This is a genomic window from Rhodococcus baikonurensis, from assembly GCF_040489275.1.
Taxonomy (GTDB): Bacteria; Actinomycetota; Actinomycetes; order Mycobacteriales; family Mycobacteriaceae; genus Rhodococcus_F; species Rhodococcus_F baikonurensis.
Window position 1 is genome coordinate 168885 of record NZ_JBEUOQ010000001.1, and the last position, 57088, is coordinate 225972.

At 61.9% G+C, this 57088-nt stretch carries 55 protein-coding genes (2 of these 55 only partly in view); 21 read left to right on the plus strand and 34 right to left on the minus strand.

Features of this window, described 5'->3' with window-relative positions:
* The 8 genes in view from ABWI03_RS00880 to ABWI03_RS00915 are tightly spaced (at most 49 nt apart) and all read left to right on the plus strand, a layout consistent with a single transcriptional unit that may run on beyond the window.
* Positions 1-717, plus strand: the 3' portion of a protein-coding gene (locus ABWI03_RS00880) for an SDR family NAD(P)-dependent oxidoreductase (protein WP_298777216.1). It extends 87 nt beyond the left edge of the window; 717 of the gene's 804 nt are visible here — the last part of the coding sequence; the start codon falls outside the window, past its left edge; the stop codon is at positions 715-717.
* A 30-nt stretch (positions 718-747) separates the two neighbouring features.
* Positions 748-1875: a CaiB/BaiF CoA transferase family protein gene (locus ABWI03_RS00885; RefSeq protein ID WP_298777215.1), complete on the plus strand. Its 1128-nt coding sequence runs from the start codon at positions 748-750 to the stop codon at positions 1873-1875.
* A 19-nt stretch (positions 1876-1894) separates the two neighbouring features.
* Positions 1895-2698 carry an SDR family NAD(P)-dependent oxidoreductase gene (locus ABWI03_RS00890; RefSeq protein ID WP_095968607.1) on the plus strand — a complete coding sequence of 268 codons (804 nt, stop codon included), beginning with the start codon at positions 1895-1897 and terminating at the stop codon, positions 2696-2698.
* A 30-nt stretch (positions 2699-2728) separates the two neighbouring features.
* On the plus strand, positions 2729-3916 hold the full coding sequence (locus ABWI03_RS00895; RefSeq protein ID WP_095968606.1) for a lipid-transfer protein: 1188 nt from the start codon (positions 2729-2731) through the stop codon (positions 3914-3916).
* Between the two features lies 1 nt (position 3917).
* Positions 3918-4298, plus strand: a complete 381-nt coding sequence (locus ABWI03_RS00900) for a MaoC/PaaZ C-terminal domain-containing protein (RefSeq protein WP_095968605.1) — start codon at positions 3918-3920, stop codon at positions 4296-4298.
* A gap of 24 nt (positions 4299-4322) precedes the next feature.
* Positions 4323-5480 carry an acyl-CoA dehydrogenase family protein gene (locus ABWI03_RS00905; protein ID WP_095968604.1) on the plus strand — a complete coding sequence of 386 codons (1158 nt, stop codon included), beginning with the start codon at positions 4323-4325 and terminating at the stop codon, positions 5478-5480.
* A gap of 49 nt (positions 5481-5529) precedes the next feature.
* Positions 5530-6696 (plus strand): thiolase family protein, encoded by a 1167-nt coding sequence (locus ABWI03_RS00910; protein ID WP_298777214.1) that lies wholly within the window; start codon positions 5530-5532, stop codon positions 6694-6696.
* Position 6697: 1 nt separating this feature from the next.
* Positions 6698-8398 carry a class I adenylate-forming enzyme family protein gene (locus ABWI03_RS00915; RefSeq protein WP_353802299.1) on the plus strand — a complete coding sequence of 567 codons (1701 nt, stop codon included), beginning with the start codon at positions 6698-6700 and terminating at the stop codon, positions 8396-8398.
* An 83-nt stretch (positions 8399-8481) separates the two neighbouring features.
* On the opposite strand, the gene ABWI03_RS00920 is transcribed toward ABWI03_RS00915, so the two are convergent.
* From ABWI03_RS00920 to ABWI03_RS00940, 5 genes are all read right to left on the minus strand, one after another.
* Positions 8482-9129 carry a GntR family transcriptional regulator gene (locus tag ABWI03_RS00920; protein ID WP_298777212.1) on the minus strand — a complete coding sequence of 216 codons (648 nt, stop codon included), beginning with the start codon at positions 9127-9129 and terminating at the stop codon, positions 8482-8484.
* Between the two features lie 28 nt (positions 9130-9157).
* Positions 9158-9925: an enoyl-CoA hydratase/isomerase family protein gene (locus ABWI03_RS00925; RefSeq protein ID WP_298777211.1), complete on the minus strand. Its 768-nt coding sequence runs from the start codon at positions 9923-9925 to the stop codon at positions 9158-9160.
* Positions 9922-10992 carry an acyl-CoA dehydrogenase family protein gene (locus ABWI03_RS00930; protein ID WP_298777210.1) on the minus strand — a complete coding sequence of 357 codons (1071 nt, stop codon included), beginning with the start codon at positions 10990-10992 and terminating at the stop codon, positions 9922-9924. Before ABWI03_RS00930 ends, ABWI03_RS00925 begins: the two co-directional genes overlap by 4 nt.
* A complete protein-coding gene (locus ABWI03_RS00935) occupies positions 10989-12116 on the minus strand; it encodes an acyl-CoA dehydrogenase family protein (protein WP_124567741.1) in 1128 nt (375 codons plus the stop codon). Before ABWI03_RS00935 ends, ABWI03_RS00930 begins: the two co-directional genes overlap by 4 nt.
* Before the next feature lie 109 nt (positions 12117-12225).
* On the minus strand, positions 12226-13374 hold the full coding sequence (locus ABWI03_RS00940) for a TetR/AcrR family transcriptional regulator (RefSeq protein WP_095968598.1): 1149 nt from the start codon (positions 13372-13374) through the stop codon (positions 12226-12228).
* Positions 13375-13576: 202 nt separating this feature from the next.
* On the opposite strand from ABWI03_RS00940, the gene ABWI03_RS00945 reads away from it, so the two are divergent.
* Positions 13577-14734 carry an acyl-CoA dehydrogenase family protein gene (locus ABWI03_RS00945; protein WP_095968597.1) on the plus strand — a complete coding sequence of 386 codons (1158 nt, stop codon included), beginning with the start codon at positions 13577-13579 and terminating at the stop codon, positions 14732-14734.
* Positions 14735-14824: 90 nt separating this feature from the next.
* On the opposite strand, the gene ABWI03_RS00950 is transcribed toward ABWI03_RS00945, so the two are convergent.
* Positions 14825-16270, minus strand: coding sequence for an aldehyde dehydrogenase (locus tag ABWI03_RS00950; RefSeq protein WP_298777209.1), 1446 nt, complete (start codon positions 16268-16270; stop codon positions 14825-14827).
* 185 nt (positions 16271-16455) lie between these two features.
* On the opposite strand from ABWI03_RS00950, the gene ABWI03_RS00955 reads away from it, so the two are divergent.
* Positions 16456-17409: a TauD/TfdA dioxygenase family protein gene (locus tag ABWI03_RS00955; RefSeq protein ID WP_095968595.1), complete on the plus strand. Its 954-nt coding sequence runs from the start codon at positions 16456-16458 to the stop codon at positions 17407-17409.
* Positions 17410-17419: 10 nt separating this feature from the next.
* On the opposite strand, the gene ABWI03_RS00960 is transcribed toward ABWI03_RS00955, so the two are convergent.
* Positions 17420-17974, minus strand: a complete 555-nt coding sequence (locus ABWI03_RS00960; RefSeq protein ID WP_298777208.1) for a TetR/AcrR family transcriptional regulator — start codon at positions 17972-17974, stop codon at positions 17420-17422.
* A 185-nt stretch (positions 17975-18159) separates the two neighbouring features.
* Here ABWI03_RS00960 and ABWI03_RS00965 point away from each other — a divergent pair, with 185 nt between their 5' ends.
* Both ABWI03_RS00965 and ABWI03_RS00970 read left to right on the plus strand, forming a co-directional pair.
* Entirely contained in the window at positions 18160-19383 is a 1224-nt protein-coding gene (locus ABWI03_RS00965) for a cytochrome P450 (RefSeq protein WP_298777207.1), read from the plus strand.
* Positions 19384-19784: 401 nt separating this feature from the next.
* Positions 19785-20405 carry a hypothetical protein gene (locus tag ABWI03_RS00970; RefSeq protein ID WP_298777206.1) on the plus strand — a complete coding sequence of 207 codons (621 nt, stop codon included), beginning with the start codon at positions 19785-19787 and terminating at the stop codon, positions 20403-20405.
* 99 nt (positions 20406-20504) lie between these two features.
* Here ABWI03_RS00970 and ABWI03_RS00975 read toward each other — a convergent pair whose 3' ends face one another.
* The 8 genes from ABWI03_RS00975 to ABWI03_RS01010 form a co-directional block, all read right to left on the minus strand.
* Positions 20505-21122 carry an alternate-type signal peptide domain-containing protein gene (locus ABWI03_RS00975; RefSeq protein WP_200316629.1) on the minus strand — a complete coding sequence of 206 codons (618 nt, stop codon included), beginning with the start codon at positions 21120-21122 and terminating at the stop codon, positions 20505-20507.
* A gap of 41 nt (positions 21123-21163) precedes the next feature.
* Complete coding sequence (locus ABWI03_RS00980; protein WP_298777205.1) at positions 21164-22762, minus strand: signal peptidase I; 1599 nt, start codon at positions 22760-22762, stop codon at positions 21164-21166.
* Positions 22763-22844: 82 nt separating this feature from the next.
* Positions 22845-23441, minus strand: coding sequence for a SipW-dependent-type signal peptide-containing protein (locus ABWI03_RS00985; protein ID WP_298777204.1), 597 nt, complete (start codon positions 23439-23441; stop codon positions 22845-22847).
* Positions 23434-24069, minus strand: coding sequence for a signal peptidase I (locus tag ABWI03_RS00990; RefSeq protein WP_024488237.1), 636 nt, complete (start codon positions 24067-24069; stop codon positions 23434-23436). The genes ABWI03_RS00985 and ABWI03_RS00990 overlap by 8 nt, the downstream gene beginning before the upstream one ends.
* A complete protein-coding gene (locus ABWI03_RS00995) occupies positions 24066-24620 on the minus strand; it encodes a hypothetical protein (protein WP_353798701.1) in 555 nt (184 codons plus the stop codon). Before ABWI03_RS00995 ends, ABWI03_RS00990 begins: the two co-directional genes overlap by 4 nt.
* Before the next feature lie 3 nt (positions 24621-24623).
* Positions 24624-25166, minus strand: coding sequence for an alternate-type signal peptide domain-containing protein (locus ABWI03_RS01000; protein WP_200316635.1), 543 nt, complete (start codon positions 25164-25166; stop codon positions 24624-24626).
* A gap of 515 nt (positions 25167-25681) precedes the next feature.
* Entirely contained in the window at positions 25682-27277 is a 1596-nt protein-coding gene (locus ABWI03_RS01005) for an amidohydrolase (protein WP_298777202.1), read from the minus strand.
* Positions 27274-28233 (minus strand): DMT family transporter, encoded by a 960-nt coding sequence (locus ABWI03_RS01010; protein ID WP_298777201.1) that lies wholly within the window; start codon positions 28231-28233, stop codon positions 27274-27276. The genes ABWI03_RS01005 and ABWI03_RS01010 overlap by 4 nt, the downstream gene beginning before the upstream one ends.
* A gap of 52 nt (positions 28234-28285) precedes the next feature.
* Between ABWI03_RS01010 and ABWI03_RS01015 the strand changes: the two genes are divergently transcribed.
* Together ABWI03_RS01015 and ABWI03_RS01020 are read left to right on the plus strand one after the other, a co-directional pair.
* A complete protein-coding gene (locus tag ABWI03_RS01015; RefSeq protein WP_003940110.1) occupies positions 28286-28843 on the plus strand; it encodes a TetR/AcrR family transcriptional regulator in 558 nt (185 codons plus the stop codon).
* Between the two features lie 207 nt (positions 28844-29050).
* Positions 29051-30691, plus strand: a complete 1641-nt coding sequence (locus tag ABWI03_RS01020; RefSeq protein WP_298777200.1) for an ABC-F family ATP-binding cassette domain-containing protein — start codon at positions 29051-29053, stop codon at positions 30689-30691.
* 69 nt (positions 30692-30760) lie between these two features.
* On the opposite strand, the gene ABWI03_RS01025 is transcribed toward ABWI03_RS01020, so the two are convergent.
* The 6 genes from ABWI03_RS01025 to ABWI03_RS01050 form a co-directional block, all read right to left on the minus strand.
* On the minus strand, positions 30761-31249 hold the full coding sequence (locus ABWI03_RS01025) for a nuclear transport factor 2 family protein (RefSeq protein WP_298777199.1): 489 nt from the start codon (positions 31247-31249) through the stop codon (positions 30761-30763).
* A 27-nt stretch (positions 31250-31276) separates the two neighbouring features.
* Positions 31277-32590, minus strand: coding sequence for an MFS transporter (locus tag ABWI03_RS01030; RefSeq protein ID WP_007731424.1), 1314 nt, complete (start codon positions 32588-32590; stop codon positions 31277-31279).
* A 76-nt stretch (positions 32591-32666) separates the two neighbouring features.
* Complete coding sequence (locus tag ABWI03_RS01035) at positions 32667-34124, minus strand: FAD-dependent oxidoreductase (RefSeq protein WP_298777198.1); 1458 nt, start codon at positions 34122-34124, stop codon at positions 32667-32669.
* Positions 34121-34903, minus strand: a complete 783-nt coding sequence (locus ABWI03_RS01040) for an SDR family NAD(P)-dependent oxidoreductase (protein WP_298777197.1) — start codon at positions 34901-34903, stop codon at positions 34121-34123. The genes ABWI03_RS01035 and ABWI03_RS01040 overlap by 4 nt, the downstream gene beginning before the upstream one ends.
* Entirely contained in the window at positions 34896-35732 is an 837-nt protein-coding gene (locus tag ABWI03_RS01045; RefSeq protein ID WP_007731420.1) for an SDR family NAD(P)-dependent oxidoreductase, read from the minus strand. Before ABWI03_RS01045 ends, ABWI03_RS01040 begins: the two co-directional genes overlap by 8 nt.
* A gap of 49 nt (positions 35733-35781) precedes the next feature.
* Complete coding sequence (locus tag ABWI03_RS01050) at positions 35782-36231, minus strand: nuclear transport factor 2 family protein (protein WP_298777196.1); 450 nt, start codon at positions 36229-36231, stop codon at positions 35782-35784.
* Positions 36232-36369: 138 nt separating this feature from the next.
* Here ABWI03_RS01050 and ABWI03_RS01055 point away from each other — a divergent pair, with 138 nt between their 5' ends.
* The 6 genes from ABWI03_RS01055 to ABWI03_RS01080 all read left to right on the plus strand — a co-directional run bounded on the left by ABWI03_RS01055 (position 36370) and on the right by ABWI03_RS01080 (position 41855).
* Positions 36370-37092, plus strand: coding sequence for an IclR family transcriptional regulator (locus ABWI03_RS01055; protein WP_095968577.1), 723 nt, complete (start codon positions 36370-36372; stop codon positions 37090-37092).
* A 131-nt stretch (positions 37093-37223) separates the two neighbouring features.
* Positions 37224-38189, plus strand: coding sequence for a pirin family protein (locus ABWI03_RS01060; RefSeq protein ID WP_095968576.1), 966 nt, complete (start codon positions 37224-37226; stop codon positions 38187-38189).
* Between the two features lies 1 nt (position 38190).
* Positions 38191-38937, plus strand: coding sequence for a pirin family protein (locus ABWI03_RS01065; protein WP_166809176.1), 747 nt, complete (start codon positions 38191-38193; stop codon positions 38935-38937).
* A 114-nt stretch (positions 38938-39051) separates the two neighbouring features.
* Positions 39052-39834 (plus strand): pirin family protein, encoded by a 783-nt coding sequence (locus ABWI03_RS01070; RefSeq protein ID WP_095968860.1) that lies wholly within the window; start codon positions 39052-39054, stop codon positions 39832-39834.
* Between the two features lie 44 nt (positions 39835-39878).
* Entirely contained in the window at positions 39879-40805 is a 927-nt protein-coding gene (locus ABWI03_RS01075; protein WP_298777195.1) for a PaaI family thioesterase, read from the plus strand.
* Between the two features lie 66 nt (positions 40806-40871).
* A complete protein-coding gene (locus tag ABWI03_RS01080) occupies positions 40872-41855 on the plus strand; it encodes a peptidase associated/transthyretin-like domain-containing protein (protein ID WP_298777194.1) in 984 nt (327 codons plus the stop codon).
* A gap of 14 nt (positions 41856-41869) precedes the next feature.
* On the opposite strand, the gene ABWI03_RS01085 is transcribed toward ABWI03_RS01080, so the two are convergent.
* The 3 genes from ABWI03_RS01085 to ABWI03_RS01095 are packed head-to-tail and all read right to left on the minus strand — an operon-like array spanning position 41870 to position 45148.
* Positions 41870-44230 (minus strand): ATP-binding cassette domain-containing protein, encoded by a 2361-nt coding sequence (locus ABWI03_RS01085; protein ID WP_058037707.1) that lies wholly within the window; start codon positions 44228-44230, stop codon positions 41870-41872.
* Between the two features lie 52 nt (positions 44231-44282).
* A complete protein-coding gene (locus ABWI03_RS01090; RefSeq protein ID WP_095968859.1) occupies positions 44283-44693 on the minus strand; it encodes a VOC family protein in 411 nt (136 codons plus the stop codon).
* Between the two features lie 5 nt (positions 44694-44698).
* Positions 44699-45148, minus strand: a complete 450-nt coding sequence (locus tag ABWI03_RS01095) for a helix-turn-helix transcriptional regulator (RefSeq protein WP_095968571.1) — start codon at positions 45146-45148, stop codon at positions 44699-44701.
* A gap of 112 nt (positions 45149-45260) precedes the next feature.
* On the opposite strand from ABWI03_RS01095, the gene ABWI03_RS01100 reads away from it, so the two are divergent.
* The gene (locus ABWI03_RS01100; RefSeq protein WP_296551848.1) at positions 45261-47219 is read left to right on the plus strand and encodes a M13 family metallopeptidase; all 1959 of its coding nucleotides are present in this window, start codon (positions 45261-45263) and stop codon (positions 47217-47219) included.
* Positions 47220-47290: 71 nt separating this feature from the next.
* Here ABWI03_RS01100 and ABWI03_RS01105 read toward each other — a convergent pair whose 3' ends face one another.
* The 10 genes from ABWI03_RS01105 to ABWI03_RS01150 form a co-directional block, all read right to left on the minus strand.
* Positions 47291-47617: a YnfA family protein gene (locus ABWI03_RS01105; RefSeq protein WP_003940244.1), complete on the minus strand. Its 327-nt coding sequence runs from the start codon at positions 47615-47617 to the stop codon at positions 47291-47293.
* Between the two features lie 16 nt (positions 47618-47633).
* A complete protein-coding gene (locus ABWI03_RS01110; RefSeq protein ID WP_095968569.1) occupies positions 47634-48719 on the minus strand; it encodes an ABC transporter ATP-binding protein in 1086 nt (361 codons plus the stop codon).
* 15 nt (positions 48720-48734) lie between these two features.
* Positions 48735-50066 (minus strand): ABC transporter substrate-binding protein, encoded by a 1332-nt coding sequence (locus ABWI03_RS01115; protein ID WP_235170255.1) that lies wholly within the window; start codon positions 50064-50066, stop codon positions 48735-48737.
* Positions 50067-50104: 38 nt separating this feature from the next.
* Complete coding sequence (locus tag ABWI03_RS01120) at positions 50105-51007, minus strand: carbohydrate ABC transporter permease (protein ID WP_124567764.1); 903 nt, start codon at positions 51005-51007, stop codon at positions 50105-50107.
* A complete protein-coding gene (locus tag ABWI03_RS01125; RefSeq protein ID WP_435054133.1) occupies positions 51004-51978 on the minus strand; it encodes a carbohydrate ABC transporter permease in 975 nt (324 codons plus the stop codon). Before ABWI03_RS01125 ends, ABWI03_RS01120 begins: the two co-directional genes overlap by 4 nt.
* Before the next feature lie 74 nt (positions 51979-52052).
* Entirely contained in the window at positions 52053-52976 is a 924-nt protein-coding gene (locus ABWI03_RS01130; RefSeq protein ID WP_124567765.1) for a L,D-transpeptidase, read from the minus strand.
* Positions 52977-53191: 215 nt separating this feature from the next.
* Positions 53192-54874: an FAD-dependent oxidoreductase gene (locus tag ABWI03_RS01135; protein ID WP_200316670.1), complete on the minus strand. Its 1683-nt coding sequence runs from the start codon at positions 54872-54874 to the stop codon at positions 53192-53194.
* 81 nt (positions 54875-54955) lie between these two features.
* Positions 54956-55837, minus strand: a complete 882-nt coding sequence (locus ABWI03_RS01140) for a hypothetical protein (RefSeq protein ID WP_298777193.1) — start codon at positions 55835-55837, stop codon at positions 54956-54958.
* Positions 55838-55847: 10 nt separating this feature from the next.
* Positions 55848-56066 carry a dodecin gene (locus ABWI03_RS01145; RefSeq protein ID WP_003939815.1) on the minus strand — a complete coding sequence of 73 codons (219 nt, stop codon included), beginning with the start codon at positions 56064-56066 and terminating at the stop codon, positions 55848-55850.
* A gap of 15 nt (positions 56067-56081) precedes the next feature.
* Positions 56082-57088: the 3' portion of a serine hydrolase domain-containing protein gene (locus ABWI03_RS01150; protein ID WP_095968563.1), read on the minus strand. 205 nt of this gene lie beyond the right edge of the window; 1007 of the gene's 1212 nt are visible here — the last part of the coding sequence; its start codon lies off the right edge, out of view; the stop codon is at positions 56082-56084.

Below are 57088 nucleotides of genomic sequence, written 5' to 3' on the forward strand. Positions count from 1 at the left end.
GGCGCATCCGTGGTGGTCAACGACCTCGATCCCGAACCGGCACACGAAACGGTCGAAGACATCAAGGCTGCAGGCGGGCACGCAATCGCCTGTGTCGGATCCGTGACGGACGCCGATTTCGCGGAGCGTTTCGTCGGTACCGCGATCGATGCGTTCGACGGGCTCGACATCATCGTCAACAACGCCGGATTCACCTGGGACACCGTCATCCAGAAGATGACCGACGAGCAGTGGGACACCATTCTCGACGTCCATCTGAAGGCACCGTTCCGCATTCTTCGGGCCGCCCAGCCCTACATCAAGGCCAACCCCACCACCTACCACCGCAAGGTCGTCAACGTCTCTTCGGTGGCCGGCCTCTACGGAAACCCCGGACAGTCCAACTACGCAGCCGCAAAGGCTGGAATCGTCGGACTGACAAAGACTCTCGCGAAGGAGTGGGGACGCTACAAGGTCAATGTCAATGCGGTTGCCTACGGGTTCATCCTCACCCGAATGACCGAAGCGGTTGCCGGCGACGATTCGTTCGTCGAGATCGGCGCCCGCAAGATCAAGGCCGGTGTCAGCACCGCTGTCATGGAACGAGTCAAGACGTCCAACCCACTCGGTCGCCCGGGTACTCCCGCCGAGGCTGCCGGAGCAGTGTACGTGCTCTGCACGCAGGACACCGACTACGTCAGCGGGCAGTGCCTGACCGTCGATGCGGGCTCGCGCTAGTCTCCCTACCAGCGAAAGATGTCTATTTCCATGACGACTGACGCCAGTCCCAACGGTCCACTCGCGGGCCTTCGTATTGTCGAGCTCGGTGGTATCGGACCTGGCCCGTTCTGCGGAATGCTACTAGCCGATCAAGGCGCCGACGTGATTCGGATCGACCGAAGCACCGAGGTCGGAAACCAGTCCGGACATCCTGTCCTGCATCGTAACCGGCGTTCAGTAGCACTGGATCTCAAGGATCCGCACGACGTCGACACCGTCTTGAAGATCATCGACACCGCCGACGCGGTCATCGAGGGCTTCAGGCCGGGAGTCACCGAGCGTCTGGGGCTCGGCCCGGACACCTGCCTGTCCAGGAACCCGAAGCTCGTGTACGGCCGGATGACCGGGTGGGGCCAGGATGGGCCGTTGGCGCAAGAACCCGGCCACGACCTCAACTACATTGCCCTGACCGGCGCACTCGGAGCCATGGGAGCCCCGGGGGAGGTCCCTCCGGTTCCTCTGAATCTGGTCGGAGACATGGGCGGTGGCGGAATGTTGCTGGCACTCGGCATCACAACCGCAATGCTCCGGGCACGAATCGACGGCCGCGGACAAGTGGTCGACGCGGCGATGACCGACGGCACCGCCGTCCAGTTGGCATTGATCCACGGACTACTCGCGCGAGATCGCTGGGTGGACGAGCGCGCATCCAACATGTTCGACGGCGGCGCTCCCTTCTACCGGAACTATCGTTGCGCCGACGGCGGATTCATGGCTGTTGGTTGCGTGGAGCCGCAGTTCTACACCGCGACCATGAGAGTGCTCGGCCTGACCGAAGATCCACTGTTCGCACAGCAACACAACAGAGACGCGTGGACGGCGATGGCCGACCGACTTGCCGAATTGTTCGCGACCCGTACCCGCGACGAATGGGACGCTGCATTCGACATGCAGGGCGCCTGCGTCTCCCCGGTATTGAATTTCGACGAAGCAGCGGCACACCCGCACAACGCCTTCCGTGCGACGCTCGGCAAGTTCGGCAACGGGCACATCCAACCGAATCCAGCTCCGCGTTACTCCGATACACCGGCCGATGACCCGCGTCCCGCACCCGTCATCGGTCAACACACCGACGAAGTGCTCGCCGAAATCGGCGTAGTCACCGCCGCACGCTGAAACCGAAAAGGATCGCATCATGGGAACACTCGACGGCAAGGTTGCCATCGTCTCGGGCTCGGGCCGCGGCATCGGCCGCGAAATCGCACTCAAGCTCGCCTCCGAAGGAGCCTCGGTAGTGGTCAACGACCTCGATCCCGAGCCCGCCGCTCAGACTGAGCACGACATCAAAGCCGCAGGTGGACAGGCAGTCTCGTGCGTCGGTTCCGTTGCCGAGGACGGATTTGCCGAACGCTTCGTGGACACCGCCGTCGAATCATTCGGTGGACTCGACGTCATCGTCAACAACGCGGGATACACCTGGGACAGTGTGATCCAGAAGATGACCGACGAGCAATGGGACACCATCCTCGACGTCAACCTCAAGGCGCCGTTCCGGATCCTGCGTGCCGCTCAGCCGTTCGTCAAAGCCAATCCCACCGACTACCACCGCAAGGTCGTCAACATCTCGTCCACCTCGGGTGTCTTCGGCAATGCAGGACAATCCAATTACGGCAGCGCGAAAGCCGGCATCGTCGGTCTCACCAAAACGCTGGCCAAGGAGTGGGGCCGTTACAAGGTCAACGTCAACGCGGTCGCCTTCGGCTTCGTCGTGACCCGAATGACCGAGGTGACAGCCGATTCCGACACCAAGATCACGATCGACGGCCGCGACATTCGTGTCGGAGTCAATCCCGACCGCATGGCAGCCATGGCAACCACCATCCCCTTCGGCCGAGGAGCAACTCCGGTGGAAGCCGCAGGCGCCGTGTACCTGCTCTGCATACCGGAGTCCGACTACGTCAACAGCCAATGCCTGGTTGTCGACGGCGGACGAGTCTGACACCGCTCCCCTCGATCATTCGGAGAAACGATGAGCCGTAAGGCATTTGTAGTCGGGGTCGGCATGATCCCGTTCACCAAACCAGGTAAGAGTGACGACTACGACGTCATGGGTGCAAGAGCGGCCACCGCAGCGTTGAGGGACGCGGACCTCGAGTACTCGAAGGTTCAGCAGGCCTACGTCGGGTATGTGTACGGCGATTCCACCAGTGGCCAGCGAGCGCTGTACAACCTCGGCGAGACCGGCATTCCGGTGGTCAACGTCAACAACAACTGCGCCACCGGTTCGACTGCGCTCTGGCTGGCTCGACAGGCAGTCGAGAGCGGCGCGGTGGAATGTGCTCTGGCGCTCGGCTTCGAGCAGATGCAGCCCGGAGCCCTCAAGGGTGCCTGGACTGACCGCCCGCGGCCGCTCGGTCGCTTCGACGAGGTTCTCGAGGCTGCCGCCGGGATCGACGCATCAGTTCCGCGGGCTGCGCAGTACTTCGGTGTAGCGGGTATGGAATACATGGAGAAGTTCGGCATGAAGGCCGAAACGTTCGCCAAGGTTCAGGTCAAGGCACGCAAGCACTCGGCCGGCAACCCGTACTCGGTGTTCCGCACACAACTCACCGAAGACGAAGTGATGGCAGCGCCGACACTCTTCGGACCCGTCACGCGGTATCAGGCCTGCCCACCCACGTGTGGCGCCGCGGCAGCGATCATCTGCACCGAAGAATTCGCCCGCGCCAACGGACTTCGCGCAGACGTCGCGATCAAAGCCCAGTCGATGACGTCGGATCTGCCCAGCACCTTCAACGAAGGAAGCATGATCAAGGCTGTCGGCTACGACGTCACCGCTTCGGCGGCTCACAACGTCTACGAGGCCTCGGGCGTCGACCCCCGCGACATCAGGGTCGTCGAACTTCACGACTGCTTCACGGTGAACGAGGTGCTCTGCTACGAGGCTCTCGGGCTCGTGGAAGAGGGCGGCGCCGAGCAGTTCATCCTGAACGGCGACAACACCTACGGCGGACGAGTGGTGGTCAACCCGTCCGGCGGCCTTCTGTCCAAGGGCCACCCACTCGGCGCCACCGGCCTCGCCCAATGTGCGGAGTTGGTATGGCAGCTTCGTGGCGACGCCGGCCCACGTCAGGTGGACGGTGCAACCCTCGCTCTGCAGCACAACCTCGGCCTCGGCGGTGCCGGAGTCGTCACCCTCTACGAAAAGGTGAGCTGAGATGAATACCGGAGACACCTTGGACCTGACGGTCCCGAAGATCACTCGCACCACACTTGCTCTGTACGCCGGGGCTTCGGGTGACCACAATCCCGTTCACATCGACACGGATGCCTGTGCAGCAGTTGGTATTCCCGACGTCTTCGCCCATGGCATGTTGTCCATGGCTTACCTCGGACGACTTCTCACCGATCGCTACGAGCAGGATCGCATCCATTCCTTCTCCGTCCGGTTTTCTGCAATCACCCCGGTGAACTCGACGCCGCAGTGCACCGGCACGGTCGTCAAGGTCGAAGACGGCCTCGGTCACCTCGATCTCACCATGACGCTGCCCGACGGCACCGTGACACTGCGCGGTTCCGCAGTCGTCGCGGTCAACTAACCCTCCACGAGAAAGCAGAACGAGATGAAGCGCAACCTCTTCACCCAAGAGCACGAGGATTTCCGCGAAACGATCCGCACGTTCATCGCCAAGGAGGTCACTCCGTACTACGCAGACTGGGAACGTGACAACCGCGTCCCGCGTGAGTTGTTCAACAAGCTCGGCGATCTCGGTGTCATGGGTTTCGACATCCCCGAGGAGTACGGCGGAACCGGCACGATCAGCTACAAGTTCCAGGCGGTGATGGACGAGGAAACCTCGCGCGCGGCGGTGAGCTTCGGTCATTACACGGTCAGTACCGGAATCGTCCTGCCGTACCTCCTGCGTCTGGCGAACGAAGAACAGAAGCAGCGTTGGCTCCCGTCGATCGCTACCGGTGAGAAGACGCTGTGCATCGCCATGACCGAACCCGGCACCGGTTCCGATCTGGCCGGCATCCGCACCACGGCCAAGCTCTCCGACGACGGCACGCACTACGTACTCAACGGAGCGAAGACCTTCATCACCGGAGCGGTGAATTCCGAACTGTGCGTGGTGGTTGCACGCACGTCCGCGCCCGCAGAGGACGATCGACGCTTCGGGCTGAGCCTGATGGTGGTTCCCACCGATGCGCCGGGATTCGAATACGGTCGCAAGCTCGAGAAGCTCGGCCTCCGCGCCAGTGACACCAGCGAACTTTCGTTCACCGACGTCAAGGTTCCGGTTGCCGATCTCCTCGGCGAGCAGGACAAGGGCTTCTCGTACCTGGGGCAGAACCTGCCGCGCGAGCGCCTCTCGATCGGTAGTCGCGGCGTGGCATCTGCCCGGGCTGCAATCGAATTCGCAAAGGCCTATGTCCAGGAACGTCAGGTGTTCGGCAAGCCCGTCGCGGCGTTCCAGAACACCAAGTTCGTTCTCGCCGAGTGCTCTGCCGAGGTCGAGGCCGCGCAGGCACTCGCCGATCGCGGCATCGAACTCGACGATTCGGGCGAACTCACCGCCGCGGACGCCGCGCGCATCAAGCTGTTCGGTACCGAGGTAGCCGCGCGCGTCATCGACAAGTGCCTGCAATTGCATGGCGGCTACGGCTACATGCTCGAGTACCCGATCGCACGCCTGTACGCGGACACTCGCGTGAGCCGCATCTACGGCGGTACGAGCGAAGTCATGAAGACGATCATCGCCAAGGACATGGGTCTGTAGAGACCAGAGCTAGATCTTCCCAGTCACACGAACGATCGAAGGAGTTCCCATGCGTGACGCAGTCATCGTCGACGCCGTCCGCACCGCAGTCGGTAAACGAAACGGTGCACTTTCCCGAATGCATGCAGTCTCGCTGTCTGCACATGTTCTCGAGTCCTTGGCCGATCGCGTAGATCTCGATCCGGCGCTCGTGGACGACGTGATCTGGGGCTGTGTCGGCACGCTCGGGATGCAGTCCGGTTGCATCGCCCGGTCTTCGGTCCTGGCGGCCGGTTGGCCCGAACATGTACCTGGGGTTACCGTCGATCGCCAGTGCGGATCGTCTCAGCAGGCCGTTCATCAGGCGGCCGCTGGCGTGATCTCCGGCCAGTACGACGTCGCAATCGCGGGCGGCGTCGAAATGATGAGCGCTGTACCGATGGGCTCCGCGCGTGCGGACGCGCGTTTCGGTGAGCCGCACGGGCCACTTGTGTGGGAGCGCTACAACGGCATTCGTTTCAACCAGGGTGTGGGCGCCCAGATGATTGCCGAAAAGTACGGCATCTCGCGAGCCGAACTGGATCAGCACGCACTGGATTCGCACGAGCGCGCCGCCGCCGCCCTCGACGAAGGTCGCTTCAAGGATCAGATCACTGCTGTGACGGTGATCGATGCCGACGGCCGCAGAAGTGTCTTCGAGAAGGACGAGGGTGTGCGCCGCGGTGGCACCCTCGAAAAGCTCGGATCGCTCAAACCTGCTTTTTCCGAAGATGGTTCGATCACCGCTGGTAATTCGTCGCAGATCTCCGACGGTTCGGGCGCGCTGCTCGTGACCACGAGCGAGTTCGCGAAGTCTCAGGGTTGGACGCCCATCGCGCGTATTCACACCGCGGTGGTCACCGGAACGGATCCGGTCACCATGCTCGAGGGTCCGATTCCGGCTACGGCGAAAGCTCTTGCAAAGTCCGGTCTCTCGATCGGTGACATCGGCGCATTCGAGATCAACGAGGCTTTTGCCTCGGTGTCGCTCGCGTGGCTCCGTGAGACCGGCGCCGACTACGAACGCATGAACCCAAACGGTGGCGCGATGGCACTGGGCCATCCGATCGGCGGTTCTGGCGCACGTCTGATGACCACTCTGGTACATCACATGCGAGAGAACGGCATCCGCTACGGATTGCAGTCCATGTGTGAAGGCGGCGGAATGGCCAATGCCACGATTCTCGAGCTGATCTGAGATGACGGCTACAGAGATCCAGAGCCCTGACATGAGTTCGAGTTGGCCAATCGGGCTGCCCCGCAGCTTGGACTATCCCGACTGTGGTGCCGATGCGATCCTGGCGGGAGCGGCCCGCTCGTACCCGGACCGCCTCGCGCTCGTCGACGGCGACACGTCGCTGACCTTCTCGCAATTGCATGATCAAGCGCTGCGCGTAGCGCAGGGTCTGCGGGAGCGCGGTGTCCAGCCGGGTGATGCAGTGGGACTGCACATGCCGAATTCTATCTGGTTCATTGTCGCGTACTACGGCACACTGTGCGCCGGAGCAGCAGTGGCTCCGATAAATCCGGCGCAGCCTGTGGCCGAATTGAAGCGCCAACTCGACGACGTCGACGCCAAGGTCGTGTTCACCCATCCGTCCTGTGCTGCAACGGCAATCGAGGTCAACTCACAGTCCACACCGCCTCGCATCCTGGTACTGGTTCCGGGAGCCGACGCGCAGTCCGGCCATTGCGGAGGTCTCACCTCCATCACGGACCTCGCCTCGTCGAAACCACTGGCCGACTACCGGGTGGATCCCGAACTTGTTGCTCACCTGCAATTGACCGGCGGCACAACCGGAAAGTCCAAGGCCGTACGAGTACTCCATCGGAATCTCGTGGCCAACGTGCTCCAATCCGCCTGTTGGCGCTCCGGTCATCGGACCGAACTCGTCGACGGTGCACTTCTCGTCCGACCGATCGACGGGGCAGTGACGCGCTACTCCATCGTTCCGGGTGAGGGTGCGTCGATCTCGATCGCACCTCTGTTCCACGGTCTCGGTCTGGTCAGCCACAACTTCACCACCTTGCTCGGCGGCACAGTGGTACTCGGGACGCGCTTCGATCCGGACCGATTTCTCGCCGACGTCGACAGGTATCAGGTGACGTACATCGGCGGGTCTCCCACCATGTACTACGCATTGCTACGCGCACGGACTCTGCGTGAGCACGATCTGGGTTCGGTTCGGATTCTCGGATCCGGAGCGGCCCCGCTCGACACCACAGCGATCCGCACATTGCGCGAGGTCTTTCCGAACGCGCTCGTCACCGAAGGCTACGGACTCAGCGAAGCAACAATGGGGCTGACGATGGGTTCTCCGTGCGAAGAACGTCCTACCCCGTTGGGGAGCGTCGGGCTCCCCTTCCCTGACACCGAGATTCAGATCCGCGACGAAGTCACCGAGGCTGTCCTGGAGACGGGCGAGACCGGACAGATCTGGGCCCGCGGGCCACAGATCACCGACGGATACCACAACGAACCCGAACTCAGTGCCGGTCAGTTCATCGACGGTTGGCTTCATACCGGGGACATGGGTTGGCGTGACGAGCAGGGCAATCTGTTCATCGGTGGCAGATCCAAGGACTTGATCATCTACAAGGGGTACAACGTCTACCCGCAACCGCTCGAAGAGTTGGTGTGCACCCACCCCGACGTACTGCAGGCGGCCGTGGTCGGCGCGCCCGACCAACTGGCCGGGGAGATTCCGGTGGCCTTCGTCGTGGTCGACCCGGAGTCGGTCGATCGCATCGAGCAGATTGCGACCGAGATCATGGATCACGTTGCCACGCAGGTTGCTCCGTACCAGAAGATACGCGAGGTGTACGTAATCGACGAGTTACCGTCGACGCAGACCGGGAAGATCCGTAAGAACGAACTTCGCGACAGTCTGGCGCCCTGAGCGTTCGGCCGTCCAACGAATACCGATGCGCGGTATCCGAGAATTCCACGGATACCGCGCATCTGTCTGCTCGTCGTCAACGCTCAGCGAGGTCGACCACCGCCGAGCCTTCGCACGACCAGATCTTCGGTAGCAGATCGGTGTTCGTCGCTGGCCCGGATCAGTTCGGCCGAATCCTGATCGCGAACGGCCTTGAGAATCCGGGCGTGGTCCTCGGAAACCTTCCGACGCGACGACGGTTCGTGGATGTACAGGGCACGATAGAAGTCCGACATGTACCAGAGCCGATCCACTTCCTGCAGCACACGCTTCAGGGGCGAGTACGAGAACAAGCGGAAGTGGAACTGACGGTTGGCTTCCTGAAACTCGGGTCCCTCCTCGCTCGGTTCGGCCTGGTCGACCTGCTCCTGAATTCGTTCCAACTCGGCGACGTCGACGCCACCGAGATCGATCGACGCCAGGATCTCCGTTTCGAGCAGACGTCGCATCAAGTAGAGCTCGGAAAGATCTTCACTGCTGAATCTGGTGACGGTGTACCCGGTGTTCGACTTGTGTTCGAGGACGCCCTCTGCCTGCAAGGTCGACAGTGCCTCACGGACCGGAATTCGGCTGACGTTCAACCGCTCGGCGAGCTCGCTTTGGTGGACTTTCTGTCCAGGCAGCAGCTCGCCCGAGACGATCATCTGCCTGATCTGTTGCAGGCAGCGTTGTGCACCGGTTGGTTCCTTCACAGTGGACACGATAGTGGTCGCGCCGACCTCACCTCGCGTTGAACTGCGGTTGCACTCGTGCAAGATTGGCCTCGATGCCGGCGACGCAGTCCTCGGTCCCCCACAGAACTACCTGCTCCGCCAACTCGCGCTCGAGGACAGTGGCGACCTCGTCCCGTAGCCCCGCGCGCAACGTCGCCTTCATGGAGCGGACGGCCAACGGTGCACTCGAGGCAATTTCGTGTGCATACGCGAGCGCCTCCTGCCGAATGTTCGAATCTTCGGCCAGACGGTCCACCAAGCCGCGTTCGTGCGCCTGTGTGCCCGTCAACCGCCGCGCCGTGTACAGCAGATCGGCTGCGCATTGTGCCGAGACGATTCGAGGCAAGGTGACGCTGAGCCCGAATCCCTGATGGAACCCCAACGCAGCGAAGTTCGCGTGCAACCGTGTCGACGGCCCGGCAACGCGAAAGTCCGCCGCGCAGGCGAGGCCGAGCCCACCGCCCACCGCGGATCCCTGCACTGCCGCAATCACGGGAACCGGAATCTCGAACAACCGCAACGCCTCGGTGTAGATCGCGCGTACCGTGTCGGCACGATCGGGCCCAAGTCCGCCCTCACCGAAGTTCGCGCCGGCGCAGAAGTGTTTGCCCGCCGAGGCGAGGACGATCGCTCGAATGTCTCCTCCCTCGACGAGATCAGCTGCTGCATCGGCGATTTGCTGCAAGAGTGCCTGATCGAAGTAATTGGCGGGCGGGCGTGAGAACTCGATGGCTCCTACGTGTCCGTCGATTTCCACGTGTACGGCGTCGGTCATGATTTCAGCTCCAAGGTCGGTTGCGGGTCGGTGATCAAGCGGGGCAAGGAGGGCGTCGCCGCGACGGCCGTTCCGAGCTGCGTCGCCAGTGCGATTTCGTCGCCGAACTCCGATCTCCAGGCATGCAGTCGACGGGTGAGTTGTTGCAAGCGGTACTCGCGGGTCATGCCGATCGCACCGTGCGCCTGGTGGGCGGCGCGTACGCTCGCTAGCGCATTCTGCGAAATCACCAATTTGGTTGCGTACACTTCGAAGTCGGCGTCACCACTGGTGAGCGCATGCGCAGTGCGATCCACAGCCAGCGTCGACATCGATGCCATCTGCGCGAGAGTGACGACGTGCTGCTGGACGGCTTGAAATTGCGCGACGGGCCTGCCGAACTGCACCCGCTCCGACACGTAGCGCCGGGTCAACGTCGACACCGCCTCCATGGCTCCCGCCATCTGCACCGAACGCAAGAATGCGCCGAGTCTACCGAGAATTCGGGGATCAACCGGGTTTTCACCGTCAACGGTACGCGCTTCGGAGAACGTCAGACTCTCACGCGGTTGCCCCGCAAGATCCGTTCCGGAACCGATCTCGGCGTCGGAGATGTTCAGGAGTACGACTCGATCACCGAGAACTGCCGCCAGCACTGACGCGGCGCTCCCCCACGGCACATCGTGAAACGTTCCGGATACGAGACCGTCGCCGATCCGACGCGCATCGTCGCGCTGTGAACCCGGTGCGACGGTTGCGATTCCGGAGGGAACCGGTAGCCCGGCCGCGGCTGCAAGCCTGCTGGCCAGGTAGGTCTCGGCGAGCGGCAACGGCGCAGCGTGCTTGGCCGCCGCGCGCTGGACAGTCACGGCGTCGAGGAGCGAGCCACCGGAACCACCGGCAGATTCGGGAAGACCGACCAGCGGCAGCCCCAGTTCCACTGCCGCATACCACAATCCGGTGGGCAGACCGTCGATCTCCGCCTGCGCTACCACCTCGGTGCCGGACTTCTCGGAGAAGAATTGCTCGACCATCGCTTCGAGGTCGGCGTCGAATGTGTACGCGTTGATCTCTGACCTCGAATTCATCGGTTCAACCCTTTCACGATCACAGTGCGGAGAATTTCGTTGGTACCGCCCCGAATCGACCACGACGGCGCCACCAGCACGGCCCGGGCGAGCAGTGACTCGTACGGGTCGTCGGATGCAAGGTCTGGTGCCCGGCCGAGGTGCCGCGCGACGGTCGCAACACAGTCCTGTTCGAAGCGTGTGGCCATCTCCTTGATCAGCGCGGCCTCCGTGACCGGCGAGCGACCGGCGTCGACCATCCGTGCAATGGACAGCGACATCCCGCGAAAAGCCCAGCAGCGTGCGGCAATCGAGCCCAGATCGGCAAGGGCAGCCGGCCCGCCCTGCGCTGCTTGGTTGGCTGCCCAGTTCTCGAGGACCGGCATCAGCGACATCCAACGGTCGACGCCACCTCGCTCGAGTGCCAGTTCACCGGTGTTTTGTCCCCAGCCCGCTCCGACGTCGCCGAGGCGACGCGAATCCGGCACGAAAACGTCCTGGAACGACACCTCGCAGAAGTCCTCACTACCGTCGATGAACGGAATGGGTGAGACGGTCAGGCCGTCGCTGTCACGATCGACGATCAGCTGAGTGAGTCCGTTGTGCTTGTCTGCCGAGGTTCGAAGCAGGGCGAGTATGTGTGTGGCATGGAAGGCGCCGGTGGTCCAGATCTTGGTGCCGTTGACTTTCCAGCCACCATCGACACGTTCGGCGCGAGTGCGTACCGATGCCAGGTCCGAACCTGAGTCGGGCTCACTCATCCCGATCGAGAACGAGAACTCACCGCCGGCGATACCGGGAAGGAAGTACCGCTTCTGTTCCTCCGTGCCGTTGGCGGCGATGCTTGGACCAGACTGCCTGTCTCCGATCCAGTGATACCCGACCGGCGCTCCCCGCGCGAGAAGTTCTTCCACGACGACCAATCGATCCACTGCTGACCGTCCGCCCCCGCCGTATTCCTTCGGCAGCGACATGCCGAGCCACCCACGGCTACCGAGATCTCGCGAGAACACCGGGTCCACCGCCCCCGACATCCCGAGTCCGAGTGGATAGCTACCGGGGGTCAGCCGCTTGTCGAGGTATTCCCGTACTTCTGCCTGAAGTTCGAGTTCCTCGATCGTCAGTTCTGTTGCGTCGAAACGCATGGACGTCTCCGATCAGTTGATTCATCGACTGGGTTCATTGCAACGTATACAAAAATGTATACCATCTTGAATATGGCTGTCTGCCAACAGCACCCGGCTGATCGCGCGACTACCTGGCCAGCAAGACGGCGGAGCCGATCTCGAACAGACGCTCAGGCAGGTCGTCACGACGACGTAGTCGGCCGATACGCACGGCGTTCTCCACAACCGTCAGAGCAGCATTGACGGTGATTCTGGCCGTCGCGGGTTCAAGTCCCGGACGAACGTCGTCGAGCATCTTGACCCACAACGCGACGTACTCACGCTGATTCTGTTCACACGTGCGGCGGAACTTGTCCGGCAATTGGTCGAGCTCACTGATCAACAAACCGATCAGATGACGCTCGTTGATTGCGAAATCGATGTGTGCCGCAAGCAATCCCGCTAACGCGTCCTCCGGACCGGTTGCCGCAGCGAGCGCCTGCGCGACACCGATCCGCCGCCGCTCACCACCCCTCGAGACCGCCGCAATCAGCAGGTCGATCTTGGCATCGAAGTGGTTGTACACATTGGGCCCCGTAGTTCCGGCGGCCTCACCGATGTCCTCGGTGTTGACCGCCTGATACCCACGCTCGTCGAACAGACGAATGGCTTCGGTCAACAAGAGTTCACGCCTCGGCATCGCGACCGGAACGTGACCGGTCGGCGTCTCCACCTTCGCCTCGGAGTGGCCGAGCTCCGTGTGCACCGCCCGCTCCGCCAACTCTGCCAACAGGAGTTCCATCTGACGTCTCGGCAGGGACACTCGATGCGAGGACACGCTGTTGAAGACAGCGATGAGAGCCCAGGCGAGCAGATAGCTGTCTTCCTCGTCGAGTTCGGGGCGTTCCGTTCGGATCAGCGCAGCATCGCGGGCCGCAGCACTCTTGAGCGTCGCGCGCATTTCCTCCCGTTGCTCGTCGGGCAGGTAGCGAGCTTCGCGTTGCCACAGGAGCGACAAACCTCGACGACGAGATACCGACGCCGCAAGCTCGGCGATCATCGATTTCAGATCCTCGGACCCGGCGACCCGGTCGTAGAGCGACTCGATGCCCGCGTTGACCGCTGCGTAGAGAAGATCCGGCTTGTTCTTGAAGTGCCGATACAGGGCAGGCGCCGTGATTCCGACTGCCGCAGCCACCTGTGCAACGGACACGTTGTGATAGCCGTGCTCACGGAAAAGTTCGCCTGCAGCAGCAAGAATCTGCTGTTTGCGGTCGTGGGGCCGACGTACGACCATCGTGACTCTCTCCTTCGCGACAACTGGAAATCTCGAACAACCAAAGTTGCATCGTCAAACACACATCTATGAGTTATTATTCACTTATTGTCGGAAAACAACAGCTCATTCCGCAATTTTCTCTCAACATCTGGTTAGAGAACCTTACCTCACCTCAGAACCGGACACCTGGCTTCAGGGTACCGAGCCCAAGGAGAATCACGTGCAACGAACCGTCTACAACAGCGATCACGATACGTTCCGTCACATGATTCGGACGTTCATCGCCCGTGAGGTCGTCCCACACTTCCCGGAATGGGAGGAAGCCGGCATGGTTCCCCGGTCACTGTATCGACAGTTGGGTGACCTCGGAATATTCGGAATCGAGCTACCGGAGGAGTATGGCGGCGGCGGCGAGACGAGCTTCAAGTATCAGGCCGTGATCCGTGAGGAGACCGCACGGGCAGGGGTCACTTTCGGCGCCGACGTCGTCCACACGTGCCTCGTCCTGCCCTATCTGGTCGAGTACGGCAACGACGAACAGAAAGCGCGGTGGCTTCCCGGATTCCTCTCCGGTGAACTGATGACCGCCATCGCGATGACGGAACCGGGCGCCGGTTCCGACCTTGCCGGGATCAAGACAACGGCGAGACTGTCCGCCGACGGCAGCCACTACATCCTCAACGGATCCAAGACGTTCATCACCGGCGGAGTGCAGGCCGACTTGATTCTCGTGGTCGCCCGCACCAGTCCGGCAAGCGATGCAGACCGACGTGCTGGTCTGTCGATACTCTGCGTCGACACCACGTCGGAAGGCTTCAGTGTCGGCCGCAAGCTCGAGAAGCTGGGGCTACGAGCGCAGGACACCGCAGAACTGTCGTTCACAGATGTCCGCGTGCCGATCGAGAACCTCCTGGGCGACGAGGGTGCGGGGTTCGGCTACCTCACCCGAAATCTCGTCCGGGAGCGACTCGGCGCCGCGGTGGGGTCGTACGCGAATGCAAGCGCAGCAATCGAGTTCACGACCGCCTACGTCAAGGAGCGCGAGGTCTTCGGCACGCCTGTGGCTCAGTTCCAGAACACGAAATTCGTCTTGGCAGAATGCTCGGCAGAGGTTGCGGCCGCGCAAGCTGCGGTCGACCGCGCACTCGATCTGGACGAGATCCGTGAGCTGACCGTCGCGGATGCGGCGAGGATCAAGCTCTTCTGCACCGAGACTGCCGGCCGCGTCATCGACAAATGCCTGCAACTACACGGTGGATACGGTTACATGCGCGAGTACCCGATCTCTCGTCTGTATGCGGACACACGGGTCAACCGAATCTATGCGGGTTCGAGTGAAGTGATGAAGACGATCATCGCCAAGGACATCGGAATCTGACGCCAGTCAAGGACATTGGCATCGGACACGAGCTGATTCAGCCCCACCTCGTCAATCGAAGTGGGGCTGAATCTTTGTGATTTCACCTGATCAAGCAGGGAGGAAGATGCTCTTGGCTTCGAGGTACGCCGCCAGACCTTCCGGGCCGAATTCGCGCCCCACTCCCGAATTCTTGTAACCGCCGAAGGGACCAACGACGTCGAATCGTTGGCAGTTGACCGAGAAGGTACCGGTCCGAATCTGCCGTGCCACCTCGATGCCGCGAGCAGTGTCCGCGGTCCACACCGCTCCCGAGAGTCCGAGGTCGGAATCGTTGGCAATCGCGATCGCGTGAGCTTCGTCCTCGAACGCGATCAGGCAGACGACCGGCCCGAAGATTTCCTCGCGAGCAATCCGCATGGAGTTGTCGACGTTGCCGAAGACCGTGGGTTCGACGTACCAGCCTGTCGAAAGCCCCTCCGGAACAGACCCTCCCGTCAATATCTTCGCACCCTCTGCCTCACCGATTTCGACGTAGTCGAGCACTCGTTGCTGCTGCGCCGCACTGGTCATCGGGCCGATCACAGTCGCCGGATCGGTCGGATCGCCAACTTTCATCGCGGCGACCGCAGCAGCACACTTCTCTGCGATCTCGTCATATCTGCTGACTGGCAACAGAATACGCGTCAATGCGACGCAGGCTTGACCACTGTTGGCAAAGGATCCGGCCAGAATGTTGGGCAGCGCCCGATCGATATCTGCGTCTTCGAGGACTATCGCAGCCGACTTGCCACCGAGTTCGAGTGTCACTCGTGTGAGATTGGCGGCCGCAGCAGCCATGATCGCCTTACCTGCTGCCACCGAACCGGTGAAGGCCACCTTGTCGATTCCGGGGTGGGACACCAGATGTGCGCTCACGTCCCGGTCGGCTGGCAAGACGCTGAGCACTCCCTTCGGAAGTCCTGCCTGTGAACAGATCTCGGCCAGCAAGTTCGAATCGAGCGGCGTCTCCGGAGCCGGTTTCAAGATCACCGCACATCCGCTCAGAAGTGCCGGTGCAAGTTTCGCAGCGATCACCAACTGTGGCACGTTCCACGGAACTATTGCTGCCACGACACCCACGGGTTCGTGACGGATCAACATCGGGCCGCCGACGCCCTCACGCGACTCTTCGAACGGAAACTGCGCCGCAACGGCACACGCCGCGCCGTATGCCGCAACGGCTCCCAACACCTGCGTGCGCATCGCCGAACTGGACGGAGCACCGTTCTGCCGCGAGATCAGCGCTGCGAATTCCTCACTCCTGGCGAGAATCGCGTCCTTGATGCGGGTGACGACCGCGATGCGATCAGTAAGGGGTGTCTGTGCCCACTGTCCGGAATCACATGCCGCTCTGGCGATCTCCACTGCGCGGTCGACATCTGCCGTCGACGCCGCTGGGACCGAACCGATCACGCTCTCCGTATGCGGCGATATCACCTCGATGACGCCGCTGTCGGATGGTGTAACCCATTCGCCGCCGATGAATAGTTCGGTGTACTCGACACATGCTTCCATGCTCGCCCACTCCTCAGGTTTAGTGTTCAGCGGATCAGCACTCAGACCTCGCCGGTATGCCGTAGACCATTTATTTCAGATCATAAAGTTAATTTACAATAATGCAAACAAGCGACTACCCCGCTCTTGACACGGTTAAGGATTACGCCTTACCGTAGCGAAGGACTCCAACCGAACGAGTAAGGATGACGGACATGACGGCATTCGTGAACGGACAGATCTACCCGGTAGCAACCGATCCACTCGCTGCTTACGGGCCACTCGTGGCGTCGCGCACGGCGGAGGGATTCGACGTGTTGCCCTACACACGTTTCACACTCACTCCGACGACGCCTACCATCGGTGCAGAAATCTCGGGAATCCAACTGAGCGGGCAACTCTCGGACGAGACGATGTCGGAACTTCGCCGAGCACTACTCGAATGGAAAGTACTCTTCTTCCGCGATCAAACTATCGACCGCAGCGAACACCGAGATTTCGCGAGTCGATGGGGCTCACTGGAACAGCATCCGTTTTTCAAGTACACCCAACCAGGCCAGAGCGAAGCCGACATCGTCACTCTCGCCAAAGATGCGATGACCGGCGGCGTGGAGAACAACTGGCACAACGACGTCAGTTGGCACGAGTTCCCCTCGTTCGCAGCGGTCCTGCGTGCGGTCGAGGTTCCTCCGGTCGGCGGCGATACCTTGTGGGCCGATACCGGAGCGGCGTACGAACTACTCCCGCAGGACATCAAAGAACGCATTGATCGGCTTGTTGCCGAGCATGATTGGATCAATTCGTTCGGCAAGCACATGGATCCGTCGACGGTGGCGAAGTTGCGCCCACAGTTCCCTGCGGTTCGACATCCTGTGGTGCGGGTGATCCCCGAGACCGGGCGGAAGGTCCTCTTCGTCAATCTCAGCTTCACTCAGAGGATCGTCGGGGTATCCGAAGCCGAGTCCAACGAGCTACTCACCCTGCTCTACCGACACGTACATCGTCCCGAGTTCCAAGTACGCCTCAAATGGCGGAAGAATACGATTGCGTTCTGGGACAACCGAACTTGTCAGCACTACGCGGCCAGCGACTACTTTCCCGCTCGCAGAGTGATGGATCGAATATCGATCGTCGGCGACAGGCCTGTGGGCGCTCGCTGACACCGGAGTCTCAGGAGCTGACGAACGACTCGACCATCCGTCGTTCGTCGGTCTCGTCTGCGAGAGGCCATGCCAACAGCATCAACACGATCCGCACCACCCACTGCGACTTCTGCCCTTCGGGATCCAATCCGGCAAGTTCCAGTGCAGTACGCGGCAGCAGCGGCGAAGACACGAGATACTCGTCGATCCCGTTGGCCCGCGCTGCCGCAAGGCCGTGGCTCATGGCAGCGTCGGATCGTATCGCGTCGACGGCGACGAGAATCGACTCCACGATCCGCTCGTCGCCGTGCAGTGATTCGACGGCAGCCGCAACCTGCCTCACCACGGAAGCCGCACCTCGGGACAACAGCCCTTCGCGAATCGCGGACTTGCCACCCACGTAGCGGTAGAGCGTTGCCCGCGAACAGCCTGCGCGCGAAGCGACGTCGTCGGCATTGAACCGATCGAATCCGTGTTCTCGAATCAGCTCTGCTGCAGCCGCGAAGATGCGCTCGGTAGCGAGTTCACGACGATTACCGCCGGCCAGCCAATCGGCGGCGTGGCGCTCGTTCGCACCGGTCACTCTCCGTCACCTCGTCTCACTCTGAGACAGATTCAATCAGAAATCTCTACGTTCCGGAAGGCGGGGAGCCTCTGACCTGGGAGAAGCAGGGAAGTCAGAATGCGCGTGAGATTTTCTCAAAATGCCAGTTCAGAGGCATTTTCCACCTGTTGACTTCTCCTTCCGGGCCGTGAAATCTTCCCTTCGTGACACCATCGACGCTCGACATCAATCCCTTCCTCCCGTCGAACATCGACGACCCGTACCCGCTCTACGACGTACTCCGGCGCGAGCACCCCGTGTACCGAATTCCCGATACCGACTTCTATCTGGTGTCGACGTGGGAACTGGTCACCGAGGCCGTTTCCCGTACGGAGGACTTCTCCTCCAACCTCACCGGCGTGTTGGTCCGTACACCGGACGGTTCGGCCCTGACCTTCGATATGGACAGCGGCGGGCAAGCTGTTCACGTTCTCGCGACTGCCGACGAACCCGACCATCAGCACCAGCGCAAACTTGTGCTGCCGACACTGGTCGCCAAACGCATACGAGCACTCGAGCCGACGATGCTCGAGTACACGCAGCAGTTGTGGGACAACGGCTTCGACGGTCGACAGATCGAATGGGTCACGTCGGTAGCGGACACACTGCCGCTGCAGATGGTTGCCACACTGATCGGCCTGCCGGCACACGACCTCCCCCAATTGCTGGAGTGGTCGTACGACGGCACCGAACTTCTCAGCGGCATCGTGACGGCGGAACGGTTGACAGACGTCGTCACCTCGGCTGCCGAACTCACCGGGTACCTCTACAGCAAGTTTCGTGAGGCACGGGCGCACCCGGTCGACGATCTACTCGGAGACCTCGTCCGCTGCTGTGACGCAGGCGAACTCAGCGAAGACGTGGCCGTGCTGATGCTGGTGCAACTCGTCGGTGCGGGTGGCGAATCAACCGCCGGACTGATCGCCAACTCTGCACGGCTACTCGCCGAGCGTCCCGAGATACAGATCCAATTGCGCGAGGACCCGATGCTCCTGGGCGCGTTCCTGGAGGAGACGCTCAGACTCGAGTCGCCTTTTCGCGGACACCACCGACATGTCAATGCGGACACAACACTCGGCGGAGTGGCGCTACCCGCCGGAAGTCATCTCATATTGCTGTGGGGTTCGGCGAACCGCGACCCGGAGTCGTTCGCCGAGCCACAGGTGATGAACCTCGACAGGGCCAATCTCCGAGCGCATTTCGCCTTCGGCAAAGGCGCACATTTCTGTGTTGGGGCCGCGCTGGCTCGCCTGGAAGCTAAGACCGCAATCGCAGTCCTTCTCGAGAACAGTTCACACGTCTCAGTCGATTCCCAATCCCCACCCCGTTGGGTCCCCAGCATGTTCGTGCGCCGCCATCAGAGTTTGCATCTCGCTGTCACTGGATAAATTCACTCAGTTGTCGAAATCTGTGTAAGAAATACCAATACCGAATCAACATCGCTGCAGCGACTGAAGTCATTGCAGATGCTAATCCGTTACCCCGCATGGCCGGCATGGCACTAACTCGACAAGCGATCGACCAGCTATTCGCGCTCCCAATCTGCCTGCCACATCAGCTCCGGCCACAGTTTCTTTTCAGCTCTCACGTGTTTGAATGATCGAACTTTCGAAAATTGTTGTACAACATACCGATAACTCTCGCAACTCCTGACGCTTGGACGTTCGTCCGACTAGAATTCGGAGGTATGAAAACTATCAGTTACTCATTTCAGTGGCCTGGCGCGCTCTGGAGCACAGCCATAGGGATACTCACAGCCCTCGTACTTGCACTAATGGGTGGAGCACTGATGCCGTCGCTCGCTCACGCCGCAGATGGTGAGAGCGGAATCCTCGAGTACTCCGCCGACAACTCGACCTGGGGGGATACATCCAAAATCCTCTGGAGCACAGACATACTCATCCCCGGTGGGACCAACACAACCACATTCCACGTCCGAAACGCATCGGACCGCGCAGGTGAAGCACACTTCTACGTCGGAGATTACAAAATCAGCGACGGCATGGAAGCATTCCTTCGTGTCGACGTAAACGGCGCTACCGGCAATCCGCTCACCGTTACCGGCAATGTCGCCACACCGGGGACCCAGTTGAACTCGGTCCGCCTAGCACCGGGCGAAAGCGCCAAGGTTGCCTTCGTCATCGGAATGCCCTTCGAGGCAGGGAATTCCTCGCAGAACGGCAGTATCACGCCGAATTGGAGCGTGGACCTCACGCTCGATTCCACCGATACCCCTGTCACGCCCGGAGGAACCGGATCACTCGATTTCGGTTCCCTGAGCTTCGGTTCGGCTGACTTCGGCTCGGCGAGCTTCGGTTCACTCGACACCGGATCAGTGAAGACTGGATCTGTCAGCTCCGGATCGCTTGATGTCGGGTCGCTCGGCAAGCCGGTCACATACATCGGATAAGCAACCCCTACAACAACTCACAAAGTGAGGCCGGGTAGCAGATCTGCTACCCGGCCTCACTTCTGAACAGCTACAGCGCTCGTGCTGCCCGCACCGACATCATGCAGGAATCTGCACCAGGTTCACGTCGAATCGCGCCAAGTTCAACGACTGATCCATCGACAACGCTGTCGCGGCATCCTTGTCGAAGGTGAAACGTATTGTCACGTCGACGATCTTGCCGTCCTTCGACGTACTGACCACAGTTCCGTCGGCACCGACAGGCACTGGCACCCCGTCGAGCTTGACTTCGGTGACCGGCTTCAGCTGGGCAACCAGCGCAGCTCCCCCGGAGACCCCCAGATCACTGGTCGACAACTTCGCCTTCATTTCAGTTCCCTTGATCTCCAACGCGAAACTGGCGTGATAGGTCAGAATATCGCCCGGGACGACAACCATGGTCGACAGGTCGATCGGACCGTTCTGGTCCGTCCATGTTGGCGCGGCGACGGTTTTCAGCGCCAACGAACCGGATTCGACCGGAGTAGTCACGACAGGGGTAGTTGTAGCCGGAACGGACGTAGTCGTGGTGGGCTTGCCACCGCCGGACGAACCCAACGAGCCGGTATCAGCACAGCCAGTCAGGAAGGCTGCTCCGCCGAGCATGACCAGCGATACGCCGATCATTTTGGTACGTCGCGCATTCCATCGACTTGCGGGAACGATGCGGTCATTCATCCGAACTCTCCCGTCCCCGAATTCCGTCTCTTCTGTATGCATCACTTCTGCCCGTCGATCCAGGCAGCGATCTCTGCGGGAGCTTCGCCGGAGGGGTTCTTCTCCGAAACACCCGTTACGGCATTGACTCGATACACGTTGTCGCCGTCCACGATCCACAGCTCATCTGCGTCGGACTGCCACATCGCCGTTGCGGTAGCACTCACCGGCGTGCTCGACACCTCTGCACCCGAACTGTCCGTGACCACCACGGCGACGCTGGCGCCGTCCTGCATCAATGTTGCGCTGTAGCCCGTCAGCGACGTTTCCGCCGCACCCAATGCCACCGGCGCTTCCTTCGTGGTCGTGCTGATTGTCGTCGTTGCATCCGTTGTCGTTGTCGGAGTTGTCGACTGAGTCGTAGTGCTGGTCGAGGTCTCCGTTGTTGTGGTGGGACCGGTCGTGGTTGTCACGTCAGCCGTAGTGGGAGCCGTCGTCGACGTGCCTGTCGTTGCCGGCGTACTGGACGTGGTGGTCTCGGCAGCCGTCGTGGTTGTCGGTGCAACTCCGCGAGCAAGCTGCTCAGTTTCAGCGACAGCCGCGCCGGCGATCGAGCCTGCCTCACCTTGGCAGTAAATGCTTGTCTGAGACGCAGGTTGGCGTAGGTTCCACCCTCGCCAGTCCGTTGAAGACTCGCCCGTAATTCGATTGATCGTGTAGATGCGAAGCGTGTACGTATACGAGTTGAAAACGCTGTAACCAGCGTCTGTGTAGTAGATAGTGGATGAAACCTGGGTTCCTACTGCGGCACCAACACCCGGGTCGTATCCCCACGTTTTCATCAACGAGTTTCCGTTGTAGTAACGTGCCTCGTAGCGGTATTGGGGACCTATGTGACTCCACTTGACGGTGGATGATTGAGAGCCACCAATGCCGTTTGTCGTGCAACTGACGCTGCTCGTTGCGGGATTGATCTTCCCGCTCACGGTCATGGCACCACTCGTTGCGACCGCGGTGTCTGTGAAAGCCGCTGCGGTGCCACTAACCTGCGTGACACCGATCAGTGCAAATGCCGAAACACCGAGAATTGCAAACTTTCGCAGCGAGAACGCCGAGGGATATCCGCCTGTCCCGCTGCTCGACGAAACCATCGGAAATTCCATCGTTGCAGCGGCTTCCGTGTCCACGCTGCCAATTCCTCCGCTCGGACCGTCATCCGTATCCTTGCTGCGAGAGTTGGGCCGGAAGGCAATGACCACCAGTCCGCCGACCAGCGCACCACCGAGGAAGAGCGCGAGGGGACTGGAGAGCCAGGCAACTGCGTAGCCCAGACCCCCGACACTGTAGAAGATGCGGTCAGCTTCGGTGATGAAGTAGGGCTCCACGTCAGGCTTGGCATTTGCGTCACCCTTGAGAGTCACCGTGACAGAGTTGCCGGCCTGCTGGTCAAGTTCGTACACGCGGTGTGTGATGCGCGTGCCTTGGCCGTTGACGACGCTTACGACGTCGCCCACTGCGAGGTCGGTGGCGGGCACGGCACGGGCCAATGCCAAGGAACCAGTAGTGATTTCGGGAGACATCGAACCCGAACGGAAGACGAGGGGCTTGATGCCGAACAGCATCGATGCCGCGGCGGCGAGAACACAGATGAGTCCAGCCACCGCCCCTATTGTCAGAGCGAGTTCGCGACCGGCACGTGCCGATCTCGAACTGCCGGGAGTTGTGTGATCAGACATGGTCACCTCAGGCCGTCGTCGCCGCGAACTGGAACGAAACATTGATCGACTTGTTCTGTTGTGCCGAAAGCACTCCCGTATCGAGAGCAACCTTGAAGCACAGAGTCTCAGAACCTGTATTCGCAGCCAACTGACGGCCTGTTGTGATGATCGGAGTCGCGGCAGTCGTCGACAAGCCGACCGGGCCGGCAATCGGGGTTGTGCAACTCTGATCGAGAACAGTCACCTTCATGAAGGGGGCAAGCGCGGCCTCGCCTGTTGCGGTTGCTGCCATGGTGTATTTGAACTGTGCCGCGCCAGTGTTCTGTACCGGCAGAGTTGCTGTGACACTGTCGCCCGGCATCATGCCAGTCTTGGTCAACGCAGTGAAGCCGTAAGCAGTTGGATCTCCCGGGTCGCCGTTGAGCTTCATCTCGATCGAACCGGTGCTGAATACACCGGAAGTCGCTGTAGCGTTGTCAGTCCACGCAGCAAGAGTACCTACGGCGCCGAGGCCCAGGACAATTCCCGCGGACATGATCGCGCGTGCGCGACCGCTGGTTGCGCCCCGGACCAGACGTGTACCGAGCGAGGCGGGCGCCTGCTGCTCCTCGTGCTTAGACATGGCTGTGCCTTTCTTGCTGCTCAACTCGAGGCGCCGGCGCACTCGGTTCGGAGGGTTGGGGGTCTGCAGACGCAGATCGCCGCCGGGTACGGTCACGGACCGATCCGACGAACATGAACACGGCATAGATCGACAGCGCGCCGACGACTACCGTCAGCATCACCGAGCGCATCTGCCCCGTGATGGCGTTGTACACGTACCCGATGTACGGCACGCTGTACCACACCTTGCCGCGAATCTGCTCCGGTACAACGGGATTCTGATCCGCTATCGGATTTGCATCGCCTTGTGTGACGAAGGTGAGATCACCGGCGGAGTTGAGTCGCACCATCGTGATTCGGTGCGTAACCACATCGGGCTTCCCCGACTCGATTTGGTAGGTGATCGCATCACCTGCCTGCAATTGGGCAGCGTCCTGCGGTTTCACCACGATAAGGGTGCCGGGTGGATAGGTGGGCTGCATCGAACCTGTCAACACAGTGAAGGGCGTCGACCCCGTCAAACGTGGAACAACGACCGTCGACAACAGAATCGCCAGAACACCCAGCAGCAGAGCCCACGAGACGATATTGCGGATCCACCACCAAGCGCCGGTTCTCTGATCAGAACCCTTCACTGCGTGCGTCATACCGACTCCGCTTCGAATGAGAAGTGCACACTCGTGGAGACACCAGACGCAACGTCAGGACCGACAGTGCCACGCAGGCACAAGATATCGGTACCGCCGGCAGCGACCGTGCGCCATCCTGGAGCTGTCGGTACCTGAGCACCGACCATGGGCCCGTCGTAGATCGCGGTGCCGGAAGCTGCACCTTGGGCAGGGCAGCCAGCTTCGGAAGTCACCGGCGTCACCGCGAGTGAGAGCGGAACATCAGAGGAAGACTGCGTGACGTTCTGGATCCGATAAATGAGTGGAACGCTACCGGAGTTGTGAACTGTCAACGGAGCCTGTGCATATGCGTTGGGGAACATACCGGTAGCGCCCAGAGCAGTGAAGTCGTAACTGCTCTGGCCGCTACCGGCACTGCCCACCGTCAGGTCGAGGATCCCGGACTGGATCGTGCCACCGGACAGTGTTTCAGCGGCCGTCCACCGCGCGCTGGTCTGCTGCACCGATACGAAGATCAGTCCGATGACCAGCGCGGCGGCGGTTGCCCACCAACGATAGTGCTTACGCAAGCCTTAGACCTGTTCAAGCTTGACGTTGAAGTTCGCCAAGCTTGCCGACTGGTCCTGACTGGCGTTGTTGGCTGTGTTGTCAGGCAACACTGTGCCCTTGGGGAAGTCGAAGGTCACCACAACGTCAACTGTCGTGCCGTCGTTGGCTTCAGTCAGCTGAGTGAGCGGCTGCCCAGCGAGGGTGGTCGAGGTCGTGGTTGTCAGGGCAGTAGCCAACGAGCCGGTAATCGTGGTCGTGTCAGCAACAACTTGAGCCTTGAGATTCTTACCGTCGATACCGACCTTTACCTTGCCTGTGTAGGTGATCTTGTCACCGGGAGAAACGCGATAGGTCGCGATGTCGACATTGGTTTCCGTTGTTGCCCCATTGGTGACGGTCCAACTCGGCAGAGCAGAGGGGTCAGCGCTGAGAGTCAGATGACCTGCGGTGATCGTTCCGCCGGTCATCGGTGCGTTTGCATTCCACGCCGCCATGGTTCCCGCGCCACCGGCGAGGAGAAGTGCTGCTGCACCGGCCGCGACTGCGCCCTTGGTTGCCTTGTTCATGGAGAACACTCATTTCGTCTGGTCCCCGTGGCGGGGAGCTTGCAGGGTGAGAAAGCTGGTCGGATCCAGTCACGTGCGCCCTGGTACGGGCAGAGGGTTTCGTTCATCCGTGGTCAGTGAGGGGTCGTAGCGGTAAGTGCAGAGCGAGAGCGTGTTGCGGAAAGATTGCGAGCCGTTCTCACGAACGGGCCATTCCTCTCTCGTGCTGTCGACGTCCGCTTGCGTCGTTTAGATTTTTACCACACGTATCAGGAATTTTTGGCGAAAAACTGGTCGAATGTCCAGAAGATTGTTGAAACCTGAACTTGACTACAGAATCGCCTCTCACCTGGACCATTGAAAAGTCGCTGCGCTTTGTTGCAACCCGTTTGCTGAAGTAACTTTCGACCGGATGGTCCTCGCCGCCCGAAAATCAACTGAAACAGGTTCTACAAACTTTTGGTCTGTTTTAGGAATCGCTCGATTGCCCCTGCTTCAAAAGCAGCGACAATCGAGCAACAACTAAGGCGAACGCCCTACGCCTCGAAGACGGTCTCACCGCCGACAACCGTGCGCAGAACCGATAGTTCGTTCAACTCCCCGGCAGCGCTGCGCAACGGATCTCCGTCGAGCACAACGAAATCCGCCAAAAGTCCCACCGCTATCCGACCTTTGTCCGATGACTCACCGGTGAGACGAGCAGCAGCGCTTGTGTAGCCGGCCAGCGCGTCGGACGTGGACACCCGTTGATCTGCACCCAGAACATGACCTTCTCGCGTCACACGGTGTACGGCGGTGTTCATCGTGAAGAGCGGGTTCACGGGAGTGACAGGACAGTCGCAATGCAGCGCGTAGGCAAGCCCGGCCGCCACGACCGAAGCCACGGGGCTGATCCGCTCGCCGCGACCCGGTCCGAGGAACCGATCACGGTGCCGGTCTCCCCAGTAGTAGACGTGGTTCACGAAGATCGACGCCACCACCCCGAGTTCGACCATCCGCGCGATCTGATCCTCCCGCAATGTCTGAACGTGCTCGAGTCGATGTGAAACCTCGACGCCCCGGTGCGCTGCCCGCGCCGCGGCAATTGCGTCCAGTGCGAAATCGATGGCCTGATCACCATTGGTATGAATCGCAACCTGTCGCCCGGCAGCGTGATGCTCCTCGACGAGCGCCCCGAGTGCGCCTGCCGGGATTGCCATTCCGCCGCAGTGGCATCCATCCAGATCGTGGTACGGCTCGGTCATCGCAGCGGTGTGCAACTGAATCGACCCGTCCGAAATGAGTTTGACGCCACCCACCTGGACTCGGGTCGTCGGATCGGCGAGTTCGCCCAACTGATCGTGCACTCCGTGGCCGAGATAGAGACGCGCACGCAGACGCAGGTCACCATCGGCATCGAGTTGCCGGTACGCCTCGTACATCTCGGCCGTGACATACATGTCATGGAAGCTCGTCACGCCCACCGACGCCATGACTTCCTGCGCCCGCAGCATCGCGATCTTGGACGCATCCGGGTTCATCTCCGGAACAAGGCCGTGCACCAGAGACATTGCCGGAACCTCGCACAGTTCACCAGTGGGTACACCGTCACTGTCGCGAACGATGACACCGCCCTCCGGATCGACCGTTGCGGAATCGATCCCGGCCTTCTCAAGTGCAACCGAGTTGACGTAGATCCCATGAGCAGACAAGTGCCGCACCAGAATCGGATGCTCGGTGGAAGCTTTGTCCAGATCAGCCGCGGTCAGACCTCGATCTTCCGCCACGAGGCTGTCGTCGAAGCCCCACGCTTCGATCGGCTCACCGACTGGTGTGATCGCGGCCCGCGCAGCCAACGCCGTGATCAACTTGTCGACGGTCGGGCACGCACTTGTCGTTGCGTCGACCCCACTGAGCATCAAACCCCACATCATCGGATGCAGATGCGTCTCGATGAACCCCGGCACAACCACCGCGCCGGCGAGATCGACAACGGAAGTGCCCGAATCGGTCAGCGCCGAGATCTCGGCATCAGTTCCGAGGGCAACGAATCGGCCGTCCTTGACCGCCACAGCGGTCGGGTTTTCGCCGACCGCTCCGTCCATGGGCCTGAAGTCGCCGTTGATGTAGATGTGGTCAGCCGCCGTGGTCATACGCTTGTCTCCATTCGTTTTCCGACAACAGTCGTCGAGGACTTCTTCGCGGGTATCCGCGTCGCCACAACCACTCCGGCCAAAATCATTCCGGCACCCGCGAGTTGGACGAGAGTTGGGGTCTGCGCGAGCAGCACCGCGCCGAACACCATCGCCGACGCCGATTGCAACACAAGGCTGGCGGCGACTGCACTGGCAGGCAGACGCTGACTGGCGCTGGCCACCAGCAGCCACCCGATCACCTGAGACACCAACGCGAGCAGCACAAGCCAGCCTTGAGCTGCGAGCGAAGGCGTCAGATCCAAAGTTCCACTCACCAGGCCGTATGCACCTGCGGTGAGGGCAGTAGCTCCCGTCGAGACGAACATCGGCAGAGCCGTTCTACCCGCCGCCCGAGTAGCCAGACCCATCAGGAAGATGTAGACCGCGTAGGCACCTGCGGCAATCACGGCAAACGACACTCCGACAGCGGGATTCGATCCCGTGAGCGTCGTGCTCGTCCCGGCTACCAGAGCAACTCCGACGAAGAGCAACGGAAGGCTGGCGACCAGTTCTCGGCCGATCCGTTGGCGCAGAACAACATAGCCGAGGATTGCGACGAACAGCACCTGCAGGTTCAGTATCACAGTCGAAAGACCGGCCCCGATCGAATGAATCGACTCGTGCCAGAGCACCAGATCGATTCCGAGGAAAGCGCCGGCGAGTAGAGACTTCACGATCCAGGGTGCCGCCGTCGACGGTCGTGGTGACCGGCGGCGCTGGACGAGCACGAGCACGCCGAGAGGGATGAGCGCATAGAGACACCGAAAGAATGCACCCGTCGACGGAGACACTCCCGAGAGTTCGTAGAGCACCGAGGTCAACCCGAGGATGCATGCTCCGGCGACGACTACGCGCAGGTCACGGCGGCGTAGTTGATCGCCGGACAGCTCGCGAGGCGATACCTCATCACTCATGGTGATAATGTATCACCCACACGGGGACTGTCATACGGGGGAAGATGCGTGCATGAGAACTCCGGTGACCCGTGAACGCGTGATCGCTGCCGCAGCCGACCTGGTCGACAGCAAAGGCGCCGACGCTCTGGTACTGAGTCAACTCGCCGAGACCCTCGACGTCCGGCAGTCAGCCCTGTACAAACACGTCGACGGGGTCGACGACGTCCACCATCAACTCAGCCTCCTCGCACGCAACCTTCTCGCCGAACAACTGCGCGCCGCCGCGGTCGGTCTCTCGCGCGACGACGCCGTCATGGCGCTCGCCGACGCATGGCGTGCCTTCGTCCGAGTGCACCCCGGTCTCTACGCCATCACCGACCGCTACCCCACCGCTCCGCACCCTGATCTGGTCTCGGCCGTCGGTGAGGTGGTCGACGTGATCAACAAGGTGATCGCGGGATACGGTCTGAGCCCGGATGATTCGGAGCAGGCGGCATGGTCTCTTCGGAGTGCGCTGCACGGTTTCTGCATCCTCGAATCGGTCGAGGGCCAACCGGCCGGCACCGACCCGGATCGGGTGTATCGAAGACTGGTCGAACTTCTCTGCGCCGGTATTGCTCGTATGTAAATACCGGCTCCTGTTATCGTCGGATGAAACGACACAGACCACAAAGGATCAGACATGGTTGGTGAACTCGACATCTCCGGATAAAACCGGGCATGACGGCCACCGGCAGACGCTTCGAGCGCTGCCGTCGTGGCCATGTTGTCGTTCACTCACCCGACTTTTTGCGGAGCAGCGTAGCCGCGCCCGCACGACACCTGAGGTCTATTCATGTCCGATACCTACATCGTTTGCTCGAATCTGTCTTTTGCCTGGCCGGACGACACTCCGGTCTTCGACGAATTGTCCTTCTCCGTGCCCGGTGGCCGAACCGGGCTGGTCGCCCAGAACGGCGTCGGGAAAAGCACTCTGCTCAGATTGATCGCCGGCCAACTGCGCCCACGCGCCGGCAGTGTGTCCGTCGACGGCGTTCTCGGATACCTTCCGCAGGACCTGCCACTGACGGGCGATCTGACCGTTGCCGAGGTCTTGGGCATCGCCCCGACGCTCGCTGCGTTGGACGCCGTCGAATCCGGGGACACACGAGAAGAACACTTCACCACAATCGGGTCCGACTGGGATATCGAGGAACGAACGCGTGCCCAACTCGGTCGACTCGGTTTGGCCGACATGACGTTCGATCGTCGCCTCGACACTCTGAGCGGCGGGCAGGTCGTCTCGCTCGGACTGGCAGCTCAACTCCTGCGACGCCCCGATGTCCTTCTCCTCGACGAACCCACCAACAACCTCGACCTGGACGCGCGCCGCAGGCTTTACGACGTTCTCGACGACTGGAGTGGTTGTCTGTTGGTAGTCAGTCACGATCGAGGACTACTCGACCGCATGGACCGCATCGCCGAACTTCACAGCGGCGAGATCAGCTTCTACGGTGGCAATTTCACCGACTACGAAGCCGCGGCACGCTCTGCTCGCGAAGTGGCGGAGAAGAACATCCGCAACGCCGAGCAAGAGGTCAAGCGCGAGAAGCGCGAACTGCAGCAGGCCCGAGAACGCGCTTCACGACGCGCAAGTAACGCCGCCCGCAATCTCGGGAACGCGGGCTTGCCCAAGATCTTTGCGGGGACCATGAAGCGCAATGCTCAGGAGTCGGCCGGCAAGGCCAACGAGACACACCTCGCCCGGGTCGACGCGGCGAAGGACCGGCTCGATCAAGCCGGCCGCGCTCTTCGAGACGACCAGACGATTTCACTCGAATTGCCCGGCACTCACGTACCCGCCGGACGCATGGTGTTCCTTGGTGAGCGAATGCAATTCGCGTTCGGCGATCGTGCGATCTTCACCGACCCCGGCATTGACCTGGCCATTCGAGGACCGGAGCGCATCGCCTTGACCGGGCCGAACGGCGTCGGAAAGTCGACGTTATTACGCATCGTCGACGGCGATGTGGCGCCGACTTCCGGTGAGGTCAAACGAGCCGACGGTCGAGTGGCATACCTGTCGCAGAGGCTCGACCTTCTAGATCCCGCACGGACCGTCGCAGAGAACTTTGCATTGTCCGCTCCGGGACTTCCGGCACCGGAACGCATGAACATCCTGGCGCGCTTTCTCTTTCGGGGTGCGGGTGCTCACCTACCCGTCGCTGCGCTCTCGGGCGGTGAACGATTGCGGGCTACGTTGGCGTGCGTGCTCTTCGCCGATCCGGCCCCGCAACTGCTTCTTCTCGACGAGCCGACCAACAACCTCGACTTGGTGAGCGTCGCGCAACTCGAAAGCGCCCTGAACGCGTACCAGGGGGCGTTCGTGGTGGTCAGCCACGACGAGAGATTCCTGGCCGAAGTGAAGGTCGAACGCTGGCTGAGGCTCTCGGACGGCCGTTTGACCGAGGTCGCCGCACCGGAGGCAGCGGGCTGATCCGAGCAGTGAACAGACGAAAGGCCTTCACACACGATGTGTGTGAAGGCCTTTCGTCTGCATGGCCGGTCAGGGAGTTCTGGTAAAGACCGGGTCGTCGAACGATCGACGTTGTGTCACCCAGTCCGTGGGCAAGACGTTCTCGATCACGTCTTCACGGGACTCGTCGAACACGACGATGCGATCGGCGATTCGCCACTCACCACGGCGCCTTTCGAACCTGTCGACGTAACGGCACTTGATCGTCGCAAGCGTCTGCACCGACCCCGAACCGGAACGCTCCTGACGGAGGAAGCACAAGCAGTACGACTCGCACTGAGCGACATCGCCGTTGACGTCGATCAGTACGTTGGAGATGCAGTGAATCGACGAGTCGATCGTCTTGTGCCTGAGCTTCATGTCTTCGATGAGCCCGTCGACGGTTCCGATGTAACCACCGTGGTTGTCTATTGCGTCGTCGAAGTAGCAGAGAGCTACGCTGTCGAAATCCTTCCGATCGACGGCCCGAGCGTAGCGATACAGAACTTCGGTGATTTCTTGCTTGTCAGCGAGGGACACGGTCAGGCTCCTGTTCTCACGAGGTGATCAATCAACCTGCAGTTCGACACCCTTGGTCTCCTTGATGAAGAAGACCGTGACGAGGGTGATCACGGCACAGAACACGAAGTATCCGGCCGGGGCGAGAGAGTTACCGGTCAAGCTGATGAGATAGGTGGCGATGAATGGCGCGGTGCCACCGAGGAACATGTTGGTGACGTTGTTACCCAATGCCAGACCGCTGTATCGCACAGATGCTTTCAGCATTTCGACATAGGTCACGTACGAAGCACCGTTGACAACGGAAACGCAGATGAAGAGAACAGACTGACCGACTACCGCCTGCCAGATACCAGAACCGGCCATCATCATGAACATCGGGATTCCGAGAACCACTGCGGCGGCACTACCGGCGAACAGCACCGGTCGACGCCCGTACTTGTCTGCCATGTATCCCGAGATCGGCAAGGTGATGACGCCGAGAACCAGTGCAAGAGAAGTGGAAAGGAACGCAACCCGTGACGAATGACCGCCCGTGGTCTGCAGGTAGGTAGCGGCGTACACCGAGGCGATGTAGTAACCGCCGGTGATGAGTGCGCCGAGCAGGATGATCTTGACGACGCTGCCGCCGGAGGTGCTGAGCAGTTCCCGGATGGGCAGCTTCTTGGTCTCACCCTTGTCCTGCAGTTCTTCGAACTGAGGAGTGTCTTCCATCTGGCTACGGATCCAGATACCGATGCCACCGATCAGCAGGCTGAGCAGGAACGGGATTCGCCACGCCCATTCGAGGATCTGCTCCTGCGAGAACACCGAGGTCAGGCCGAGCGCCATGAGCGAAGCTGCAAGCGAACCCAGGTAGGTGCCGGTGTTGACCATCGACGTCTGTGTGGCACGCCACCGCTTGGGAGCGGACTCGGAGACGAACGCGTTGGCGCCGCCGAGTTCACCGCCTGCCGCGAAGCCCTGAAGGCAACGAGCCAGAACGAGGATGGACGTGGCCCACACACCCAGCGTGGCGTATGTCGGCAGCAAGCCCATGCCCGCTGTCGCCAGAACCATCAGAAGGATGGTCCAGGAGAGAGCATTCTTTCGGCCGTACTTGTCGCCGATGTGGCCGAAGAAGATTCCGCCGGGCACGCGTAGGAAGAAGGCCACGGCAAATGCTGCAAAGGTACCGAGCAGTGCCGCATTCGGGTCGTGGGAGACGAAGAACAGCGCGGCGATGGTGGTGGCCATGTATCCGTAGATACCGAAGTCGTAGTACTCGACGACGGTACCGACGATGGCCGCGCGAATTACCTTCGTCGTCGACTGTCGTTCGGTTGCCACGCTGCTGCCCTCAGTGGATTCGGCTCTCGCCATGGTCTCATTCTCTGACATGTTGTTCCCTGCCTGGATTGGATACTGACTGGATTCGGTGCCGCGCAGACGTCGGACGTCAAGAGTGCGCGATGGAATGGACCGGTGCGCTGTCAGCGCTGGTCCTGGTGTACTTCGCCGCATTACGTCCCGCTACGCGGCCCATGGTCAAAGCGTTGGCAACTGCATTGCCGCCGCCCACGTATCTCAGTCCGAGGATTCCGGCGCCGGCCTCACCCGCGGCGTACAGACCCTCGATAGGTACCCCGGTGCTGCCGAGCACGGCCGCATCGGTGTTGATCTCCATTCCCGCGTGCGTGCAGACGAGCTCTGCCGGAAGGATTTTCGCGGCATAGAACGGAGCTGTCGCAATAGGATCCGGGTTACCGACGGCGCCCTTGTTCCGCAGCGTGCGATGGCGGAGGAAGTCGTCGTCGTGACCGCTGGGCAATTGCTCGTTCCATCGACGCAGGGTTTGCGTCAAATTCGCAACCGGAACACCCGTCGCCACTGCGAGGTCTTCGATCGTGTCCGCGCGAATCGTGCCACCGGCGGCGACTTCTTCCTCGATACGTTCGGGATTCCAATCCGCATATCCCGGAGCCAGATTCACGCGAGCGTTCTCGTCGAAGATCATCCAACCGTATCCACCCTGATGGTCGATGATGCCGGTCGAGACCGCGTACGAGCTGTCCTCGTCCATGAATCGACGGCCGTCCTGGTTGACGTAGATCCGCGACTTCGGCGGAAAACCGGCCTGCCAGTGATGGAATCGTTGGAAGTAGACGGTGGGCAGCATCAGGCCCCATCCGTCGCCCACTACGGAAGCACCGAGGTCTTCGGCAAAACGAAGATGGTCTCCGCGGCTCCCCTCGGCTGCGACGACGAACAGTGAGTCTCCGGCCTTGTTCGCGTCCGGGAAGTGGCGCTTGACCAACCCCGGATCTTGCGCGAATCCACCGGATGCAACAACGACGGCGCCCGCAGGTACCTCGATGTCGTCGGCGACAACACCGACAACCCGACCGTCTTCCTCCATCAACTTCTGTACTCGCGTCCCGAAGATGACCTCGATGCCGTGCTTACGACGCGCTTTGTCGAGCACCTGAATCAGTCCGTATCCCTGATCCTTGGGCACGTGGCCGCGCCAGACGTCCTCGACGCCGGCCTGCGCGAGCCCCGGCTGGTGTGCGTTGCCCGAGATCGCCGCGGGAACCTCGACGCCGAGTCCGATCAGCCATTCCAGTGTCGGACCGGCGTTTTCGCAGAACGCACGAATCAGCCCGGGTGAGAGCATCCACTGGTTGAGGTCCATGTAGTGCTGGAAGAACTTCTCCGCCGAGTCGTCGACGCCGAGGCCGGCCTGCACGCTCGTTCCGGCGGCCGTGAAGATACCGGCCGACAGCGCAGTGGATCCACCGAGTTCGGTTTCGGACTCGAACAGCAGAACGGATGCGCCTTCTTCAGCTGCGGACACTGCAGCGGCGAGGCCTGCTCCACCGCCGCCGATGACAACGACGTCCCAGTGCTCGGTCATGAAAGTTCTCCAGTCTCCGCGATGATGCGGTGGTAAAGACCGTTCGACACCAACCCGCCGTCGACAGTGAGTTCCGTACCGGTGGTGTAGGTCGAACTGTTCGAGAGCAGGAACAGCACTGCTTCGGTGATCTCGTCGAGAGTTCCCATGCGTCCGAAGGGAACCGACTTCAGCGATGCGGCGACGAAGTCGTTTGCGCCGCCGAGCAGCGCTGTGCCGACCAGTCCCGGGTGCACAGAGTTGACGCGAATCCCCCACTGCGCGAAATTGCCTGCGGCCGACTTCGACAGACCGGTCAGACCCCACTTGCTCGACGAGTAAGCCGGAGAAAAGTATCCGATCTGACCGGCAATGGACGAGATGTTGACGATCGATCCACCGCCACTCTCACGCATCAGCGGTGCCACCGCCTTCATACCGTAGAACGGGCCGAAGAGGTTGATCTTCATGGTCAGTTCCCAGATGTCGTTCGGGGTGTCCATGAATTCGAGCCGCCGCGAGATGCCGGCATTGTTGACCAGTCCGCCGAGTTCTCCACGAGTAGTGCGAATTTCGTCGACGACCCGGACCCAAGCTTCGGCATCGGTGACGTCGAGGAGATGAGCCGAAGCTGATCCACCGGCCGAGACGATGTCGTCGACCACGGCGGATGAATCGGAAACATCGGCAATGCAGACGTGCGAACCACGGGCCGCGAGGGTCCGTGCGTGGTGCGCTCCCATCCCGGCAGCACCGCCGGTGACGAGAACGACGCCGGGGTATGTCATGGACTCAGACATGCCGCGAACCACCGTCGACCGCAATGCTGTGCCCGGTGACGTAACGCGCGCTGTCCGAGAGCAGGAACAGCAGCGGTCCGAAGACCTCTTCGGGCGAGCCCAGACGATGCAGCGGCACCGCGTCGAGTGCGTTCGCGAGTGCGATCGGATCTTCCTGGACCCACTTCGTCATCGCCGTGTCGATGTAGCCGGGCGCGATGGAGTTCACCCGAATACCCTTGTCGCCGAACTCCACTGCGAGAGACTCCGTGAGGTGCGCGACGGCGGCTTTCGACGTGCAGTATGCGCCTCTCCCCTTCCGCACCCGCAGTGCAGATACCGAGGACATGTTGACGATGGCGCCGCCGGGACCGAGGTGGCGCGCCGCCGCCTGAGCGCCGTAGAGCACTCCTTCGACGTTGACACTCAGCGTTGCGCCGATCTGCTCCGGGGTGATCTCCTCGGCCAGCGCGAACGGGAAGATACCCGCATTGTTGATCCAGAAATCGACCCGGCCGAACTCCTTCAACGCCAACTGGGCAAGCAGTTCGTGCTCGTCGGGCTTGGTGACGTCGACCCGAGCTCCGACGACGCGACCCGGCTTGTCCGCCAGTGCATTCGATTCCAGGTCTGTGTTGATTCGTGCGGCCGTGGCGAGCATCTGCTCTTCGTTGATGTCAGCGCCGACGACGTGTACGCCGCGTGTTGCCAGTCCTTCGGCGAACGTCGCACCCATACCCTGGGCCGCGCCGGTCACCACTGCGACCTTGCCTGCCAACTCCGGGTACACCGCCGACATCTGCGTCACAACGGTACGGCCCGGGTTCGTCTGGTCAGAGCTTTCGGTCATGATGTACTTCTCCTACTGAATATTGTTGTGCAAGAAACTTTTCGGTACTTCAGCCTTGTTCGGACACTCGAGGTGCGTCGTCTCGGGAGACGGTGCGGCGGGCGATCTTCCATTCCTCACCGACCTGAACCATGCGATCAGCAACAGTCGTCATCCGCACCAGTCGCGACTCGCCGCCGCGCGCGGTGGCAAAGATCTGCAGGTACCCGTTCACTGCGAGGGCACTGTCGCCCACCGCTTCGACGACGACGTTCGTCACAACATGCCGATGCACCTCGTCGACGGCTTCCGCCGCAGCGTAGAAGCGAGCAGCGAACGCTGCAAGGTCGTCGAAACCGACCACGGGTTCCGGATAACTGGGGGAATGAAATTCACCGTTGTCGGTGAATGTCTGCGCCCAATCCTGGTGGCGCCCAGAGTCTATGCAATGACTCTGATGGCCGTACAGCTGGTGGATTGCGACAACATCCTCCGTTGCCACGACGCGATAGTTGCTCATGAAGGTTCTCTCCGAACACGCTGTGCTGCATCTGCCCGAAGGTTGTGCAGCTCCGTCAAGTGTGCGATAATCGCACACACTGTGCGATATGTTCAAAGCGTAGGTGGCATACCTCACAAACGTCAAGAAAGGGATTTGATGTCAGAGCTGAGCGAGGAACACCGACCGCGCAAAAGTGCAGTTCAAGTGGACTCCAGCATGTCGAAAACGCTGCACCACGGACTCGAGATCTTGGAACTCCTGACGTCCTACCCGCATGGCCTTTCGGTCACCGACATCGCCGACGGAGTGGGAGTCCACCGAACCGTCGCCCATCGGTTGATTCGAACACTCGAGGCACATCACCTGTGTCGCAAGGACTCCTTCAAGCGCGTCACTCTCGGCGCCGGCCTGGTCACCCTCGCCGAACCGGTGGAACAGGATTTGCGCACTCTCGCCCGCCCGATACTTCAAGAACTCGCCGAGGCCACCGAGGCGACCGCGCACCTGGTGGTCCGCGAGAGCGCCACCGAAGTGCGCGCACTGATGGTGGTCGAGCCGCGCAGCGCCAAGGTTCACGTCGCGTTTCATCCAGGGCAGGTCGATCCGATCGACCGCGGCTCCGCCGGGCTTTCCATCCTTGCTTCACTCCCGCCGACGAGCGGGGAACGAGAGGAAGTGGCGGCCGCACGCGCACGCGGCTACGCAGTGACCGTCGGCGAAGTCATCCCGTCCGTCCTGGGAATCTCGGCAGTGATCCCCGGCCGACGCCGCGACGCCATCTCCAGCCTCGGAATTTCCGTCTTCGACTCCGAGGACCAAGCAGCGCTGGGCGCCGAGGTCATGGCAGCTGCAAAAACCCTAGGCAGCATGTTGCGCTGATTCAGGCAACAGGCTGATCCGAACACCAGTCGAGCCCCGGGAATACCCGGGGCTCGACTTTGTTGACTCCTGATGAGATAGTTGAACAATCAACTACCTGACATCAGCTTCACGGATACAAGGAGTACGACATGCCTGCTGTGACAGTCGAGAACATCTTGGCCCTGCCCCGCCTCGACGAGCCGGCAGAGTCAGCAGTCGACCGCCCCGTCAAGAGCATCACCACCGCACCGGTCGGATACGAAGGTGAAGGCTTTCCCGTTCACCGCGCCTTCGCGGGCATCGACCTCTCCGCTCTCGATCCCTTCATCCACATGGACCAGATGGGTGAAGTCAACTACGCACCCGGAGAGCCCAAGGGCACTCCGTGGCACCCGCACCGCGGCTTCGAAACCGTCACGTACATGATCGACGGCATCATGGAGCACCAGGACTCCAACGGCGGCGGCGGTGTGATCGGCGGCGGCGACACCCAGTGGATGACCGCCGGCGGCGGCATCCTCCACATCGAAACTCCGCCGGAGCACCTCGTCGTCAGCGGTGGCCTGTTCCACGGCGTCCAACTGTGGGTCAACCTGCCCCGCGACAACAAGATGGCAGCGCCGCGGTACCAGGACATCACCGGCAACAAGGTGGCCCTGCTTTCCTCGTCGGACGGCGGAGCCCTGGTACGCGTCATCGCCGGAGACATCGCCGGCCACGCCGGACCCGGATCGACCTACACGCCCATCGCGCTCTCCCACACCACTGTCGCCCCGGGTGCGAGCCTGACTCTTCCCTGGAACCCCGAGTTCAACGCCATCGTCTACGTGCTCGCCGGCGAAGGAACGGTCGGAGCCGAGCGTCGACCCATTCGAACCGGGCAGACGGCTGTCTTCGGACGCGGTGACTCCATCACCGTCGCCGCTTCCGATCGCCAGGATTCACGGACCGAATCCCTCGAGGTCTTCATCCTCGGCGGCAAGCCGATCCGCGAGCCGATCGCCATGGCCGGACCGTTCGTCATGAACACCAAGTCCGAGGTCATGCAGGCTTTCGAGGACTTCCAGGCCGGACGCCTCGGATCCATCCCGGCAGCACACGAGAAGCTGAGCTGACATGTCGTCGACGGTCGTCCAACGAGCGGACGAACGTAGGCACCTCGACTACGGCTGGCTCACGGCGCGTCACAGTTTCCCCTTCGCGGGAAACTTCGATCACGCCGCGTACGCACACGGACTTCTCTTGGTGAACAACGACGACATCATCGAAGCCGACTCCGGCTTCGACACCCATCAGCACCGCGACACCGAGATCGTGACGTGGGTGCTCAGCGGATCGCTGGTTCACCAGGATTCCGCCGGGCACTCCGGTGTCATCCATCGGGGCCTCGCACAGAGAATGAGCGCCGGCTCCGGAATCCTGCACTCCGAGCGCAACGATCGCTGGCGGGCCGATGGCTCCCGTGTCACCGAACCCGTTCACCTCGTCCAGATGTGGATTCCGCCGGACGAATCCGGAGTCACTCCGAGTTATCAGGAACTCGACATCAATTCCGAACTCGACGGTGGCGGCCTGATCACCTTGGCGTCGGGGATGCCCGCGCATCGCGATCACAGCGCGATCAGTCTGCACAACAAACATGCGGCACTTCATGTTGCACGCCTCGAGACCGGCGGGTCGGTATTCCTACCGGACGCACCGTACGTGCACGGGTTCGTTGCCAGCGGCACCGTCGACGTCGAGGGAGTCGGACTACTCGGAGCGGGAGATTCGTTGCGACTCAAGGATACTGGAGGTCACCTCGTCCAGGGAATCGACGATGCCGAGATACTCGTGTGGGAGATGCACGCGTCGGCGAACTGACGACACCACCGAGTACGCCCAATGCTCGGACTACACAGCAGGTTCGTCGTAGGGTGGATGCCGGTAGTGGTGGATCCGGCAGTGGTGGATCCCGGTGGCACAGAAGGAGGAGCCATGGCATCTGGTCGAGCACAGGCCCCACGGACGACACCGCACATCGATGTGCACCGCTCCGGTGATCGCTTGAAATCCCGCGTCTCCTGGCTGGATTCGAAGCATTCGTTCTCGTTCGGACAGCACTACGATCCGGACAACACCCATCACGGACTGCTGCTCGTGAACAACGACGACACCGTACTGGCGGGAACCGGCTTCGACACCCACCCCCACAAGGACATGGAAATCGTGACGTGGGTGCTTCGCGGTTCACTCGTGCACCAGGACTCCATCGGCCACAGCGGCGTCATCTATCCCGGACTCGCCCAGCGTATGAGTGCCGGCACCGGAATCATGCACAGCGAGAAGAACGATTCGTGGCGCCTCGGCGGCGAACAGCATTCCGACCCCGTACATTTCGTGCAGATGTGGGTGGTACCGGACGAAGGCGGACTCACACCCGGGTACGAGCAACTCGAGATCGACGACGAACTGCTGCGCGGCGGTCTGATCCCGGTCGCCTCCGGCATGGACCGTTACAAGGATCATTCGGCGATTCGCATCAACAACAAGAACGCTGCCATGCACGTCGCTCGCATTCTGCCCGGCACCTCCGTTCATCTTCCCAGCGCACCGTTCCTGCATGTCTTCGTCGCGCAGGGCACCGCCGAGATGGAGGGTGTCGGCACACTGTACGAGGGCGATGCCGTCCGGTTGAGCGATTCGGGTGGGCAGCAACTGACCTCCGACGCCGGGGCCGAAGTCCTCGTCTGGGAAATGCATTCCCGTATCGGAGGTTGAGACCCGGTCTCGGCCGGACTGTGCGCGCTGGAGATACTCGACGGATGAGCATCGACAACTCCGCCGCGCCCGTCAAGAAGCTTGATCCCCTCAACACCTTGATGGGTGTGCGTGCCGTGTCGGTTGTGCCCGGGGACCTGGGCTTCGCCCAGTCCGTCGGCCCGCGATTCCACGATCACCGTGGCAAGACCGTGCTCGGTTCCATCGGAGTCATGATCGACGGAGCCATGGGCGGCGCGGTGTACTCGGGACTGACTTCCGGGCATCAGTCCGTACTCGCGCAGGTCACGGTCAGTGCCGGTGCAGACATCCCCGCCGTCGCGGACGTCGGTGCCACCGGCACACTCGTGCATCTCGACGACGGCGTCGGCCTGGCTTCCGGGCAACTTCACGACGACAACGGCACCCTCCTGGCCGTGATGGCCGGCCGTGCCATGGTGGTCTCGCGTCCTCCCGTCGTGGGAATCGACGACTACGTGGAGGGTGAGCCACTGCCCGTCCCGGTACCGGAGAAGACCAGCGACCTGCGCGGGCTGTCCGGATCCGACGTCGTCGAAGGAATCCGCGACGGCAAACTCGAACGCGGCCCGCTCGCCGGACTCCTCGATCTTGCGGTCGTCGAGGTGACCCCGGGTTCCGTCGTGGGCGAGTTCGACCCGGTCACCTGGATGGCCAACCCACTGGGCGCTGTTCAGGGCGGTGTCTTGATCTCGGCGGTCGACGCGGTTACCGGCCTGGCAGCACAAACCCTGACCAGCATCGATCAGGACTATCGCGTCCTCGACCACAAGATCGACTTCCTGCGCTCGCCGGACATCGGTGGACCGATCATGCGCGCCGAGGCCGTCGTGATTCGTGCCGGGCGCAGGCTCGCGCTGATCGAAACTCGCATCGTCGACGCCGGCGGACAGGTCTACGTGCGGGCCACGTCGAGCATCCAGATGCTCTCCCAGCAAGTTCACAGCGGATAACCAGTTCCGCACCAGGCCGCCCGTCCACCATTGAGACAACAGCCCACACAATGGAGGTACAGCGGCGTGAACAAAGACATCGAAGCAAGCCGGCTACGCGTGAGCCGTCGACGGGCCCTCGCCCTCGGCGGAACCATCAGTCTCGGCGGGCTCATCGCAGCGTGTTCCGGTAACAGTGGCACCGCCACGACGACTTCAACTGCGGCTGCGTCGACGACAACCGCGTCCGGAACTTCCGCCGCTGCCACGTCCGGCGATGCCGTCACCGCGCTTCTGGCCAAGGCGCCGCAGTGCGTCATGAGCAAGGAAGAGACGCAGGGGCCCTACTGGTTCGACGTCGACTCCATTCGCGGCGACATCCGCGAAGACCGTCCGGGCACCACACTGCAGGTGGCAATGCGCGTGCAGGACAACAGCCAGTGCAACGTCGACGGCAGCATCGGCGCGGTCTCCAACGCCGTCGTCGAGATCTGGCACTGCGACGCCGGCGGCGTGTACTCCGGTTTCGAATCCGGATCCCTGAGCGCCAACGGCGGTGGCGGCGGCGGAACTCCCCCGGCCGGCGGAATGGGCGAACCTCCGTCAGGTGCACCCGGGGGTGGAATGGGCGAACCTCCGTCAGGCGCACCCGGAGGGATGGGCGGCGGCATGGGTGGTTCCGGTGAGACCTCCGACGGTTCGTACAGCGTCGGTGACACCGAAGCAGCCACCACCGACGACGGCACCTACCTGCGCGGTGCCCAGACCACCGATGCAAACGGCATCGCGCAGTTCACCACGATCTTTCCCGGCTGGTACATGGGCCGCACCACCCACATTCACGTCAAGGTGCACATCGACAAGAAGACGGTCCTCACGTCGCAGACCTTCTTCGACGAGCCCCTTCTCGACGAGGTGTATTCGCAGTCCCCGTACAGCGAGCACACCGGTCGTGAGAACAACACGAACAACGCCAGTGACGGCATCTACGACGACACCGGCCTCATGACCGTCGAGAAGCAGTTGGACGGTTCCTACCTCGCCGTCATCAACCTCGGTATCGACGCCTGAGGTAGGAGCCTGACTCAGCTGCCCACGTATGCCGCGAGGTGCTTTCCGGTGAGGGTGGAGCCGTCGGCAACCAGCTCCTCGGGAGTGCCCTCGAAGACGATCCGGCCACCGTCGTGACCGGCACCCGGGCCGAGGTCGATGATCCAGTCGGCATGCGCCATCACGGCCTGGTGGTGCTCGATGACGATGACCGACTTACCGGAATCGACGAGTCGATCGAGCAGGCCGAGCAACTGCTCTACGTCGGCCAGGTGCAGTCCGGTGGTCGGCTCGTCCAGGACGTACACACCACCCTTCTCCCCCAGGTGTGTTGCCAGCTTGATGCGCTGACGCTCACCGCCGGACAGCGTCGTCAGCGGCTGGCCGATCGTGAGGTATCCGAGCCCCACGTCGACCAGTCGTACGAGGATCTTGTGCGCCGCAAGCGTCTTGGCCTCACCGTCGCCGAAGAACTCCTCGGCCTCGGCCACCGACATCGTGAGAACCTCGTTGATGTCCTTGCCACCGAATTTGTACTCGAGAACTTCCGCCTGGAAGCGCTTGCCCTCGCACTCCTCGCAGAGCGTGGCAACTCCGGCCATCATCGCCAGGTCGCTGTAGATGACGCCGTTGCCGTTGCACGTCGGGCAGGCACCCTCGGAGTTGGCACTGAACAGCGCCGGCTTCACGCCGTTGGCCTTGGCGAATGCCTTGCGGATCGGATCGAGCAGCCCGGTGTAGGTTGCCGGGTTGCTCCGACGCGAGCCGCGGATTGCGCTCTGATCGACCGACACCACGTCTTCGCGTTTCGCGAGCGATCCGTGGATCAGCGAACTCTTACCCGATCCGGCCACACCGGTCACCACGACGAGTACGCCGAGCGGCACGTCGACGTCGACGTCCTGCAGATTGTGCGAGTTCGCTCCACGGATCTCGATTGCTCCGGTGGACTCGCGCACCGTCTCCTTGATGGCGGCCCGATCGTCGAAGTGACGCCCCGTGACGGTGTCGCTGGCACGAAGGCCTTCGACGGTGCCCTCGAAGCAGACGTTTCCGCCGGCGCTACCCGCGCCCGGACCGAGGTCGACGATGTGGTCGGCGATCACGATCGTCTCCGGCTTGTGCTCGACAACGAGCACCGTGTTGCCCTTGTCCCGCAGGCGCAGCAGAAGGTCGTTCATCCTTGCGATGTCGTGCGGATGCAGGCCGGTGGTGGGCTCGTCGAAGACATACGTGATGTCGGTGAGCGAGGAACCCAGGTGACGAATCATCTTGGTGCGCTGAGCTTCACCGCCGGACAGTGTTCCCGACGGACGGTCGAGACTGAGGTAACCGAGTCCGATCTCCACGAACGAGTCGAGCGTTTCACCGAGCGTCGTGAGCAACGGCGCGACCGACGGCTCCTTCAATCCGCTGACCCATTCCGCGAGATCGCTGATCTGCATCGAGCAGGCGTCGGCGATGTTGACGCCCTTGATCTTCGACGACCTGGCACCCTCGCTCAGTCGCGTCCCGTCACATTCGGGGCAGGTGGTGAACGTGATCGCACGCTCCACGAAGGCCCGGATATGGGGTTGCATTGCGTCGACGTCCTTGGCCAGGAACGACTTCTGAATCTGCGGAATCAGACCCGTGTACGTCAGGTTGATTCCTTCGACCTTGATCTTGGTCGGCTCCTTGTAGAGCAGATCGTTCAGTTCTTTCTTGGTGTACTTCTTGATCGGCTTGTCGGGATCGAAGAAGCCGCAGCCGCGATAGATCCGGCCGTACCAACCTTCCATGCTGTAACCGGGAACCGTGATCGCACTCTCGTTGAGCGACTTGGTGTCGTCGTACAACGCGGTCAGATCGAAATCGTTGACCGCCCCTCGTCCCTCACAGCGCGGACACATGCCGCCGGTGATCTTGAAGCTACGACGCTCTTTCGTCTGACGGCCTCCACGTTCCATGGTGACCGCGCCTGCTCCGGAGATCGAGGCCACGTTGAACGAAAACGCCTGAGGCGAACCGATGTGAGGCTTTCCGAGACGGCTGAACAAGATGCGGAGCATCGCGTTGGCGTCGGTCGCGGTTCCGACTGTCGAGCGCGGGTCGACGCCCATCCGCTGCTGATCGACGATGATCGCGGTGGTCAGGCCATCCAGAACATCGACGTCCGGCCGCGCGAGCGTCGGCATGAATCCTTGAACGAAAGCGCTGTAGGTCTCGTTGATCATCCGCTGCGATTCCGCGGCGATCGTACTGAACACCAGCGAACTCTTGCCCGAACCGGAGACGCCGGTGAAAACCGTCAGCCTCCGCTTCGGGATCTCGACGCTGATGTCTTCGAGATTGTTCACCCGCGCGCCTTGCACGCGGATCAAATCGTGGCTGTCTGCAGTGTGCAAGGCAGTCATCGTGTCTCCATCTGTCAGTCGATCGCCGACGGTCTCAGCGCAGTTGACGGTCTCAGCGCAATTCTTGAATACGGATCAGGTTTCCCGCTGGATCGCGGACGGCGCAATCGCGGACGCCGTACGGCTGCTCGGTCGGTTCTTGGACTATGTCGATGTCGCCGGCCTGAAGCCGCTCGAACGTATCGTCCAGATCTTTGGTGGCCAGGAGAAGTCCGCCGTACGTGCCCTTGGCCATCATCTCGATGATGGTGCGGCGCTCGTCGTCGGTGATTCCGGGATCGACGGCCGGCGGATGCAGCACGATGGAGGTGCCGGGCTGGCCGGGCGGTCCTACCGTGATCCAACGCATGCCGTCGTAGCCGACGTCGTTGCGAACCTCGAAGCCGAGGGTGTCGCGGTAGAAGTTCAGGGCGGCGTCAGGGTCGTCCTGCGGAAGGAAGCTCGAGTGAATGGTGATGTCCATGGCGATCACGTTAATTGCGGTTGTGGGGTCTGCGCTTCTCGATTCCTGATCGGTCTGGTGACTTGTTTGGACACGCAGGACGGCATTCCGGCCGTCGACTGTTCGGCCTCGCGCCGATAGACGCTGGGCGGGACCCCTACCAATTCGGTGAACTTACTGCTGAAAGTGCCGAGAGAGCTGCAGCCGACTTCGAAGCAGACGTCCGTGACACTGAGGTCCCCGCGGCGCAGTAACGCCATTGCGCGCTCGATTCGCCTGGTCATCAGGTAGGCGTACGGCGGTTCGCCGTACGCCTGACGGAATTGGCGACTGAGATGCCCCGCAGACATGTTCACTCCCCGCGCGAGCGCCTCCACGTCCAGAGGCCGCGCGTACTCCCGGTCGATACGGTCTCGCACGCGTCGTAGTCGTGCGAGGTCCTGCAGGTGCGGATCTGCGGCAGGTCTGCTGGTCACGTATTCGATCGTGCCATGCCATACCGACGTTGCCCAGCACAAGAGATGAACTCGGCGTGGAGCGATCGCGCACACACCGAGCAGTTCGTCATGATCGTGTAAGGATGGAGAAATGACCACGGCTCATCGCTCAGGCATCGACCTCACCCACCTCGACGGCGGCACACGGGCGCAGGACGATCTGTTCGTCCACGTCAACGGAAAATGGCTCGCCGAATACGAGATTCCGGCAGACCGCGCAGTCGACGGGGCCTTCCGGACGCTTTACGACAAGGCCGAACAAGACGTACAGACCATCATCACCGAAGCTGCGGAGTCCAACTCTGCCGCCGGTACCGATGCACAGCGCATCGGCGATCTGTACTCGAGCTTCATGGACGCCGACGCCGTGGAGGCCGCGGGCCTCGGCCCCATCGACGACGAGCTCGACGCCGTCGCCGATGCGCCCGACCGGTCGTCGTTGGCCACCGTGATCGGACGCCACCAGCGCGTGGGCGTCGGCGGTGCCATTTCGCATTACGTCGACACCGATGCCAAGAACTCCGAGCGGTACCTGATCCACTTCAGCCAGTCGGGAATCAGCCTGCCCGACGAGTCGTACTACCGCGAGGACAACTACGCCGAGATCCGCGAGAAGTACGTCGCGCACATCGACAAGATGTTCACCCTCGCCGGCGTCGGCTACGACGCCCAGCGTGTGTTCGAACTCGAGAAGAAGATCGCGGCCGGGCACTGGGACGTCGTCAAGCGTCGTGACGCAGATCTGAGTTACAACCTCGTGGGCTTCGAGGAACTGACCGAACAGAACCCCGGTCTGGACTGGGCGGCATGGCTGTCCGGTCTCGGCGCCGATTCGGAGAAGTTCGCCGAAATCGTGGTCCGTCAGCCCGATTTCCTGCACACCTTCACCGCGCTCTGGGCGTCCGAGTCACTCGACGACTGGAAGGCCTGGGCGGCGTGGAAGGTGCTGCACGCCCGTTCCCCCTACCTGCATTCGGCGCTGGTCGACGAGACCTTCGCTTTCTACGGCACCACGCTCTCGGGAACCGAAGAGAACCGTGAGCGCTGGAAGCGCGGGGTCAGCTTGGTTCAGGATCTGCTCGGCGAGGCCGTCGGAAAGCTCTACGTCGACCGTCACTTCCCCGCTGAGGCGAAGACCCGCATGCTGGAACTGGTCGCCAACCTGCAGGAGGCGTACCGCCGCAACATCTCCGACCTCGAGTGGATGAGCCCGCAGACTCGTGAGGCCGCGTTGGCCAAGCTCGAGAAGTTCACCCCGAAGATCGGTTACCCCGACAAGTGGCGCGACTACGCCGGTCTCGATATCTCGGCTACCGATCTGGTGGGCAACTACCGTCGTGGATACGCCGCCGAGTACGACCGTGACCTGGCCAAGCTTGGTGGCCCCGTGGACCGTGACGAGTGGTTCATGACGCCGCAGACCGTCAACGCCTACTACAACCCGGGCATGAACGAAATCGTCTTCCCCGCAGCCATTCTCCAGCCGCCGTTCTTCGACGCCGCAGCCGACGACGCTGCAAACTACGGCGGCATCGGCGCCGTCATCGGCCACGAGATCGGGCACGGATTCGACGATCAGGGCGCCAAGTACGACGGCGACGGCAACATGGTCGACTGGTGGACCGACGAGGACCGCAGCGAATTCGGCAAGCGCACAAAGGCTCTCATCGAGCAGTACAACGAGTTCGAACCCAAGGAACTGCCGGGCCACCACGTCAACGGTGAGTTCACGATCGGCGAGAACATCGGCGACCTCGGCGGTCTGTCGATCGCGATCGCGGCGTACAAGATCGCGACCGAAGGTACCGAACCGCCGGTCATCGACGGCCTCACCGGCTTGCAGCGCGTGTTCTTCGGGTGGGCTCAGGTATGGCGCACGAAGGCTCGCGAAGCCGAGGCGATTCGCCGTCTGGCCGTCGACCCGCACTCGCCGCCGGAGTTCCGGTGCAACGGCGTCGTCCGTAACCTCGACACGTTCCACGAGGAGTTCGACGTCAAGCCAGGTGACGCACTGTATTTGGACCCGGAGAAGCGTGTGAAGATCTGGTAGCAGCAGGGGCAAGCCCCCGTGCGCGCTTAAGGACCCTCTGGACTCCCTGAGCGCGCACGGGGCCGAAGGCCCTACCTGGCGTACATGATCACCCCGACACCGACCAGACAGATCAGCGCACCGGCGATGTCGAAACGATCCGGGCGGAATCCGTCCATCACCACCGCCCAGAGCAGTGAACCCGCTACGAAGATCCCGCCGTACGCGGCGAGGATGCGCCCGAAGTTGGCATCCGGTTGCATCGTGGCGACCAGACCGTAGAGGCCGAGCGAGATGACGCCGAGCCCTACCCAGATCCATCCCTTGTGTTCGCGAATTCCCTGCCATACCAACCACGCGCCCCCGATTTCGAGCAGCGCGGCGAGTACGAACAGCAACAGCGAACGTGCGACGGTCATGCCGCACACAGTATCGCTACAGACGTACCCCGGTCTCTGCGGAGAAGAAGTACACCTCGCCGGCCTTGGGCAGCAGATGAAGCGACTCCCCCGGTGCCACCGACATCTTCCGGTCGACGCGAATGACGATCCGTCCGGATCGGCTCTGCCACTGGCAATCCGGCGTACCCTTCGCGTACACGAACGATTCGGCGCCCAACTCTTCGAGCAGGTCGGCGTCAACGGCCAGCGAGCCCTTTCGCCACGCCCCCACCAGATCCCACGACTCCGGGCGGACTCCCACGACTACCCGATCCCGCTCGGACGCCCCGGTGGGCAGCGGAATCCGCAAGTCACCGAGCACTGCGACGGTGCCCTCGACCGGCGCTTCGATCAGGTTCATGCCGGGCGATCCGATGAAGGCGGCCACAAATGTGTTGACGGGGTTGTCGTAGAGTTCCCGCGGCTTTGCCACCTGCTGCAAGCGACCGTCCAGCATTACCGCGACGCGGTCTCCCATCGTCATCGCCTCCACCTGATCGTGGGTGACGTAGACCGTGGTGGTGCCGAGACGGCGCTGCAAGGCGGCGATCTGCGACCGCGTGCTGACGCGCAGTTTGGCGTCCAGATTACTGAGCGGTTCGTCCATGCAGAACACCTTGGGATGACGAACAATGGCTCTACCCATGGCAACTCGCTGACGTTGCCCACCGGACAGCTTGGCCGGTTTGCGTCCGAGCAGCGGTTCGAGTTCGAGCATCCGCGCGGCCTCGAGCACCCGCTCTCGGCGCTCGGTCTTTCCGACTCCCGCATTCTGCAGCGCGAAACCCATGTTCTGCTCGACGGTCATGTTCGGATACAGCGCGTAACTCTGAAACACCATGGCGACATCGCGCGCCCGCGGAGCGAGGTGCGTGACGTCCGTGCCGCCGATCTCGATCCGGCCGTCCGACGCGGATTCGAGACCGGCGAGCATTCGCAGGCTGGTGGACTTACCGCAACCGGAAGGTCCTACGAGTACCAGGAACTCACCGTCGGCGATGTCGAGGTCGAGACGGTCGACCGCCGGTCGATCGGTTCCTTCGTAGCGGTGCGTGACTCCCGCGAATTGCACGTTGGCCATGAGTGCTCTCTCCTACTACTTCGGCAGCTTGGGGGTGATCTGCCGGTCGATGATCTGCTGCAACTGGGTGGCAACGCCGGCGAATGTCGATGCGACGTCGGCCTTCTGGAGAGCGATCTGCTCGAGTCCCGTGCCGATGATCTGATCCCCACCCGGGACGAACACGCGTGCGTAGTCCTGCGAGCGCGTACGCGAAAGCTGATCCACGGCGGTACGGGAGTTGGGGTTCGCGTCGAGGAACGCCTTCATGCTCGGCTCCGAGGTTGCCGACTTGCGGACCGGCATGTAGCCGACGTTCTGCGAGAAGTACGCCGTGTTCTCACCGTTGGTGATGAAGTCGATGAACTTGAGCGCGTTCTTCTTACGCTGATCGGAGATCTTGGACGGGATGGCAAGTCCGGCGCCGCCGGTGGGGCAACCGGGAGTTCCGTCCACTGCCGGGAGGAAAGCGGTACCGAAGTCGAAGTTCGCAGTCTTCTTGATGCCGGAGAGGTCACCCGTGGACGCGATGGTCGACGCCAGAATGCCGGTACCGAATTCGTTGGCGATGTCGGTGGAGACCGCGGCGTACTTCTTGTCGTGAATCATGCTGGAGAGGAATTGACCTGCAGCAATGGTCTTCTCGTTGTCGAGCTTCAGATTCCACTGGTCGGAGTACGATCCGCCGAACGTCCAGATGGGGCCTTCGTAGGTCCAGCCGAGGTAATCCTTCGCGTTGCCCCACCCGTGTGCCAATTTGCCGTTGCCCACGACCTTCTGCAGCTCTGGTCCCCACTCGTCGAACTCCTGCCACGTCGCCGGCCCACGGTCGGGAAGACCGGCCTGCGACCAGACCGCCTTGTTGTAGTAGAACAACGGCGTCGACCGCGCGTAGGGAAGCGCGTAGTGCTTGCCCTGGAACAGGTAGTCGGCGAGCAGTGAATCGACGTAGTCGGCCGAGTCGACGCCCACCTCGGAGAAGAGTCCGTCGAGCGGCTCGATCGCTCCGGCAAGTGCGTAGTTGAACCACCAGACATCCGAGAGCACAACCACATCGGGCACATCTCCGCCGGAGAGGGCAGCGTTGAACTTTTGTGCCACCTCTTCGTAGTTCTTGCCGCCGTCCACCAAGTTGACCTTCAGGTCCGGGTACTTGGTCTGGAAGCGGTTGATCAGTTCCTTCTCCACGTCGGTGGACTTACCCGGATGGTTCGACCAGAAGGTGATGGTGTTGGAATCACCCGACGCACCGGATGTTCCCGCAGCATCAGCGCTCGACCCGCCGGAACCCGCGCACGCGGTGAGTGCGGCGCCGGCGGCGATTGCACCGCCGAGGCTCAAGAATCCGCGCCTGTTCATGTTTGCCATTACTGCTCCTCGAAAAAGAAATGTGACGGGAAATGCTGTCAGCCCTTGACCGCACCGGAGGTGAGGCCCTTGATCATGTGTCGTTGCAGCACAAGGAAAATCACCAGAATCGGCAGCATCGTCAGCACCGTTCCTGCCATGACCGGACCCCAGTTGGTGAGTCCGTCGTTGTTCTGCAGTTGGGTCAATCCGATCGGCAGCGGCGCTACCGAGGAATCGTCGGACATGAGGAACGGCCACAGGTACTCGTTCCACTCGTTGACCACCGTGATGATGCCGAACGCCACCATCGTGGGTCCGGAAACGGGGAGCACCACGCGCCAGAGAAGCCGCCAGTGACCGGCGCCGTCCATCCGCGCCGCCTCGATGATCTCCGAAGGAATCGAGAGGAAGTGGTTGCGCATGAGGAACGTACCGAAGGCTACACCCGCGAGCGGAACTATGATGCCCTGGAACGTGTTACGCCAGCCCCACTCGGCCACGAGTGCGTAGTTCGAGATCACGGTGATCTGATTCGGCACCATCAAGGCGGCGATGATGCCGAGAAAGACGAAGTTCTTCCCCGGGAAACGCAGGAACACCAACCCGTACGCACTGAGAGTGCCCAGAACGAACTTCGCCGCTGACAGAATCGTCGTGATGACTATCGAGTTCCGCAGAAACATCCAGAACGGGACCGATGTTGTTGCTTCGGAGTAGTTCTCGGGATGCAGCGACGACGGCCACCACGTTGCCGGCTGGGTGTAGATCTCCGGCCGCTCCTTGAACGAGGTCATCACGATCCAGTAGAGCGGCAGGACGATGATGATCAGGGCGATCACCATTGCCGCGTACCCGAGGACCTTCACGCCGACCTCACGCCGGTCCACGTTCCTGCGATCCGGGCCGGGTCGGACGACGGAAGTCGGAGCAGCGCTTTTCTTTTCCTCTACCGCTGTCATTTTTCTTCTCCCCGATCCATGGCACGAACCTGGTAGACGGTGATGATCAGCAGGATCAGGAACATGATGGTCGCAACCGTCGCGCCGTAGCCCGCCCGGAAGTTTCGGAACGTCTCGTTGTACACCTGGTAGACCATGGTCGTCGTCCCCGTCCCCAGCGGACCGCCTCGGGTCATGACGTTGATGATGTCGAAGACCTGGAGCGAGTTGAGCATGACGGTGATGGAGAGGAAGAACGTCGTCGGGCGCAACTGAGGCAGAAGAACCCGGCGGAACTTGGTCCACGGCTTGGCGCCGTCGATTTCGGCAGCTTCGTTCAACTCCTGCCGAACTCCTTGCAGCGCAGCAAGGTAGATGACAAACGTGTAGCCGAGGTTCTTCCACATGTACGTCAGGGTCACCATGAACAGCGCCCAGTGGGGATCCTGATAGAAGTCGGGCGATTGGAGTCCGACACGGTGCAGGAGATCCTGGATCAGACCGAAGTTGGGGTCGAAGACGAACTGAAACGCGACACCGATCGCTGCACCGGAGATCACGAACGGCGCGAAGATGGCCGACCGGACCAGGTTTCGCCCGACGAGCTTGCGATCGAGCAGCATGGCCAACGCCAAACCGATGACCATCGAACCCACAACGGTGACCAACGTGAATACCACTGTGTTGGTGACGATCTGCCAGGTATCGCTTCGTCCGAACCACTCGCGGTAGTTGCTCAGCCCGATGAACGTCGCCTTCGGGTCCGCAATGTTCCAGTCGAAGAAAGAAAGTCGGATGTTGTCCACCAGCGGGCGATAAGTGAACAAGATCAACAACGCGAGATTGGGACCTACCAAGAGCGCAAAGAGCGCGTAGTCACGCCATGGTCTGCCCCACAGACCTGGCTTGCCTGAAGTGGGCAGCGTTCTTTCCGGACTCGATCTCACTGAGGCAGTCTGACCGCCCGCAGCGAATGAAGGGTGAACGTACAAGACACTCGAGTTGAACGCGACACGAAAAAGGCCCTGCGCGAATACTTCTCGCGCAGGGCCTTCGTCGACTGTGTCTAGCGGTTCCAGTCACCCAATCCGTCGGCGCCGCTGAGGACTCCACCTGCGGTGTTCTGCACGATCACCGGGTCGCCTTTGCCTGCGTTCTCGAAGAACCACTTGGCGTCCTCGGTGCTGACGTTGAGGCAGCCGTGGCTGACGTTGGTGAATCCCTGTTGCGCAACCGACCACGGAGCAGCATGAACGAAGATGCCACTGTAGGAAATTCGCGTCGCGTACTCGACGTAGGTCCGGTATCCCTCGGGAGAATCGATCGGAACTCCGTACGTGGACGAATCCATGTACATGTCGCGCAGCTGCTCGCCGACGATGTACGTGCCGTTCGGTGTTTCGTGGCCCGGCTTGCCGAACGACGTCGGCATGGTGCGCACGACCTCGCCGTTGCGGGTGACGGTGACCTGCTTGGTGTTGTCGTCCGCGACGGTGACGAGTGCGTCACCGATGTTGAACGTGGAGTGCGAATCACCGGCGTCGACGGTCACGGAGATGTTCGCCGGCCAGAACTGTGCCGGCTTCCAACGGACCTGGCTGTCGTTGATCCAGTAGAAGCTGCCCTCGACCGGAGGATCGGTGGTTACGCGAATAGCGCGTTCAGCCGTGGCACGGTCGCCGACCGCCTCGTTGAAACGAATGATGATCGGCTGTGCGATACCGACTGTCTCACCTGCGGACGGGTTGAGCGAAGGCGCGGAGAAGTTGGGAGCGCCGATGGGCGCCTGAATCGGTGTACCCGGGATGCCCGGAACCGGAATCGCCGGATCGAGGTACGGCACCCCTGGAATGACGGGCAAAGGAATGTCCGGTCCACCGGGGAAGAGAGGAACGGCCGCGGAAGGTCCGGCGAGAGCAAGGCCGGCAGCCACCGCTCCGACGATTGCCACGGCAACCCGTGACGTCCGACGACCCTGTTTGCTGCCCATGTCACTACCTTCGCTCGACTGACCACGTACTCACGTGGATTTTGCGCGGCCGGCATCGATACCCGCCTGGTACCGATGCCGATGCACATTCGGACGCACCCGCTGGGAGCACACCTACACACCCGAGCACGCCAAAGAGAGCAAACCGCACATTTCCATAGTCATTAACACACAAAAGCGGCAATCGAGCAATTCGGATGTTCGCCCAAACGTTGCTATCCCTCGCTGCGGGCAGCCGCCAACATGGATTCGATGGAGATGAGTTTGGTTCGCGGTCGCCCGGCGGCGGCACCGGATGCGCGTTCTGCCTTGTCGATACGCTGCCACCCTTGATAGTCCACCTGATCCGGCGACCGGTCTGCCAGCAGAACCTGCAACTTGTCGGCATCCTCGGCGGGGGTTGCGAGGCGTCCACCAGCGAAGTCGTCGAAGATCATCGACACTGTCTCGGCAGAGCAGTACTTGTTGGTGCCGATCACGCCAGTCGGTCCGCGCTTGATCCAACCCGCGACGTAGACACCCGGGATCGGCGTGCCGGTCTCGGTGTCGATCACTCTGCCGTTCTCGTTGGGGATCACGCCGCGAGCGTCGTCGAAGGGCAAGTCGGCCATCGGTGTGCCGCGGTATCCGACCGACCGAAGCACCAGTGAAGTGTCGATCGTCTCCTCGGTTTCGGTAGGCCGGGCGGAGAGCTGACCGGTCGGCGTTGCCACCAATTCGTTTTTCACGATCCGCACCTGTGAGACTGCACCGTCGCCGAGGATCTCGACGGGAGAGGTGAGGAACCGGAGAACGATCCGCTTGCGAGAAGGATCCGCGGTACGTGAAGCAAATTCCTGCGCCTGCTTGACCTTGAGCAGGACGGACGGCTCGGCGGCATCGCTGTCCACGAACGCCTGACTGGCCTCGTCGAGTTCGGCTTCGATCGGGTCGACGACTACGTCCACGTTCGCCATCTGTCCTAGCGCCAACAGTTCGGGATTGGTGTACGCGGCCTGCGCCGGCCCGCGACGCCCGAGAATGACGACCTCACGAATCTTGCTGTCACGCAGAGCTTCCAATGCGTGCTCGGCGAGGTCCGTCTTCGCGAGCTGGTCAGGGTCGGTCACCAGGATGCGTGCGACGTCGAGTGCGACGTTGCCGTTTCCGACGATCACCGCTCGCTCGCCGGACAGATCGAAAGTCCGATCGGCATATCCCGGGTGGCCGTTGTACCAGGCGACGAACTCGGTGGCAGCGTGACTTCCCGGCAGATCCTCGCCTGGGATCTCGAGCTTGCGATCCCCGGCAGCGCCCACCGCGTAGATCACTGCGTGGTGATGGTCCAAGAGTTCCGAATGCGAGATGTGGGTGCCCACCTCGACGTTGAAGTGGCAGCGCACAGTCTTCTTCGCGACGACGGCGCGGAACTGGTCGGTGACGCCTTTGGTTCCGGGATGGTCCGGCGCCACGCCGGCGCGCACCAATCCGTAGGGAGTGGGAAGTCGATCGAACATGTCGACCTCGACGCGCGGCTTGCCGGTCAGTTCCATCGCCGCGTAACAGGCGGCCGGGCCGGATCCGACGATCGCCACTTTCAGCGTTCCGAGCTCGGGATCGATCTTGGCCATCGTGATCGGCTCGGGCCAGTCCGGGCCCATCGGATGCTTCTCGAAGTACGACGCGTTCATCTGCAGATACGGCGCGTCGTCCTCGTCGAGTTCGTTGTCCGGGAAGATCGCCTCGACCGGGCATTCGTCCACACACGCACCACAATCGATGCAGGTGTCGGGATCGATGTAGAGCATTTCGGTGGTCGCGAACGGAGCTTCGTCCGGTGTCGGGTGAATGCAATTGACCGGACACACGTCAACACACGAGGCGTCGTTGCAGCACGGCTGCGTGATCACATACGCCATGACATTCCCCTATCCCTGAAACACGAAGCACGAACTGATTCCCAGACTATAACGTGTTCCAATTTGGCGCGAGAATCGTTTTCAGATCACCCCATTGCGCTTCAGCAGCCATACCGCCTGCACAGTGGCGTGACCTCGCCATTCCAACGCCGCGGCGGGCGAATAGCTGTCGAAATCCACCGCCCAGCCGCCGTCGTCGTGTTGCCTCGCAGCGAGTGCCGACAGTTCGGAGTCGATCACCGCCGCATCGAACAACGCGCGGGTCGGCCCGCCGGGAAGCGGTGAGAAATCGAGGGGCCGCATGAATTCGCCCTCAGCTCCCCCGTCCACGTGCACCAAACCGTCGGCCGGGATTCGTTTACCCAGTGCATTCACCAACGACGACACCTCGGGGTTCGAACTGTGTACCGCGTCGAGAAACTGCAAGGCAAAGGCCAACTCGAGGGCATGCAGAGAATCCGCCCCGGCGATCGCGCCGAGGCAATATCGAACGGCAGAGGCGAACCACGGATGTTCGGCGACGGCCTCGTCGAATTCGGCGACGCGAGCCGCTGCAGCACACACGATGCTGGTGATCTGCAACGACGGCGTCGTCGAATCGGCGTCCACCCAGAAGGGTGCACACCCAGCCGGGTCGGAGATCGGGAAGGCGAACGGCAAACCGCCGCCTGCCGGCGACTTGGTCTGCAACCAATCGCACAGCTCGACCGCTCTGGGCGTCGGCGTTCCGATGTCGGCAAAGGCCTCGAAGGCATGCAGCGCTCCGCCCGGTTGGCTGGTTGCCGAGCGGAGATCCGGTTCGAGTCCCCAGCCGTACCCGCCGTCAGGGTTGCGATAACCGTCCACGGCCGAAAAAGCCGCGGCCGGGTCACCCTGTCCGAGAATCAGATTCAGTCGATGCCGATCGAGAGTCCGGGCATGTCCCGCCATGAACCCGACGGCCGCTGTGAGATCAACACTCATGAAGGACGGTTCAGGATTCGTCGCCGTCGAGCCGGAAGCCGACCTTCAACGTGACCTGGAAGTGCGCCACGGCGCCGTTCTCGATGTGACCGCGAGTTTCCACCACCTCGAACCATTCGAGGTTGCGCACCGTCTCGTTCGCCCGAGCGATGGCGGTGCGAATTGCCGCGTCACTGCTCTCGGTGGACGAGCCGACGATCTCGGTCACCCGGTACACGTTGCTGCTCATGGCATTCCCTTCGTGTCAGATTCGACGAACCAACTCCTGCGCCTCGGCGCCGAGCCTCGCAAGGCGAAGATCACCGAGAGCTGTCACAGCACTACCCAACCTGTTGGTGGTGAAACCGAGCGAGAGTCCGCTGGACAGGTCCGCATACGCTCCTGAACCGCCGACTCCGTAGTGGCCAATCGCATTCCGCGGCTGCCGCCGCGCGGCAATGATCGGCGGGTGGTAACCGAGAGTCCAGTTGGGCCGCACCGCGAGCACGTAGTCCCGATCGCGAGTCTGGATGGTCGACATCTGGTCGATGGTCGACTCCTTCAGGAACCGCTTCCCGTCGATCACACCGCCGTTCGCGATGGCGCCGTACATCTTCGCGAGCGCACGGGCGCTGAACACGCCGTTCCACCCCGGCATCACTGCGTCGTTGACAGCCGGGTTGCGCACCATGACGTCGAAACCGTCGGGCATCGCGGCCTCCGCAAGTCCGCGAGTCGGACCGACGTGTGAGAGCACGGTCGAGGCGAAGGCCCAGTTCAGCCCCGCAGGGTTGATGTGCGGGAACAGCTTCGCGATTCGTGGACGCTCGGTTTCGGGTACGCGATACCAGAATTCGTCGACTCCGAGAGGCTTCGCTATTTCCGCTTGCACGACGTCGATGAACGGCTGGCCGGACACCCTGGCTACAAGTTCGGCTACCAACCACCCGTAAGTCACAGCGTGATAGCCGGGCCCTCGGAGCCGACGCGGATCCGGCTTCTCGGCAGCCAAGGCGGCAACGACGGCGTCGTAGTCCATCAGGTCGAGAGGATGCGGCATCAGTCCACGCACTCGGTGAAGACCCGCTCGATGTGACATCAGTTCGCGGACGGTGATCTTGTCCTTGCCTGCCGCTGCGAATTCGGGCCAGTACTGGGCGACCGGAGCGTCGTAGTCGATGAGCCCGCGTTCGGCGAGTCGATGAACGACGGTGCTGGCTACGCCTTTGCCCGTCGAGAAGGACAGCGACACCGTGTCGTGGTCCCAGCGCC

What these genes read in the sequence shown, in the direction of transcription:
- ABWI03_RS00885 (WP_298777215.1), top strand. Translation starts at nt 748, where the DNA reads ATGACGACTGACGCCAGTCCCAACGGTCCACTCGCGGGCCTTCGTATT.
- ABWI03_RS00890 (WP_095968607.1), top strand. Translation starts at nt 1,895, where the DNA reads ATGGGAACACTCGACGGCAAGGTTGCCATCGTCTCGGGCTCGGGCCGC.
- ABWI03_RS00895 (WP_095968606.1), top strand. Translation starts at nt 2,729, where the DNA reads ATGAGCCGTAAGGCATTTGTAGTCGGGGTCGGCATGATCCCGTTCACC.
- ABWI03_RS00900 (WP_095968605.1), top strand. Translation starts at nt 3,918, where the DNA reads ATGAATACCGGAGACACCTTGGACCTGACGGTCCCGAAGATCACTCGC.
- ABWI03_RS00905 (WP_095968604.1), top strand. Translation starts at nt 4,323, where the DNA reads ATGAAGCGCAACCTCTTCACCCAAGAGCACGAGGATTTCCGCGAAACG.
- ABWI03_RS00910 (WP_298777214.1), top strand. Translation starts at nt 5,530, where the DNA reads ATGCGTGACGCAGTCATCGTCGACGCCGTCCGCACCGCAGTCGGTAAA.
- ABWI03_RS00915 (WP_353802299.1), top strand. Translation starts at nt 6,698, where the DNA reads ATGACGGCTACAGAGATCCAGAGCCCTGACATGAGTTCGAGTTGGCCA.
- ABWI03_RS00925 (WP_298777211.1), bottom strand. Translation starts at nt 9,925, where the DNA reads ATGACCGACGCCGTACACGTGGAAATCGACGGACACGTAGGAGCCATC.
- ABWI03_RS00930 (WP_298777210.1), bottom strand. Translation starts at nt 10,992, where the DNA reads ATGAATTCGAGGTCAGAGATCAACGCGTACACATTCGACGCCGACCTC.
- ABWI03_RS00935 (WP_124567741.1), bottom strand. Translation starts at nt 12,116, where the DNA reads ATGCGTTTCGACGCAACAGAACTGACGATCGAGGAACTCGAACTTCAG.
- ABWI03_RS00940 (WP_095968598.1), bottom strand. Translation starts at nt 13,374, where the DNA reads ATGGTCGTACGTCGGCCCCACGACCGCAAACAGCAGATTCTTGCTGCT.
- ABWI03_RS00950 (WP_298777209.1), bottom strand. Translation starts at nt 16,270, where the DNA reads ATGGAAGCATGTGTCGAGTACACCGAACTATTCATCGGCGGCGAATGG.
- ABWI03_RS00955 (WP_095968595.1), top strand. Translation starts at nt 16,456, where the DNA reads ATGACGGACATGACGGCATTCGTGAACGGACAGATCTACCCGGTAGCA.
- ABWI03_RS00970 (WP_298777206.1), top strand. Translation starts at nt 19,785, where the DNA reads ATGCCGTCGCTCGCTCACGCCGCAGATGGTGAGAGCGGAATCCTCGAG.
- ABWI03_RS00975 (WP_200316629.1), bottom strand. Translation starts at nt 21,122, where the DNA reads ATGAATGACCGCATCGTTCCCGCAAGTCGATGGAATGCGCGACGTACC.
- ABWI03_RS00985 (WP_298777204.1), bottom strand. Translation starts at nt 23,441, where the DNA reads ATGTCTAAGCACGAGGAGCAGCAGGCGCCCGCCTCGCTCGGTACACGT.
- ABWI03_RS00990 (WP_024488237.1), bottom strand. Translation starts at nt 24,069, where the DNA reads ATGACGCACGCAGTGAAGGGTTCTGATCAGAGAACCGGCGCTTGGTGG.
- ABWI03_RS01000 (WP_200316635.1), bottom strand. Translation starts at nt 25,166, where the DNA reads ATGAACAAGGCAACCAAGGGCGCAGTCGCGGCCGGTGCAGCAGCACTT.
- ABWI03_RS01005 (WP_298777202.1), bottom strand. Translation starts at nt 27,277, where the DNA reads ATGACCACGGCGGCTGACCACATCTACATCAACGGCGACTTCAGGCCC.
- ABWI03_RS01010 (WP_298777201.1), bottom strand. Translation starts at nt 28,233, where the DNA reads ATGAGTGATGAGGTATCGCCTCGCGAGCTGTCCGGCGATCAACTACGC.
- ABWI03_RS01015 (WP_003940110.1), top strand. Translation starts at nt 28,286, where the DNA reads ATGAGAACTCCGGTGACCCGTGAACGCGTGATCGCTGCCGCAGCCGAC.
- ABWI03_RS01020 (WP_298777200.1), top strand. Translation starts at nt 29,051, where the DNA reads ATGTCCGATACCTACATCGTTTGCTCGAATCTGTCTTTTGCCTGGCCG.
- ABWI03_RS01030 (WP_007731424.1), bottom strand. Translation starts at nt 32,590, where the DNA reads ATGGCGAGAGCCGAATCCACTGAGGGCAGCAGCGTGGCAACCGAACGA.
- ABWI03_RS01035 (WP_298777198.1), bottom strand. Translation starts at nt 34,124, where the DNA reads ATGACCGAGCACTGGGACGTCGTTGTCATCGGCGGCGGTGGAGCAGGC.
- ABWI03_RS01040 (WP_298777197.1), bottom strand. Translation starts at nt 34,903, where the DNA reads ATGTCTGAGTCCATGACATACCCCGGCGTCGTTCTCGTCACCGGCGGT.
- ABWI03_RS01045 (WP_007731420.1), bottom strand. Translation starts at nt 35,732, where the DNA reads ATGACCGAAAGCTCTGACCAGACGAACCCGGGCCGTACCGTTGTGACG.
- ABWI03_RS01050 (WP_298777196.1), bottom strand. Translation starts at nt 36,231, where the DNA reads ATGAGCAACTATCGCGTCGTGGCAACGGAGGATGTTGTCGCAATCCAC.
- ABWI03_RS01055 (WP_095968577.1), top strand. Translation starts at nt 36,370, where the DNA reads ATGTCAGAGCTGAGCGAGGAACACCGACCGCGCAAAAGTGCAGTTCAA.
- ABWI03_RS01060 (WP_095968576.1), top strand. Translation starts at nt 37,224, where the DNA reads ATGCCTGCTGTGACAGTCGAGAACATCTTGGCCCTGCCCCGCCTCGAC.
- ABWI03_RS01065 (WP_166809176.1), top strand. Translation starts at nt 38,191, where the DNA reads ATGTCGTCGACGGTCGTCCAACGAGCGGACGAACGTAGGCACCTCGAC.
- ABWI03_RS01070 (WP_095968860.1), top strand. Translation starts at nt 39,052, where the DNA reads ATGGCATCTGGTCGAGCACAGGCCCCACGGACGACACCGCACATCGAT.
- ABWI03_RS01075 (WP_298777195.1), top strand. Translation starts at nt 39,879, where the DNA reads ATGAGCATCGACAACTCCGCCGCGCCCGTCAAGAAGCTTGATCCCCTC.
- ABWI03_RS01085 (WP_058037707.1), bottom strand. Translation starts at nt 44,230, where the DNA reads ATGACTGCCTTGCACACTGCAGACAGCCACGATTTGATCCGCGTGCAA.
- ABWI03_RS01090 (WP_095968859.1), bottom strand. Translation starts at nt 44,693, where the DNA reads ATGGACATCACCATTCACTCGAGCTTCCTTCCGCAGGACGACCCTGAC.
- ABWI03_RS01100 (WP_296551848.1), top strand. Translation starts at nt 45,261, where the DNA reads ATGACCACGGCTCATCGCTCAGGCATCGACCTCACCCACCTCGACGGC.
- ABWI03_RS01105 (WP_003940244.1), bottom strand. Translation starts at nt 47,617, where the DNA reads ATGACCGTCGCACGTTCGCTGTTGCTGTTCGTACTCGCCGCGCTGCTC.
- ABWI03_RS01110 (WP_095968569.1), bottom strand. Translation starts at nt 48,719, where the DNA reads ATGGCCAACGTGCAATTCGCGGGAGTCACGCACCGCTACGAAGGAACC.
- ABWI03_RS01115 (WP_235170255.1), bottom strand. Translation starts at nt 50,066, where the DNA reads ATGGCAAACATGAACAGGCGCGGATTCTTGAGCCTCGGCGGTGCAATC.
- ABWI03_RS01120 (WP_124567764.1), bottom strand. Translation starts at nt 51,007, where the DNA reads ATGACAGCGGTAGAGGAAAAGAAAAGCGCTGCTCCGACTTCCGTCGTC.
- ABWI03_RS01130 (WP_124567765.1), bottom strand. Translation starts at nt 52,976, where the DNA reads ATGGGCAGCAAACAGGGTCGTCGGACGTCACGGGTTGCCGTGGCAATC.
- ABWI03_RS01135 (WP_200316670.1), bottom strand. Translation starts at nt 54,874, where the DNA reads ATGGCGTATGTGATCACGCAGCCGTGCTGCAACGACGCCTCGTGTGTT.
- ABWI03_RS01140 (WP_298777193.1), bottom strand. Translation starts at nt 55,837, where the DNA reads ATGAGTGTTGATCTCACAGCGGCCGTCGGGTTCATGGCGGGACATGCC.
- ABWI03_RS01145 (WP_003939815.1), bottom strand. Translation starts at nt 56,066, where the DNA reads ATGAGCAGCAACGTGTACCGGGTGACCGAGATCGTCGGCTCGTCCACC.